Annotated in this window: 45 protein-coding genes (1 of these 45 running past the window's edge); 29 read left to right on the forward strand and 16 right to left on the reverse strand. The window is 67.0% G+C overall.

Going from position 1 to position 57671, the window contains the following annotated elements:
- Positions 1 to 214: 214 nt before the first annotated feature.
- From EV659_RS10485 to EV659_RS10510, 6 genes are all read right to left on the reverse strand, one after another.
- On the reverse strand, positions 215 to 1516 hold the full coding sequence (locus tag EV659_RS10485; RefSeq protein WP_165878837.1) for a putative O-glycosylation ligase, exosortase A system-associated: 1302 nt from the start codon (positions 1514 to 1516) through the stop codon (positions 215 to 217).
- 220 nt (positions 1517 to 1736) lie between these two features.
- A complete protein-coding gene (locus EV659_RS10490; RefSeq protein WP_132708843.1) occupies positions 1737 to 2408 on the reverse strand; it encodes a C-type lectin domain-containing protein in 672 nt (223 codons plus the stop codon).
- Complete coding sequence (locus tag EV659_RS10495) at positions 2405 to 3505, reverse strand: sulfotransferase family protein (protein ID WP_132708844.1); 1101 nt, start codon at positions 3503 to 3505, stop codon at positions 2405 to 2407. The genes EV659_RS10490 and EV659_RS10495 overlap by 4 nt, the downstream gene beginning before the upstream one ends.
- Positions 3502 to 4749: a pyridoxal-dependent decarboxylase, exosortase A system-associated gene (locus EV659_RS10500; protein ID WP_132708845.1), complete on the reverse strand. Its 1248-nt coding sequence runs from the start codon at positions 4747 to 4749 to the stop codon at positions 3502 to 3504. The genes EV659_RS10495 and EV659_RS10500 overlap by 4 nt, the downstream gene beginning before the upstream one ends.
- Positions 4746 to 6383, reverse strand: a complete 1638-nt coding sequence (locus tag EV659_RS10505) for an acyl-CoA ligase (AMP-forming), exosortase A system-associated (protein ID WP_132708846.1) — start codon at positions 6381 to 6383, stop codon at positions 4746 to 4748. Before EV659_RS10505 ends, EV659_RS10500 begins: the two co-directional genes overlap by 4 nt.
- A 27-nt stretch (positions 6384 to 6410) precedes the next feature.
- The gene (locus EV659_RS10510) at positions 6411 to 7148 is read right to left on the reverse strand and encodes a GNAT family N-acetyltransferase (protein WP_132708847.1); all 738 of its coding nucleotides are present in this window, start codon (positions 7146 to 7148) and stop codon (positions 6411 to 6413) included.
- Between the two features lie 95 nt (positions 7149 to 7243).
- Here EV659_RS10510 and EV659_RS10515 point away from each other — a divergent pair, with 95 nt between their 5' ends.
- From EV659_RS10515 to EV659_RS10580, 15 genes are all read left to right on the forward strand, one after another.
- A complete protein-coding gene (locus EV659_RS10515; protein WP_132708848.1) occupies positions 7244 to 7498 on the forward strand; it encodes an acyl carrier protein in 255 nt (84 codons plus the stop codon).
- A gap of 30 nt (positions 7499 to 7528) precedes the next feature.
- The gene (locus tag EV659_RS14715; protein WP_165878838.1) at positions 7529 to 8371 is read left to right on the forward strand and encodes an alpha/beta hydrolase family protein; all 843 of its coding nucleotides are present in this window, start codon (positions 7529 to 7531) and stop codon (positions 8369 to 8371) included.
- Positions 8372 to 8411: 40 nt separating this feature from the next.
- Complete coding sequence (locus EV659_RS10520) at positions 8412 to 9341, forward strand: hydrolase 1, exosortase A system-associated (protein WP_165878839.1); 930 nt, start codon at positions 8412 to 8414, stop codon at positions 9339 to 9341.
- 4 nt (positions 9342 to 9345) lie between these two features.
- Entirely contained in the window at positions 9346 to 11154 is a 1809-nt protein-coding gene (locus tag EV659_RS10525) for an asparagine synthetase B family protein (protein WP_132708850.1), read from the forward strand.
- Between the two features lie 218 nt (positions 11155 to 11372).
- Positions 11373 to 12002 carry an XrtA/PEP-CTERM system exopolysaccharide export protein gene (locus EV659_RS10530; RefSeq protein ID WP_132708984.1) on the forward strand — a complete coding sequence of 210 codons (630 nt, stop codon included), beginning with the start codon at positions 11373 to 11375 and terminating at the stop codon, positions 12000 to 12002.
- A 48-nt stretch (positions 12003 to 12050) separates the two neighbouring features.
- Positions 12051 to 13745: an XrtA system polysaccharide chain length determinant gene (locus EV659_RS10535; protein ID WP_165878840.1), complete on the forward strand. Its 1695-nt coding sequence runs from the start codon at positions 12051 to 12053 to the stop codon at positions 13743 to 13745.
- Between the two features lie 74 nt (positions 13746 to 13819).
- A complete protein-coding gene (locus EV659_RS10540; RefSeq protein ID WP_132708852.1) occupies positions 13820 to 14704 on the forward strand; it encodes an XrtA-associated tyrosine autokinase in 885 nt (294 codons plus the stop codon).
- 12 nt (positions 14705 to 14716) lie between these two features.
- Positions 14717 to 15919, forward strand: a complete 1203-nt coding sequence (locus EV659_RS10545) for an ExeA family protein (protein WP_132708853.1) — start codon at positions 14717 to 14719, stop codon at positions 15917 to 15919.
- 109 nt (positions 15920 to 16028) lie between these two features.
- Entirely contained in the window at positions 16029 to 16922 is an 894-nt protein-coding gene (locus EV659_RS10550; protein ID WP_132708985.1) for an XrtA system polysaccharide deacetylase, read from the forward strand.
- A gap of 26 nt (positions 16923 to 16948) precedes the next feature.
- A complete protein-coding gene (locus tag EV659_RS10555; protein ID WP_200287459.1) occupies positions 16949 to 17974 on the forward strand; it encodes a FemAB family XrtA/PEP-CTERM system-associated protein in 1026 nt (341 codons plus the stop codon).
- Positions 17975 to 17987: 13 nt separating this feature from the next.
- Positions 17988 to 19595, forward strand: coding sequence for an exosortase A (gene xrtA, locus EV659_RS10560; protein WP_132708854.1), 1608 nt, complete (start codon positions 17988 to 17990; stop codon positions 19593 to 19595).
- Between the two features lie 14 nt (positions 19596 to 19609).
- Positions 19610 to 21553: an XrtA/PEP-CTERM system amidotransferase gene (locus EV659_RS10565; protein WP_132708855.1), complete on the forward strand. Its 1944-nt coding sequence runs from the start codon at positions 19610 to 19612 to the stop codon at positions 21551 to 21553.
- Between the two features lie 132 nt (positions 21554 to 21685).
- Complete coding sequence (locus tag EV659_RS10570; RefSeq protein WP_132708856.1) at positions 21686 to 23059, forward strand: TIGR03013 family XrtA/PEP-CTERM system glycosyltransferase; 1374 nt, start codon at positions 21686 to 21688, stop codon at positions 23057 to 23059.
- Between the two features lie 39 nt (positions 23060 to 23098).
- Positions 23099 to 24265 (forward strand): glycosyltransferase family 4 protein, encoded by a 1167-nt coding sequence (locus EV659_RS10575; protein ID WP_165878841.1) that lies wholly within the window; start codon positions 23099 to 23101, stop codon positions 24263 to 24265.
- A complete protein-coding gene (locus EV659_RS10580) occupies positions 24262 to 25503 on the forward strand; it encodes a glycosyltransferase (RefSeq protein ID WP_132708858.1) in 1242 nt (413 codons plus the stop codon). The genes EV659_RS10575 and EV659_RS10580 overlap by 4 nt, the downstream gene beginning before the upstream one ends.
- Before the next feature lie 182 nt (positions 25504 to 25685).
- On the opposite strand, the gene EV659_RS10585 is transcribed toward EV659_RS10580, so the two are convergent.
- The gene (locus EV659_RS10585) at positions 25686 to 26087 is read right to left on the reverse strand and encodes a hypothetical protein (RefSeq protein ID WP_132708859.1); all 402 of its coding nucleotides are present in this window, start codon (positions 26085 to 26087) and stop codon (positions 25686 to 25688) included.
- A gap of 165 nt (positions 26088 to 26252) precedes the next feature.
- Here EV659_RS10585 and EV659_RS10590 point away from each other — a divergent pair, with 165 nt between their 5' ends.
- The gene (locus EV659_RS10590) at positions 26253 to 27332 is read left to right on the forward strand and encodes an NAD-dependent epimerase/dehydratase family protein (RefSeq protein ID WP_132708860.1); all 1080 of its coding nucleotides are present in this window, start codon (positions 26253 to 26255) and stop codon (positions 27330 to 27332) included.
- Positions 27333 to 27498: 166 nt separating this feature from the next.
- On the opposite strand, the gene EV659_RS10595 is transcribed toward EV659_RS10590, so the two are convergent.
- Together EV659_RS10595 and prsT are read right to left on the reverse strand one after the other, a co-directional pair.
- Entirely contained in the window at positions 27499 to 28443 is a 945-nt protein-coding gene (locus tag EV659_RS10595) for a PEP-CTERM sorting domain-containing protein (RefSeq protein ID WP_165878842.1), read from the reverse strand.
- Positions 28444 to 28936: 493 nt separating this feature from the next.
- The gene (gene prsT / locus EV659_RS10600) at positions 28937 to 31717 is read right to left on the reverse strand and encodes an XrtA/PEP-CTERM system TPR-repeat protein PrsT (RefSeq protein WP_132708862.1); all 2781 of its coding nucleotides are present in this window, start codon (positions 31715 to 31717) and stop codon (positions 28937 to 28939) included.
- A 333-nt stretch (positions 31718 to 32050) separates the two neighbouring features.
- Here prsT and prsK point away from each other — a divergent pair, with 333 nt between their 5' ends.
- The 7 genes from prsK to EV659_RS10630 all read left to right on the forward strand — a co-directional run bounded on the left by prsK (position 32051) and on the right by EV659_RS10630 (position 42584).
- Entirely contained in the window at positions 32051 to 34126 is a 2076-nt protein-coding gene (gene prsK / locus EV659_RS10605) for an XrtA/PEP-CTERM system histidine kinase PrsK (protein ID WP_132708863.1), read from the forward strand.
- Complete coding sequence (prsR, locus tag EV659_RS10610; protein WP_132708864.1) at positions 34123 to 35508, forward strand: PEP-CTERM-box response regulator transcription factor; 1386 nt, start codon at positions 34123 to 34125, stop codon at positions 35506 to 35508. The genes prsK and prsR overlap by 4 nt, the downstream gene beginning before the upstream one ends.
- Before the next feature lie 52 nt (positions 35509 to 35560).
- Complete coding sequence (locus EV659_RS10615; protein WP_200287453.1) at positions 35561 to 36634, forward strand: polysaccharide deacetylase family protein; 1074 nt, start codon at positions 35561 to 35563, stop codon at positions 36632 to 36634.
- A gap of 239 nt (positions 36635 to 36873) precedes the next feature.
- Positions 36874 to 37584 carry a hypothetical protein gene (locus EV659_RS10620; RefSeq protein ID WP_132708865.1) on the forward strand — a complete coding sequence of 237 codons (711 nt, stop codon included), beginning with the start codon at positions 36874 to 36876 and terminating at the stop codon, positions 37582 to 37584.
- 443 nt (positions 37585 to 38027) lie between these two features.
- Positions 38028 to 38948: a hypothetical protein gene (locus EV659_RS10625; RefSeq protein WP_132708866.1), complete on the forward strand. Its 921-nt coding sequence runs from the start codon at positions 38028 to 38030 to the stop codon at positions 38946 to 38948.
- A 28-nt stretch (positions 38949 to 38976) separates the two neighbouring features.
- A complete protein-coding gene (locus EV659_RS15150; protein ID WP_274600024.1) occupies positions 38977 to 39102 on the forward strand; it encodes a hypothetical protein in 126 nt (41 codons plus the stop codon).
- Positions 39103 to 39524: 422 nt separating this feature from the next.
- Positions 39525 to 42584, forward strand: a complete 3060-nt coding sequence (locus EV659_RS10630) for a TonB-dependent receptor domain-containing protein (RefSeq protein WP_165878843.1) — start codon at positions 39525 to 39527, stop codon at positions 42582 to 42584.
- Between the two features lie 93 nt (positions 42585 to 42677).
- Here EV659_RS10630 and EV659_RS10635 read toward each other — a convergent pair whose 3' ends face one another.
- From EV659_RS10635 to EV659_RS10645, 3 genes are all read right to left on the reverse strand, one after another.
- Positions 42678 to 43262: a DUF427 domain-containing protein gene (locus tag EV659_RS10635; RefSeq protein WP_132708868.1), complete on the reverse strand. Its 585-nt coding sequence runs from the start codon at positions 43260 to 43262 to the stop codon at positions 42678 to 42680.
- Positions 43263 to 43558: 296 nt separating this feature from the next.
- The gene (locus tag EV659_RS10640) at positions 43559 to 44650 is read right to left on the reverse strand and encodes a phytase (protein ID WP_132708869.1); all 1092 of its coding nucleotides are present in this window, start codon (positions 44648 to 44650) and stop codon (positions 43559 to 43561) included.
- A 167-nt stretch (positions 44651 to 44817) separates the two neighbouring features.
- Positions 44818 to 47241: a TonB-dependent receptor plug domain-containing protein gene (locus tag EV659_RS10645; RefSeq protein WP_132708870.1), complete on the reverse strand. Its 2424-nt coding sequence runs from the start codon at positions 47239 to 47241 to the stop codon at positions 44818 to 44820.
- 326 nt (positions 47242 to 47567) lie between these two features.
- On the opposite strand from EV659_RS10645, the gene EV659_RS10650 reads away from it, so the two are divergent.
- Both EV659_RS10650 and EV659_RS10655 read left to right on the forward strand, forming a co-directional pair.
- A complete protein-coding gene (locus EV659_RS10650; RefSeq protein ID WP_165878844.1) occupies positions 47568 to 48008 on the forward strand; it encodes a PAS domain-containing protein in 441 nt (146 codons plus the stop codon).
- Positions 48009 to 48238: 230 nt separating this feature from the next.
- The gene (locus EV659_RS10655) at positions 48239 to 50407 is read left to right on the forward strand and encodes a TonB-dependent receptor (RefSeq protein WP_132708872.1); all 2169 of its coding nucleotides are present in this window, start codon (positions 48239 to 48241) and stop codon (positions 50405 to 50407) included.
- 72 nt (positions 50408 to 50479) lie between these two features.
- Here the strand turns inward: EV659_RS10655 and EV659_RS10660 are convergent, their stop codons facing one another.
- The 3 genes from EV659_RS10660 to EV659_RS10670 all read right to left on the reverse strand — a co-directional run bounded on the left by EV659_RS10660 (position 50480) and on the right by EV659_RS10670 (position 53597).
- Complete coding sequence (locus EV659_RS10660) at positions 50480 to 51568, reverse strand: AI-2E family transporter (protein ID WP_132708873.1); 1089 nt, start codon at positions 51566 to 51568, stop codon at positions 50480 to 50482.
- 45 nt (positions 51569 to 51613) lie between these two features.
- Positions 51614 to 52381: an SDR family NAD(P)-dependent oxidoreductase gene (locus EV659_RS10665; RefSeq protein ID WP_165878845.1), complete on the reverse strand. Its 768-nt coding sequence runs from the start codon at positions 52379 to 52381 to the stop codon at positions 51614 to 51616.
- 82 nt (positions 52382 to 52463) lie between these two features.
- Positions 52464 to 53597, reverse strand: coding sequence for a ZIP family transporter (locus tag EV659_RS10670; RefSeq protein ID WP_132708875.1), 1134 nt, complete (start codon positions 53595 to 53597; stop codon positions 52464 to 52466).
- 434 nt (positions 53598 to 54031) lie between these two features.
- Here EV659_RS10670 and EV659_RS10675 point away from each other — a divergent pair, with 434 nt between their 5' ends.
- The 3 genes from EV659_RS10675 to EV659_RS10685 all read left to right on the forward strand — a co-directional run bounded on the left by EV659_RS10675 (position 54032) and on the right by EV659_RS10685 (position 56299).
- Complete coding sequence (locus tag EV659_RS10675) at positions 54032 to 55303, forward strand: adenosylmethionine--8-amino-7-oxononanoate transaminase (RefSeq protein WP_132708876.1); 1272 nt, start codon at positions 54032 to 54034, stop codon at positions 55301 to 55303.
- 168 nt (positions 55304 to 55471) lie between these two features.
- Positions 55472 to 55684 (forward strand): hypothetical protein, encoded by a 213-nt coding sequence (locus tag EV659_RS10680; protein ID WP_132708877.1) that lies wholly within the window; start codon positions 55472 to 55474, stop codon positions 55682 to 55684.
- A gap of 168 nt (positions 55685 to 55852) precedes the next feature.
- Entirely contained in the window at positions 55853 to 56299 is a 447-nt protein-coding gene (locus EV659_RS10685) for a (deoxy)nucleoside triphosphate pyrophosphohydrolase (RefSeq protein ID WP_132708878.1), read from the forward strand.
- Between the two features lie 20 nt (positions 56300 to 56319).
- On the opposite strand, the gene EV659_RS10690 is transcribed toward EV659_RS10685, so the two are convergent.
- Positions 56320 to 57210, reverse strand: a complete 891-nt coding sequence (locus tag EV659_RS10690; protein WP_132708879.1) for a methyltransferase domain-containing protein — start codon at positions 57208 to 57210, stop codon at positions 56320 to 56322.
- A 416-nt stretch (positions 57211 to 57626) separates the two neighbouring features.
- Here EV659_RS10690 and EV659_RS10695 point away from each other — a divergent pair, with 416 nt between their 5' ends.
- A protein-coding gene (locus EV659_RS10695; protein ID WP_165878846.1) for an esterase-like activity of phytase family protein crosses the window boundary here: on the forward strand, positions 57627 to 57671 show its start. The gene runs 1011 nt beyond the window's last position; only the first 45 of its 1056 coding nucleotides appear in the window; it begins with the start codon at positions 57627 to 57629; the stop codon falls past the right edge of the window.

The following is a 57671-nucleotide window of genomic DNA, read 5'->3' on the forward strand; positions in this document are numbered from 1 at the left end:
CCCTCCATCCAGCAGACCGTCGCCAGTGGCGGCCGGAGCATGTTATCAACCGAAATACTCACCCTCTGAACGGATCGGCTTCAGGGGGAAGGTCACTTCGGCGCGGAATTCCTCGGTCGGTCGTGATGCCATCTGTGCTCTCCTTTGCGACACGATGCGTGGTCAAAGGAGCGGCACAAATCCGTGACAGGTCCACGATCCACGAAGGATCAAATTACCCCCGGACTCTCGCTTCGACTGGATGAAAGATGAGGGGCACGTCAGTCCGAGCGAGGGTCTGTTTGGGGGCAATGATTTCAAACAGCACCACCGCAACGCTCAGAAGCGTATAATAGTAATCGAAGAAAGCCAAATTGAGGAACGCGCCGGCAGAAAAATAGCCTATTAGGCTTACCTGTACCATAGATGCCAGGTCGTAGGCCCAGCGAAGGTTGGCATCATCTCTCGTGATTTTGCGAATTCGGTTCAAGTGTTTCCAGCAGGCTATGCCCAGTGACAAAAACAGAGCCAAGCCGATGAAACTGTGTTCGCCAAGAACTTCGAAATAGATGCTGTGGGCGTTGGCGTTACGCGGCGCCTCCGGCACCAAACGGAGGAACAGGTCTCGGTCCTGATAGGCGTTGAAGCCACCGCCGAAAACCGGGTTTTCCACCGCCAGGCGGAAGTTGAAGGTCCAGGCCCGGATGCGTCCCATGGCGGATTTGTCTTCTTCTACATTCTCGAGCGTTTCCATGCGATTGACCCAATGATCGGGTACGAAAGCCGCGGCGACCCCGAGCAGGCAAATCGTCAACAGCGCCAAGCGCCCGCGGTTTCGGGATTTCAGGATCAGCATGGCGGTCACGGCGATCAGACCGAGAAAGGCGCCGCGGGACTGGCTGCCGAGAATTGAAAACACGGTCAGGATCATCAAACCCGTCATGGACAGTTTGATCAGGCGAACATCCGAACTGAGTTGTAGATAGCGGATCAGCGGCAAGGTCATGATCATCGCCATGGCGAGTTGGTTATTGTCCGCGATGAACGTGCCGGGTGGTCCCCATACGATGTATTTGCCGCCGGTGAGAATCGTTTCCAGGCCGTTGGTGGCACCAAAATAGCCCATAGAAATCACGACAACCCAAACGAGCGCATGGAGGCGTTCGCGTTTCTGCATGAGAACAATGGTCAGGAATGTAACAAAGAATATTTTCATGGTCCGCTCCCAATCCTGCCAAGCGGCAGCCGGGTTATGGGCCATGAGCGTTGTAATCGTGATCCATATGGAGAAAGCAATAAATAAAACTGTTACTGATTTTATTGGAAACCTCTTTTTTTCAGAAGAAAACAATGTGGCAATTGATGTGAGGAGAGCGATCTGAAGCGAAAACTGCGTGCCCGATGAAAAGAGCCCCCACGTCATTTTGTGCGGGTTCATCAAGCCAACCCAATTCCATGTCAAAATCCCGACATGGGGTCTCAAGAGGATGATTGGTAGCACTGCCAGAATCAGAAGACCGACGGTCAACCCAAGCACGTCTCTCGACTCCTTTGCGGCGGTGGGATAAAGGGCGATTGTTGCGGCTGGCGAGACGCGACGTCCATATCGGCCGCCGGCAGGCTCGTTCGGCGAAGCCTACACGCCAATCGCTTGATCGACCCGAAACGATATCGCACGTACCCTCTCTCCCTGGGCGGTGGTCCTGGCGACGCCATCCCGGAAACGACTTTCGACAGTTTCGATGCGCGTTTCTCTCTCAAGCCCTGGGGGCGCCGGGGTGTTCATCCGCTCGTGGTCGTTGGCTGTCGGCCGGCGCTGGATACTCGACGATATAGTGGCGAAATCGTTTGCGATAGCCGGTTGCCCGCCAGAGTTGGCTTTTCGGGTCGATGAATACCCCCATATACGGCAGCTCGCGGGTCAGGCCGCAACGGATACCGTCTTCGCGGTGCCAGGGGGTGTCCCAGGCGCCGAAGCCGGTCTGCTCGAAGCCGATGCCCTGGCCCCAGGATAACCGGCGGTTGGCGCACCAGTAGCGCAGACCGAGCCAGATCTTGCTGCTTTCGTTGGGGGGGAACGCGGTCAATAGCCACTGATACTGGGCCGCGGAAACGATGACGGCCAGTCGCCCCGGTCGCCCCTGGAAGCGTTCGGCGCGCGCTGCTTGGTCCGCTTCCGCCCAGGTGACCCCGGGGCTGCCCGGGCGCAGGTCGCGGACAAATTGGAAATAGCTGCCGCTTTCGGGGTGCAGCGCCGGCTTGGAGCGCCACACGTCGCCGGCTTGCCGGGCCTCTCGGGCGGCCAGGTCGGCGATGCCGGGCTGGTAGATCTCGGGCGTCTCTCCATCGGGCGTCTCTCCCTCGGGCGGCGCCTTTTGGGCGAGGGCAAAAGCGGCCATAAAGGCGACGATGACGGGCCAGGCGGTCATGGCAGCAGGTCCTTGCCGTCAAGCGCGGACACGTCTTGTCCAGGCGAACGAGGCCGGTCGCCGGGCAGGGCGGGCAAGGGGTCTGGGATCGGCACCGTTCTGGCGGTATCCGGCAAGGCGTCGAAAAACCAGCGTCCTGCTGCGGTCTTGCAACAAATGTTGGCGATGGTGCGGACCTGATCGTCGGAGAGTTCGTCGCGCCAGCGGTTGGTCGCGGTTTCGGGGGCGCGTTTGAGGCTGTAATGGCTCGGTTGGGCGGGTGAGCTCGGGGCGCCGTCGCTGCGCGATTGCGCGATGAAGCGGTCGATTTCGGCTGTCCAGTCTAGTCCGAGCTGCGCGCAAATCGCCCGCGCGGCGCTCGGCGGGTCGGCGACCACCTGCTCGTAGCGCAGCCGAAGGTGCCCCTCGTCGGGCGGCAGCGCGTCCCAGGCCACCTCGTTGAAGGCGGCCCATTTCCAGGCCAGGCTCTCTTCGGCGGAAAAGTCCTTCAGATCGACCGGGGTCAGCCCCATGCGGCGGCCGAGCGGCGAATTGACCAGCGCACTGTTGGCCAACGCGTCGCGTTCGCCATACCGGGCCATGCCGCGCAGCACCGAGGCGATGTGGCCGCACGGATGGCGCAGCAGGTGAATGCCGCGCAAGCTTGGCGCCACGGCGGCGAGCGTCGGCGCCCGGCCGAGCATATTGACCGTCTTGATCACGCGCACGCGCGGATGGCGGGCGGTGCCGCGCAGGATCGGCAGCCGTTGCGACGCCGGGTAGCTGAGCCGTTCGAGTGCCTTGCCGGCATATATCTCGGCCACCCGCAGGCCGAAAGCGACGGCGTTTTCCCCGCGCTTGCGCATCACCGGTCGGGTGCCGAGCGAGCGCAGGTCGCGCGTGGCCGTCCACAGCGCCAGGTCGCGTTCGGCGATCCGGCGGTGGTCGGCATCGTCGGCGGCGGGGAATTGCGGCAACCCGCAGCCCCGACCGATTTCGGGCTCGTGCACATAGTGCACGTCGGGGTGGGCGTCGAGGATCTTGCCGAGCCAGGTGGTGCCCGAGCGCGGCGAGCCGAAGATCATCGCCAGCACCGGCGTTTGCCCGGGCCGGCTCACACCAGCACCTCGCGCGGATGGGGGTGGCTGAGGAAATCCTTGGGGCTCGCCGAGGGGCCGTAGGCGCCCGATTGGAAGATCGCCACCAGGTCGCCCACCTGCGCCTCGGGCAGCGCCACCTTGTCGCCCAACAGGTCGATGGGCGTGCACAGGCAGCCGACTACCTGCGCCGGCGCGTCGGCCGGGGCGTCGAAGCGGTTGGCGATGGCGAGGGGATAATTGCGCCGGATGCCCTGACCGAAATTACCGGTCGCCGCCAATTGGTGGTGCAGGCCGCCGTCGGTGACCAGATAGGTCTGGCCGCGCGACGCCTTCTTGTCGATCACCCGGGCGATATAGACCCCGGCCTCGCCGACCAGATAGCGGCCCAGTTCGACGATCACATGGGCCTCGGGCAGGCGCGCGGTCAGGTCGCCCACGATGTCGGCCAGGGCCGCCTTGAGCGGTCCGGTATCGAGCGGCCGGTCCTTGGGGAAATAGGGGATGCCGAAGCCGCCGCCGATATTGAGGTGGCGCACCGGCGCCGGCGCGTGTTCGGCGAGCATAAGGGCGGTATCGGCGACCGCGCGCTCGGCCTGGATCAAGGCGTCCACCGACAGGTTCTGGCTGCCGGCGAAGATGTGGAACCCGCGAAAGTCGAGCGGCAGGTCGGCCATGGCCTCGAACAGCGCCGGCACCGCCTCGGCGTCGACGCCGAACTGGCTCGCCCCGCCGCCCATGTGCATGCCCGAGCCGCGCACCTTGAAGTCGGGGTTGACCCGCACCGCCACCGGCGCGCGGCAGCCGAGCGTCTGGGCCGCGCGCGCCAGGCGCTGCATCTCGCCCACCGATTCGAGTTCGACGACAATGCCGGCGGCGGCCGCCTGGGCCAGCTCCGCGTCGGTCTTGCCGGGCCCCGCGAAGCCGACGCTCAGCGGCTCGAAGCCGGTGTCGAGGGCGGTCTGCATCTCGTCGGCCGAGGCCACGTCGAAGCCGTCGACCAACCCGGCCAGGTGGTGCACCACGGCGGGCATGGGGTTGGCCTTGACCGCATAGTGCAGCCGGACCGCATCGGGCAGCAGATCGCGCAGATGGTCGACCCGTGCGCTGATCTTGGCGCGGTCATAGGCGTAGAAGGGCGTAGCGCCCACGCGCGCGGCCAGCCGCTCCACGTCCCAACCGTTGATCACCAGCCGCCCGTCGGCGCTCTGCCAGCGGTCGAACGCCGGGTGCGGCCGGGCGCCGTCGGCCAGCGGCTCCGTCATGACTGGGGCTCCGGCTCGGCTTCGGGCTGGGCGGCGGTGCCAGGGTCGCTACCTGACGCCGCGGCCGGGGCGGCGCCAAGGCGGGCGGCCAGCGCCTTGCGGTCGATCTTGCCGTTGGGCGAGCGCGGCAGGGTGTCGTGGACCAGCAGCCGCGCCGGCACCATGAAGCGCGGCAGCACGGTCAGGCAGTGGCGGTGCACCGCGTCTTCGTCATAGCCGTCGCCCGGCACCAGGGCGACGACGATCTCCTGTCCCAGCGTTGGGTGAGCGACACCGAAGGCCGCCGCCTCGCGCACCAGGCCCGAGGCGAACACCGCTTCCTCAACCTCGGTGGGGCTGACCCGAACGCCCACGGTCTTGATCATGTCGTCGGTGCGGCCGACAAAGTAGAGAAAGCCCTCGTCGTCGAGGCGCACCAGGTCGCCCGACCAGACCGCCAGTTCGGGCGTCACCACTTGATCAAGCTTGGCTGGCGCCGGCTTGAAGCGCAGAGCGGTCTTCTCCGGGTCGTTCCAATAGCCGAGTGCGACCAACGGCCCGCGGTGGACCAACTCGCCCTCCTCGCCCGGGCCGGCCAGGGTGCCGTCGGTCTTGACCACCAGGATCTCGGCGTTGGGGATCGCCTTGCCGATGGAATCCGGGCGCCGGTCGACCTCGGCGGGGTCGAGATAGGTGGACCGGAACGCCTCGGTCAGACCGTACATCAAGAACGGCGTGGCGCGCTCGAACAGTGCGCGCAGCTTGTCCAGCACGTCGCGCGGCATGCGCCCGCCGGTATTGGCGAAAAAACGCAGGCCGAGCCGCGCCTCGTCGGTCCAGCGGGCTTGCAGAAGTTGCATCCATAGGGGGGGGACGCAGGTCAGCCCGGTGATGTCGTGGCGCGCGCACACCGCCGGAATGTCCCGCGGCAGCAGGTAATTGTGCAGCACCACGGTGGCGCCGGCGTGAAAGCCGGTGGTCAGCTGGCTGAACCCGGCGTCGAAGCTGAGCGACAACAGCGCCAGGATACGGTCGTCGTCGCGGATACCCAGATAGGTCGAGACGCTGTCGCCGCCGACCACCAGGTTGCGGTGCGACAACACCACACCCTTGGGCCGGCCGGTGGAGCCCGAGGTGTAGAAGATCGCCGCCACGTCGGCGTCGGTGCGCGGCCCGGCGGGCGCTGGGTCGCCGGCTGCGGCCTCGACGAGGCCGTCCCACAGGCAGACGTCGATGCCGTCGGGCAGCGGCGTCTCGGGCAGCGCGTCGACCAACACCACCAGGCGCACGGTGGTGCCGGGCAGGGCCGGGACCAGCGCGTCAAGCCGACTTTTCGAGGTCACCAACACGGTGGCGGTACAGTCGGTCAGGATGTGGCCGACCTGGAGCGCTTTGAGCGCGGGGTTGCAGGGCACGAACACCCCGCCGGCCGCCGTCACGCCATAGGCGGCGGCGACGGTTTCGACGCGCTTGTCCAGATAGATCGCCACGCGCTCGTGGCGGGCGAGCCCCGCGCGGGCGAAGCCGGCGGCGGTCCGCCGCACCAGGGCGGCAAGTGCGCCATAGTCGAGCGACCCGTCGCCGGCGGTGAGCGCCGGTTGATCCGGTCGGCAGTCAGACTGGACCAGGATCTGATCGTGCAGGAATCGGATCATGCGCGCGCCCCCTCATATCATTGTTCGTTACTTATCGGTTTGCGGGTGCTTTTGGCAACCGAGCGCGTCGCGCCACACGGATGCCTCCAGGGTGACAGTCGGGCGTCGGCGGATGGTCAGGGCCAAGCTGCTGCGTTCGCCGACCGTCGCCAACATCAGTTGAAGCGTGCCGAGGACGCAAAAGTCGGCGCGACCTACCGGCGTGGCGCCGAGGCTGGCGTGGCTCGCCGTGCTGGCGGCGTTGACGACGGAGATGCGGCTCATGCTGACCATCCGGCCGTGGCGGCGCAGGAACGCATCGGCGGCGTCCCACAGGGCGAGGAAGGCGAAACTGCCGCGATGGTCGGGCATCACATAGACGTCGAAGTCCCAGGCGGTATGGTCGGCGGGTGCGGGTTCGAACCGGCACCGCACCTCGTCCTCGTCATAGCCGTCGAGGCAGAACCAGGCATAGGCGGCCAGCGCGTCGCCCTTGAACAGGCCCAGACAGGTGGCGCCTTGGGCGAAGCGGAAGCGCAGTGCCGCGTCGTCGAGCGGCATGGCGGCCAGGGCCGGATCGCCCGGCGCCACCGGGCGGCTGGTGAAGGCCGCCGCCCGGCGCGCCGGCAGGCGCGGGCGCGCGGCCACCGGCTGGGCGACCAGTCGATAGGACTGCGCGCGCAAGGGCAGGGGCAGCCGGGCGCCCAAGCGCGCGATTATATATAACAGTGCCGAGCGGGGCCCCAGTTCAGTCCACAGCGACTTGATTCGGACGACGCCTCTCATCTAAAGTCGCACGTCCGCAGGTTTGTCGCAGTGGGGGGCATGAGGCCGCTCCGCGCCGGGCGGTGTCCTCTCGTAGCAGTCATGAGAAGAGCGCGATGTCCACGTTTGAGCAGGTGCAAAAGATCATTGGGGAATCACTGGCATTGGGAGATCGGGCCGAGCGCCTGACACCTGAGTCGCGCCTGTTCGGCGATATTCCTGAATTCGACTCCATGGCGGTTCTGACCGTGGTCACCTCTTTGGAAGATCATTTCGACATCGTATTCGACGACGAAGACATCAGCGAGGAGAATTTCGCTGATGTGGCCTGTCTCGTGGCGCTAGTAGAGAGCAAGCGCCAGGCCGCGTGACTGCGGTGCTGGCGGCTTTGTAACCTGCACATGGTCCCGGACGCGGAAGTCGACTTCGCTGCCGGCTACATTGGTGGCGCGAACGGTCCGCTGTTCGTGGTTCAGGTCGGGAGGGCCGATCCCGGGCGGCTGTCGGTTCTTCTGCTGCCTCCCTTCGCCGAGGAGATGAACTGCTCCCGGCGGTTTCTGGTGGGGCTCGCCCGGCGACTGTCGGCTGTGGGTTGTTGTGTTTTCCTGCTTGATTACTACGGCACCGGCGACAGTGGCGGGCGCTTCGCCGACGCCACGCCGGATCGGTGGCGCGGCGATGTCGCCGCCGTCCACGACCGGTTGACGGCCCATTTCGATCGCCCGCCGGCTTGGGTTGGCGTGCGTTTGGGCGCCAGTTTGGGGGCGCTGTCTGCCAGCACGGTGGCCCGGCCGCCATCCGCTCTTGTCTTGATCCAACCGGTGACGTCGGGGCGGTCGTTCCTGACTCAGTTCCTACGCCTCGGGCTTGTTTCGGCCTTGGCTGGCGGTCGGCGCGAAGGGCCTAAGGATCTGTTGGCTCGTAGTGTCGCCGGCGAGACCGTACGGGTGGCCGGTTATGACCTGGCGCCGGCAATGGTGTCCGCGCTCCAGGCCTTGGATCTGGCGACCGCGATGCCGCCACCGGCCACGCGCTTGGTTTGGTACGAATTGGTGCGGGACATCGCCGCCGATCCGCCGCGTCGCTTGCGTCCGCCTAGCGCCTGGGGGGCGGCCGCCCCGATTGAGCGGTTGTTGGAGAGCGAACCGTTTTGGTCTATCCAAGAGCCCCAAGTTCCTGCAACCGTGCTGGACGCGGTCTGCGAGGATCTGGCGGCGCTGGACCGGTCGTGGGTCGGCCGGTGACGCATCGGACAGCGAATGCCGGGACAGGGAGGCAAGAGGCGTGAGCGAACGGGCGATCATCCTGGCGTGCGCCGGCGCGCGCATGGTCGGCGTGATCACGGATCCCGATCGCGAGCCGGCTGACGCTTTCGATAGAGCGAGAGAGCCGGATTTGGGTGTTTTGTTCGTGGTCGGCGGGCCGCAGTACCGCGTTGGCAGCCATCGCCTGCATGTGGATCTGGCTCGGCGCTTGGCCGCCGAGGCGGGCGTGGCGTCACTGCGTTTCGACCATCGTGGCCTGGGAGACAGCGAGGGCGAGCACCCGGGCCTTGAGCGCATCGGCCCCGACATCGGCGCCGCCCTCGATGGCTTTCAGGCAGCTTGTCCAGGGCTGCGCCGCGTGGTGTTGTTCGGCCTTTGCGGCGCCGTGCCGCCGATCTGTGCGTTGGCCGCCGCCGACCGGCGGGTCGCCGGCGTGGTGATCTTGAACCCCTGGGTGCGGGTCGAGGATAGCCATGACCGGGTCATGCTCCGCCGCTACTATCTGGCGCGCCTGGGGCAGCGCGACTTCTGGGCAAACCTGCTGCGCGGGCGGGCGCAGATCGGCGATTTCGCCCGGCTGATCGGGCGCCGCCTGCGCGCATTCGGCGGCCGGCCCGGCGCTGTCGGCCCGGCGCTGTCGCCCAACCCGCTGCTCGATACCATTCTCAAGGGGCTTCGTGCCTTCGACGGCCGGGTGCTGTTGGTGATCAGCGGGCGCGACTTGACCGCCGATGAGTTTCGGCAGGAGGCCGAGGCAACCGACGCCTGGGGCGATCTGAGCCGCCGGTCGCGGGTCGAGTGCCTGGAGTTGCCCGCGGCCGACCATACCTTTTCAACCGGCGGGGCGACCGATGCTCTGGCCGCGCGCCTGATCGCCTGGGTCGACGCGCTGACCGGCGACCGGGCCGTGCGTCCTCGGCCCATGCCGGCCCAGGCGGATCGGGGGTGATCGCGTGGCGTATCCCGCTATTCATTTGTGTTGTCTGACCGGTCGGTTCGCCGCGACCGCGCTACCGCCCGCGGTCGAGGCGGTCGGGCGGCCGTTCCACGCCGAGGCGGCCGACGAGTGGGGCGGGCAGTCGGTCGCCGGCGACGATGGCTTGGTGGTCGCGCTGACCGGTGCGCCATGGGGGCGCCACAAGCCCGGCCCGATGGCCGCCGCCGATCTGCTGGCCGCGGTGCGGGCCAAGGGCGAACGGGCGCTGGAAGACCTGAACGGCGCCTTCGTCGCCATGGTGCACGATCGCGCGCGCGGGCGCACCGTGGTGATGGGCGACCGCGCCGGCGTCATCCCGCTGTTCTGGATCGAGGGCGCGGCCGGCGCCTTTGGCGCTTCGACCCGTCTGGCGGATCTGGCCGGTTTGGGCGCCGACCGCGCCGCCTTGGACCCCACCGGTCTGCTGCATTATCTGTTCTACTTTTCGGTCCCCGGACCGGGCACCATCTATCGCGGCATCGCCCGGCTACGGCCGGGGCATCGCCTGGTGGCAACCGCCGATGGCGTGACCGAAGAAGCCTATTGGCGCTTGCCCTATAGCGCCGACGGCGCCGATCGGGATCCCGCCGGCCTGCACGAGCGGATGCGCGCGGTGCTCGACCAGGGCGTGGCGCGCGCGCTCGACGTGGCGGTGCCCGGGCCCGTCGGTACCTTTCTCAGCGGTGGTCTCGACAGCAGCGCGGTGACCGGTCTGGCCGCCGGGCGCCGGCCGGGCATCGCCAGCTTCACCGTGCGCTTCCGCGAACCGGCGTTCGACGAGGGGCCCTATGCGCGCATCGCCGCCGACCATTTCCGCACCGACCATCACGAGGTCTATGTGGACCCGCCCGACGTGGTCGACCTGGTCGAGAAGATGGCTGCCAATCTCAACCAGCCGTTCGGCAACACCTCGGCCATTGCCGCCTATTATGCGGTCACTGCGGCGCGGTCGGCGGGCATGACCACATTGCTGGCGGGCGACGGCGGCGACGAGTTGTTCGCCGGCAATGCGCACTATCTCGACCTGCAGCGGCCCGATGTCTATGGTCGAATTCCGACGCCGCTCCGGCGTCTGCTACTCGACCCCGTATTGGCGTGGCGTGCCCTCGACCGGCTGCCGGGGCTGGGGAAGGCGCATCGCTTACAACAGCGCTATTATCTGTCGCTGGCGCAGCGCAAGTTCGCCAACTATGACCCGTTCCGCCATTTCGGCCTGGCCGGCGTGCTCAACCCCGACATCGTCGCCGAGGTGGCGGGCACCGACCCGGTGCGGCTGGCCGAAGAGGCGTTCGCCGCTGCCGCCCACACCGCCGACCCGATTCAGCAGATGATGGCCATGGATATGCAACTCACCGTGGCCGACAATGACCTGATCAAGGTCAATGAAATGTGCGCGCTGGCCGGCGTGGCGGTGCGCTATCCGATGCTCGACGAAGACGTGATGCAGTTCGCCGCCGATCTGCCCGGCGATGTGCTGGTGCCCAGCGGGCGGCTGCGTGGCTTCTTCAAAGATGCCTTCAAGGGTTTTCTACCCGATGCGATCCTGACCAAGACCAAACAGGGGTTCGGGCTGCCGTTTCCGGCGTGGATCCAGACCGATCAGGACCTGCGCACCTGCCTGCTCGACGCGCTTGTCGACCTGCGCCAGCGTGGGCTGTTCACTGCCGCCTATCTGGACGATCTGGAACGGGCGTGTCGGGGCACGCAACGCTATCTGGACCCGGGCAATGCCTGGGATGCGGCGATTCTCGAACTCTGGATGCGTCACCATCGTATCAGTGTGTGATGGTTAATGCCGGTAAAGATAGGCATTGGCCAAACTTGACTTTTTCTTAACCACGTCCTATCGAGACTCTGTCTTTGTTGTTTTCGTGTCGTGCCGTGAGTTTCGGTCGAGGCGCAACCGTCAGGCGGTACCGACGACGGGTCTTCGCGGCTGGGCCGCGGCGCGGGTCGGTCCCTGAGGCAAGCCGGCCCGTGTCGGGGATGGGAGTGAGTAAGGCTATGATGCCCTTAGGGTTTTCTCCGCGTTGGCTGGGCGTGCTGTGGCTTGTGTGTCTGACGGTCGGCGCCTGTTCCGGCCCCACCGACCTGGCGCGGACGCAATCGGGCGCCGCCTCGGTGGAGGCGCCGCTCTACCGGATCGGCCCCAACGACACGCTGGAGATCGTCGTCTGGCGACAGCCCGACCTGCAAACCACGGTCACCGTCCGACCGGACGGCCGGATCACCGTGCCGTTGATCGACGATCTGCGCGCCGCCGACAAAACGCCCACCGAGTTGGCGAAGGACCTGGAAGAGGAATTGAGCGCCTTTGTGCGCGATCCGCTGGTCACCGTGATTGTCACCGGTTTTTCCGGCACCTTCCAGCAGCAGGTGCGGGTGGTCGGCGCGGCGGTCAACCCCGCGGCGATCCCCTATCGGGCCAATATGACCCTGCTGGACGCGATGATCGCGGTCGGCGGCCTCGCCGAGACCGCCGCGGGTGACCGGGCAACGCTGGTGCGCGTGGTCGACGGCGAACAGAAGTCGTTCCGCGTGCGCTTGGACGATCTCTTGCGAGAGGGCCGCATTTCGGCCAACGTCAGTATGCTGCCCGGCGATATTCTCATCATCCCGGAGAGGTTGTTTTAAGACCCGCGCCTGCGGGCGCCGGCGGATCTTCGGGACTGGATGGCCGTAATGGATTTGGACGCCCTTTATACCCAACTGACTTTCTATGTTCGCGCCCTGTGGCGGCGGCGGTGGCTGGCGCTGGGCATGACCTATTGCATCGCCGCGGTCGGGGCCGCGATGGTCGCGTCGCTGCCGGACGTCTATCGGTCGTCGGCGCGGATCTTCGTCGACACCGGCAATGTCTTGCAGCCCTTGCTGCGTGGTCTGGCGGTCGACGAAAATGTGGACAATCAGGTGGAGATTATGCGCCGGACGTTGCTCAGCCGGCCCAATCTCGAAGAGATCGCCCGGCGCACCGATCTCGACGTCACCGTGGTGACCCAGCGCGACCGTCAGGAACTGCTCGAAGGGTTGGAGCGGCGCATCAAGGTGCAATCCGACCGGCAGAATCTGTTCGACATCAGCTATCAGGGCGAGGACCCGGTGCTGGCGCGCGATGTGGTCCAGGCGCTGACCACCCTGTTCGTCGAGAACAATCTGGGGGAGAATCGCGCCGAGATGGAGATGGCGCAGGAGTTTCTCCAGCGCCAGGTGGAGCAGTATTCCCAGAAGCTGGATGCCGCCGAAAGCGAACTGGCCGAGTTTCGGCGTCAGAACTACGAGTTGTTGCCCGGCCAGTCCGGGTTGCAGGAGCGCCTGGAAACGGCCCGGCAGCGACTGACGGATCTGCGCTCGGCGCGCGGCGATGCGCAGGCCAAGATCGAGGTGCTTGAGGAGGAACTCGAGCAGACGCCGCGGCTGATCGGCGGGGTGATGTCCCAATCCGGCGGCCCACCGACCAATCTGGAGGTGCAGATCGCCGAGGTGCAGGGGCAGCTCGACGATCTCAAGGCCCGGTACACCGACCAGCACCCCGACGTGGTGGTCCTGCAGCGGCGGCTCGACCGGCTGCTTGACCAGCAGGAACAGGCCTACCAAGGGTTCGGCGGCGGCGGCCCGACCATGGAGGGCGGTGAAGGCAGCGTGCCCAACCCGGTCTATGCCGATTTGCGCCTGGAGATCGTGCGCGAGAAATCGACCATCCGCACGCTGGAGGCCGAGATCGAGCGCGCCGGGCGCACCGTCGCCGAGGCGCAGCGTAAGCTCGACGCGGTGCCGGCGGTCGAGGCGCGTCTCAACCGCCTGACCCGCGACTATGAGGTGATCCGCGCCCAGTACGAAAAGCTGCTGGAACGCCAGGAATCGGCGCGCATCTCGTCGGATCGCGAACAGGCCGGCAATCGGGTCAATTTCCGCATCATCGAGGCGCCCGAGGTGGCGCCGGTGCCGTCGGGACCCGACCGGCAGCTTCTGATGTTGGCGGTGTTGGCGCTGAGCATTGGGCTCGGCGGCGTGGCGGCGATCGCCGCGGCGTTGTTGAACCTGACGTATGCCGACACCGAGCAATTGAGCAACGATCTCGACCTGCCGGTGATCGGCTCGATCCAATTGACCGCCCGGCCGCGCGAGGACGGCAGCCGTTTGGGCTCGGCGCTTCGCGGCACGGTGGCGATCCTGGTATTGCTGGGGTTCGCCGGCGGCATCACGGTGGTGGAAGCGGTGTTCACGCTGGAGCGCTACCGGATCGTCGCCTATGGCGCGTCGGCCGGGTTCCTGTTGCTCGGCGGGCTCTCGCTGTTGGTCACCCAGACCGCGCTGTGGGCGCGGCTGCGGGGCAATCCGGGCGATGACGATCTGCCCGACGCGATGGTCGCCGCCTGAGGCCGGCGACCGCGCATATGTGAGATGGCCGCGCGGACTTGTCCGGGCGCGGCGAGTGTGAGGCGAAGGATGCCATGTCCGACCTGTCGAAAGACCGGCCGTCCCTGATCGAGCGGGCCGCCCAACGGCTTGAGCAAGAGCGGGGACCCGATGCCGCCGCGGCGTTGCGGACGCGCGGCGACGCGGTGGCGGCCGAACCCGCCGCCGGCGGTCATGCCGACGACCCCGACGGCCAGAGCGAGCGGGTGCACATCGACTTGCAGCGGTTGGACGAACGCGGCTTCATCACGCCGTCGCAGATGCGCGGCCGGCTCGCCCAAGAGGTGCGGGTGATCAAGCGCTCGGTGGTTCAGGTGGCCCAGAACCCGGACATCGGCCGCTCCAACCTGATCATGATTTCGAGTGCCAACCCGCGCGAGGGCAAAAGCTTCTTGGCCATCAACCTGGCCATCAGCCTGGCCTGCGAGGTCGACTATCATGTGCTGTTGATCGACGCCGACTTCAGCCGGCCGCGGGTGTTCCACCATCTGGGGCTCGAACCGCGCACCGGTTTGATGGATTTTCTGCGCGATCGCAGCCTGAACGTGTCGGACATCATGCTGCGCACCGACATGGGCAAGCTGTCGCTGATCGGCCCGGGCCGGCATCACCAGTTGTCCACCGAACTGCTGGCCAGCGACCGCATGGCCCAGTTCGCCGAGGAATTGTCGACCCGCTATCCCGACCGGTTGATCATCTTCGACGCGCCGCCGCTGCTCGCCTGTACCGAGCCCAGCGTGCTCGCCGAAAACATCGGCCAGGTGGCGTTCGTGGTCGAAGCCGACAAGACCACCCGGCCGACGGTGCGCCGGGCGCTCAACATGCTGCCGAGCACTTGTTGGGTCAGTCTGGTGTTGAACAAATGCCGCGTGAAGACCGTGGTCGACTATTATGGCGACTACGGCTATCCCCGATCCTAGGACGCGCGGGCCATGTATCTCGACCATTACGGTTTGTCCTGCAACCCGTTCCAACTGGCGCCCGACGTGACGTTCTTCTTCGCCAGCCGGGGGCACAGGCGCGGTCTGGCGACGATCACCTACGGCCTGTCGAAACGCGAGGGATTCGTGGTCGTCACCGGCCATGTGGGGGCGGGCAAGACCCTGTTGATCGAGACCATGCTGGCGCGCGAACCCGCCGACGACACCGTCCATGTGACGATCAACACCACCCAATTGGAAGCCGACAATCTGCTGGAGTTGATCGCGCTCGAACTGGGGCTCGATCTGCCGCGGGCGTCCAAGGCGGTGATGCTGCGCGAGTTGGGCGCCTTGTTCCGGCGGCTGTGGGACCAGGGCCAGCGGGTGCTGCTGATCGTCGACGAGGTGCAGAACCTGCCGCCGGCAGCGCTCGAAGAACTGCGTATGTTGTCGAACTTCCAGGTCGGCGCGGTGCAACTGGTGCAGATGCTGCTGGTCGGCCAGCCCGAGTTCCGGGTGCGTCTGGCCGAGCCGCAATGCGAACAGATCCGCCAGCGGGTCACCGCCACCTATCACCTGACGCCGCTGTCGGCGGGCGAGGTGCCGGTCTATATCGAGCACCGCCTGGACAATGCCGGTTGGCCGAAGGGCAAGCCGCTGTTCAGCGAGGAAGCGTGCCGGTTGATCTTTCAGGAAACCGGCGGCGTGCCGCGCGCCATCAACCGGTTGTGCGACCGGACCCTGCTTTATGGCTATCTGGAAGGGCTGACGCAGATCGGCGCCGGCGCGGTCGAGGCGGTGCTGGCCGACATGCGCGAGGAAAACCTGGCCTTCACCGGCACGCCGGTGGAAACCACCGGCCTGTCGGGCGCCGCCCAGCCGCGTGGTGAGCCGCTCGCGTCCAACCGCCGTGCCAAGCTGGACATGGAGGGCGCCTCTCGGCGCAGCCCCTTTCGCAGCGACCCGCCCGGCGGAGCCGACCACCGCCACGAGCCCGCATATGGCGCCGACGACGGAGCGGCCCTTGTCGTCGAGCCTGCGCCGCAAGCGGCGTTTGTGGCGCCGGCGCAGCCGATGATCACCTGCGACGATCATTTGGCGCTGGTGTCCATGGTCACCGAGTTGCGGGACGAGGTGGAGCGCCATAAGGTAAAATTGCGTCGCATCATGGATTTGGTCGCCGAGGGCGAACGGCTCGGGCGCTGGCCGCGATGAAGCGAAGGGGGACATGTTGACCGAGCTTGAACGCGCCCAATCGCCGGGCGAGGACACCGTCCCTCGGGCGGCCCCCCAAGCCGATGCCGCCGGGCCGCGAACCGCCGCCATGGCCGATCGCCATGCCATGACCGTGGACGTGGAGGATTACTTTCAGGTCTCCGCCATGGAGCCGCGCATCGACCGCGCCGACTGGGGGCGTTTTGAGTGCCGGGTCGAGCGCAATGTGGACACCTTGCTGGCGCTGTTCGACGACCATGGTGTCGATGCCACCTTCTTTACGCTCGGCTGGATCGCCGAGCGCTATCCCGCGATGATGCGCCGGATCGCTGACGCCGGTCACGAGATCGCCAGCCACGGCTGCCACCATCACCGGGTTTCCAGCTTCAGCCAGGCGGCGTTTCGCCATGATGTCCAGCGCGCCAAGGCGGTGCTTGAGGATGTCACGGGCCAGGCGGTCCGCGGCTATCGCGCGCCCAGCTTCTCGATCGACGAACGCACCCCCTGGGCGCACGAGACCCTGGCCGAGACCGGGCATGTCTATTCGTCGAGCGTCCACCCGATCGCCCACGATCATTATGGCATGCCCGACGCGCCGCGCGGGCCATACCGTCCGATCGCGGGCAGCGACTTTCTGGAGGTGCCGGTGACCACCGTGGAACTGGCCGGGCGACGCTTGCCGTGCGGCGGGGGCGGCTGGTTCCGGTTGTTGCCCTATGCCTATTCCGCCTGGGGCCTGCGCCGGGCGACCGGGCGCGACGGGCTGGCGGCGGTGTTCTATTTCCATCCCTGGGAGATCGACCCCGGCCAGCCGCGCGTCGACGGCTTGTCGCTCAAGACCCGGGTTCGTCACTACACCAATCTGGGGCGGATGCAGCCGCGCCTGGCGCGCTTGCTGACCGCCTTCGATTGGACCCGGATGGATCGCCTGTTCTGCCCCGCGCCGGGCGGCGAGCCCGCAGCGGCGCCGCCGACACCGGCGACCGCGACAGCGGGGCCATGATGCACGGTGGCTCGTTGGATGTGCGGGTGGTTGCGCTTGACGCGCGCTTGGAGCCGCAATGGGATGCCTTCGTATGCGATCAGGAGGCGGGCACCTTCTATCATCTGTCGGGTTGGCGGCATGTGTTCGCCCGCGCCTTCGGTCATGATTGCCCCTATTTGGTGGCCTTGGCAGGGGATCGGGTGGTCGGCGTGCTGCCGTTGGTGCATCTCAAGACGCCGCTATTCGGCAACCGATTGGTGTCCAACGCTTTTCTGGTCTATGGCGGGCCCGTGGCGATCGACCATCGGGTCCGCGCCGCCTTGACCGGGGCGGCGGTCGAGCGCGCCGAGGCGCTGGGGGTCAGTCACCTGGAATACCGGTCGCTGGTGCCCGGCGAGGAGGGCAGCGATTGGCAGGTGGAGAGCGCGCGCTACGCCACCTTCTTCAAGGACCTGCACGACACCGACGAGGCCAATCTCAAGGCGATCCCGCGCAAGCAGCGCGCCGAGGTGCGCAAGGGGATCAAGGCCGGTCTGACCAGCGAGGTCGCCGGCGATGTGGACCTTTTGCACCATTTTCTGGCGCTCAGCTTCCGCAATCTGGGCACGCCGGCGTTTTCCAAGCGCTATCTGCGCACCATCCTCGACGTTTTCGGCGACGCCGCCGAGGTGCTCACCATCCAGGCGCCGACCGGCCCGGTGGGCGCGGTCTTGTCCTTTCACTTCCGCGACCAGGTTCTGCCCTATTACAGCGGCACGCAGGTCGAGGCACGGGCCCAGGGCGTCAACGACTTTCTGTATTGGGAGGTGATGCGCCGGGCGGTGGCGCGCGGTGCCCGGCGGTTCGATTTCGGTCGCAGCAAGGTGGACACCGGGCCTTATAAGTTTAAAAAGTACTGGGGCTTCGAGCCGGTGCCGCTGCACTATGAGTATCGTCTGGTCCGGGCCACCGAGGTGCCCGACGCCAGCCCGATGAACCCCAAGTACCGACTGGCCATCGCCGCCTGGAAACGCCTGCCCCTGCCGGTGTCCAAGCGGTTGGGGCCGCTCTTGTCCTGGCAACTGGGATAGCGAGGCGATCACCGTGTCCAGCGTTCTGCCCAAGGTCGAGCCGACAGCCGAAGCGGCCATGCCGCCGACCACTGCCGATCCCGTCGGTGGCCCCGCGGGTGGGCTCGACCGTCGTGCGGCCATCGCCGCGTTCGCAGGGCTGATGGTGGCGGCGGTGCTGTTGTTCTGGTCCAGTTGGGCCAGCATGGTGCGGGTGTGGCTGAATTCGGACACCTATGGCCATGGTTTTTTGATCCCGGCGGTGGCGGGCTATCTGGTGTGGCTCGGCTGGCCGCGGGTCCGGGCACGGCCGGTTCGACCGTCGCGCTGGGGGTGGGCGCTCTTCGCGGCGGCCTTGGCGCTTTGGCTCCTGGGTGCGTTGGTGCACGCCAATCTGCTCCAGCATGCCGCGGTGGTGGCGATGGTGCCGGCGGCGGTGTTGACCGTGTTTGGCATCGCTTGGACGCGCGCGCTGGTGTTTCCGCTGGGGTATCTGTTCTTCATGGTGCCGTTCGGCGATTTCGCCATCCGGCCGCTTCAGGGGCTGACCGCGGATTACACGGTCGCTCTGCTGCGCCTGACCAGCGTGCCGGTCTATCTGGAAGGCTGGGTGATGACCATCCCGGGCGGGCGCTTCCTGGTTGCCGAGGCGTGTTCCGGGGCGCGCTACCTGATCGCCATGGTGGCGCTCGGCGTGCTGATCGCGGGCTTGATGTTCGATAGCTGGGCCAAGCGGTTGGTCTATGTGGCGCTGTCTGTGGCGGTGCCGATCGTCGCCAATGTGGTGCGCGCCTACGGTATCGTGATGATCGCCTATTGGAGCGACTTCGAGCACGCGGTGGGCGTCGATCATCTGATCTATGGGTTTGTCTTCCTGGGCTTCGTGATGATGCTGATGATCGCTCTGGCGGTGCTGATGCGCGGCAAGGCGCCGGCGGACGCGGCGATGCCGGCTGCCGCTGCGCCCGGTAAGGCGGTGCGCGCCGGCCCGTGGGCGCTGGCGCTGGCGTGCCTGGGGGCGTTGGTCTTGATGGCGGCTGTGCGCGGCTATGCCGGCCTGATCGCTGCGCCGGTCGAGACGCCGGCGGTGACGCTGGCGCTGCCGGCGGGCGGCGCGGCACGTCCGGCCGACGGCAATGACTGGCACGGCCGCTTTCCCGCCGCCGACGCTCAAGGCGTTTGGGACTATCGCTATGACCGAACCCGAGTGTCGGTCTTCGTCGCGGCCTATGCCAGCCAACGCCAGGGCAAGGAGTTGATTGCCTATGGCAATAGCCTGATGCGGCCGTCGGGCTACGATCTGTTGTCGGAGGGGCGGTTGAGCGATTGGCCGCACGATGCCATCCCGGCACCGCGTCAATTGTGGATCAAGCGCCCGGGTGAGGCTGACCGCTGGGTCTGGGCTTGGTACTGGGTCGGTGAGCGGGTGTTTGGCAGTCGGACCGGGGCGCAATGGCAGTATCTGCGCAACCAGTTGCTGTTCGGTCGCGAAGACGCGGGCGTTCTGGCGGTGTCGTTCACCGGCGAAGCGCCCGAGACCGAAACGCTCAGCGGGTTTCTCAAGCAAACCGGGCTCTATGACGCCCTGGCAAACGGCCGTCCGGGCGGGCTGGTCCAGCCGGTGTCGGCGCGCCCCCAATGACGGAGCTCTGATCCATGTGCGGATTGGCGGGATTGTTCGACCTGCGCGGCGATCGCCCGGTCGATCGGGGGCTGGTGCGGGCGATGACCGACGCCTTGACCCATCGCGGTCCCGACGACAGCGGCTATCTGATCGAACCGGGCGTCGGCCTGGGCCATCGCCGCTTGTCGATCATCGACCTGGCCGGCGGGCACCAGCCGATCTTCAATGAAGACGATAGCGTCGCCGTGGTGTTCAATGGTGAGATCTACAACTTTCAGGATCTGATGTCGGAGCTGACCGCGCTCGGCCACCGCTTCAAGACCCGCAGCGACACCGAGACCATCGTTCACGCCTGGGAGGAATGGGGTGAGGCGTGCGTCGAGCGCCTGCGCGGCATGTTCGCCTTTGCGCTTTACGACCGGGCCCGGGGCTGCGTGTTCCTGGCCCGCGACCGGCTCGGCATCAAGCCGCTCTACTATAGCTGTCTGCCCGATGGCCGGGTGATCTTTGGCTCCGAGCTCAAGGCGTTGCTGGTTCATCCCGATCTCGATCGGACGCTCGATCCGCGCGCGGTGGAGGACTTCTTCGCGCTCGGCTATGTGCCGGACCCGCGCTCGATCTATCGCGCCGCGGCGAAGCTGCCGCCCGGGCACACGCTTCTGTTACGCCGCGGCGACGCGCACCCGGTGCCGCGCTGCTATTGGACGCCGTGTTTCGAGGGCGATGTGGACGGCCCGCTGGACGCCCTGGGCGACGAATTGATGGCGCGCATGAGCGAGGCGGTGCGGCTGCGTATGATCGCCGATGTCCCGTTGGGCGCGTTCCTGTCGGGCGGCGTGGATTCGAGCGCGGTGGTGGCGATGATGTCGACGCTTCAGGACGAGCCGGTCAACACCTGCAATATCTCGTTCGGCGAAAAGGCGTTCGACGAGGCGCCTTATGCCCGCGCCATGGCCGACCGCTACCACACCCGCCACCACAGCCGTACCGTCGACCCCAATGACTTCGACCTGGTGGCCGACCTGCCGCGCGTCTATGACGAGCCATTCGCCGACAGCTCGGCCTTGCCCACCTATCGGGTGTGCGAAGAGGCGCGCCGTCATGTGAAGGTGGCACTGTCGGGCGATGGCGGCGACGAGGTGTTCATCGGCTACCGTCGCTACCGCTGGCACCACTATGAGGAGCGGGTGCGCCGCCGGCTGCCCCAGGCGTTGCGCGGGCCGCTGTTCGGGCTTGCCGGCCGGCTTTACCCCAAAATGGACTGGGCGCCGCGGCCGCTGCGTGCCAAGGCGACCTTGCAGGCGTTGGCGCGCAATTCGGCCGACGGCTATTTTCACAGCGTCTCGCTGATGCCCAACGACTTGCGCGAGCGCCTGTATTCTCCGGCCATGAAGCGGAACCTTCAGGGCTATCGAACGCCGCAGCTGTTCGCCGAGCATCTGGCCGATGCACCCAGCGATCACCATCTGGCCCAGATTCAATACCTTGACATGAAAACGTATCTGCCTGGGGATATTCTCACCAAGGTGGATCGGGCTAGCATGGCCCACAGCCTGGAGGTGCGGGTGCCGCTGCTCGACCACCCGTTCGTGGAATGGGCCGGCCGTGTCTCGCCGGCGCTCAAGTTGCAAGGACGGGAGGGTAAGTTTCTGTTCAAGAAGGCGTTGGAGACCCATGTGCCGCACGACATCCTGTATCGGGACAAGATGGGATTCGGCGTGCCTGTGGGCCAATGGTTCCGCGGCCCGCTGCGCAACCGGATCGAGGGCTTGGCGGATAATCCGGCGCTGGCTGAGTCGGGGCTGTTCGAGCGGTCGGCGGTGCAGGCGATGGTGCGGGCCCATCTGTCCGGCGCGCGAGACTATACCCAGCCCCTGTGGGCCTTGGTGATGTTTGCCGGCTTTTTGGAAAACGTTCACCAAATCGAAAGTAAGAAGCCTCAAGAAACCATGTGTAGGGAGCCGAGTTTCACCTAAGGGCGCTGTCCACAGCGACAATCGGCAAGATCCGGTCACGGCCGTGCGTTTGACCTCGGGCCAAAAAAGCGAAAAACTGGCCGATGGTTCGTCCGCCGGTCGTTGGGGAGGACGAGAAATTGGGGGCCAACAATGCGTTCGAGATTTTCTCGACCTTTAGCCTTTCTTGCTCTACTTGAGTACGGACTGCTTCTGACAATTTTTGGTATCAGTCTCTATCGGTTGGAGGGCCACTTTGCGCTACCCGACGACATCGGTATGTCGATCTTCCGGTTGGCGCTGGTCTCCTTGACGGTCCAGGCAATGATGTACGCGTTGGGCCTTTATACTTGGCGTGTGGGGGCTAGCGTGTTCGATGTTCTCTTGCGGTTTTTCGCCGCGTTCATCCTTGGGTTCGCGGCGTATGGCTTCATTGTTCTGCTTGTTTCGTTTTTGGGTTTGCCGCCGATTGTTCTGGTGAAAGCGGTCTTTGCTTCGATCCCGGTGATGCTGGTTTTGCGCTATGCCTTCATGCGCTTGACGGATTCGGTGCATACCAAGAGCCACGTGTTGGTGCTTGGGGCGGGCGACAAGGCGGCGCATCTTGAGGCTCTGGCTCAGCGCGGGCGCGAGACGCGGTTTCGCATCAAGGGCTTCATCCCCATGGAGGACAAAGATCTGGCGGTCGAGTCGGCCAAGGTCACCAGGATGCCGGAGAATCTCGGGCAATATGTGGTCGACAACAGTGTCGACGAGGTCGTGGTGGCGCTGGAGGAACGGCGGGGCACCTTGCCGTTGGAAAAGCTGATCGACGCCCGGCTCAACGGGGCCAAGGTCACCGAGTACCAATCCTTCTGCGAACAGGCCGAGGGGCACATCGATCTGGAGGCGCTGCGTCCCAGTTGGTTTTTCGAGTCCGCGGGCTTTCGCTCCGGGGCCTTGCATCAGGTGATGAAGCGGTCGATCGACATCGGTCTGAGCTTGATCCTGCTGGTCTTCACCTTGCCGTTGCTGATCCTGACGGCGATCGCGGTCAAGCTGGATAGCCCAGGCGCCGTCTTCTACACGCAAGAGCGGGTCGGTCTGGGCGGTCGGCCGTTCACGCTGATCAAGTTCCGCTCCATGCGCAATGACGCGGAACAATCCAACGCGCCGCAATGGGCGCGCAAGCAGGACGCCCGCGTGACCCGTGTGGGCCGGGTGATCCGCAAGACCCGGATCGACGAGATCCCGCAGATCTTCAACGTCCTGCGCGGCGATATGAGCTTCGTGGGTCCGCGCCCCGAAAGGCCCTTCTTCGTCACGCAGCTGGCGCAACAGATCCCGTTCTATCAGGAACGCCACCGGGTCCGGCCCGGCATCACCGGGTGGGCGCAGTTGAACTATCCCTATGGCGCGTCGGAAGAGGATGCGCGCAAGAAGCTTGAGTACGATCTCTACTATATCAAACACTTCTCCATCATCTTCGACCTGTCGATCGCCCTGCAGACGGTGCGGGTGATCCTGTGGGCCGACGGCGCGCGATAGGGGCCGGGCGGGCTTATGGATGATGGTGCGGCTCGGCGTATGACGGGAACGGTGGAGGGTGACGGCAGCACCGACCCGTGCACCGTGCTGCATGTCTTCCCCACCTTCTGCGTCGGTGGGGTGCCGATCCGGATCGTCGACGTGGCCAATCGGCTCGGCGCCGGCTTTCGCCATCGGGTGGTGGCGCTCGACGGGCGGATGGACGCGCTCGCCCGGGTCCGCGCCGGCACCGATTTCCAGGCCGCGCCGGCGGTGCCGGCAGCGGCGCGGCGCGGTAATCTGCTGGCCATCATGGGCTATCTGAAACGGGTGCCGGTGGATCTGCTGTGTACCTATAATTTTGGTGCGATGGATTGGTGCCTGGGCCGGACCTTGTCCGGCGGGCCTGCGCACCTGCACTTCGAGAGCGGGTTCGGGCCCGACGAGGCCCACAAGCCGTTACTGCGGCGCAATCTCTATCGCGCGGTGGCGCTGCGTGGTGCGCACCGGCTGGTGGTGCCGTCTTATACCCTGCAGCGGCTGGCGGCCCGGCACAGTTGGGCCGCGGCGGCCAAGACGAAGCTGGTGCCGAACGGCGTTGATACGGCGCTTTTCCGCCCGGCTGAACGGGGCGAGGCCCGCCGTCCCAGCCCTGGCGGCGAGCGCCCCGTGACCGTGGCCACCGTGGCGCCGTTGCGCGCCGAGAAACGCCTGGATCGCCTGGTGGCGGCGGTGGCGTCGCTCGCTGCCGCTTCTGGCGCTCAGGCCGGGCCGCCGTTTCGCGTCGTCATCACCGGCGACGGACCGGAGCGCCCGGCGCTCGAACGGGCGGTGTCGGACCGGGGGCTGGCGGGCTTGGTCGCGTTGCCGGGCGCGCGCGACGATGTGGCGGCAGCGTTGCAGGCGGCGGATGTCTTCGTCATGACGTCCGAGACCGAGCAGATGCCCAATGCCTTGTTGCAGGCCATGGCGGCGGGCTTGCCGGTGGCGGCGTTCGATGCCGGCGACATCAAGGTGATCCTGCCGCCGGAGCAATTGCCGTTTGTGTGTGGCCAGGGTGACGAGCGGGCGTTCGGCGTGGCATTGGCGCGCTTGGTGGGCGATCCGGCGTTGCGGCAGACATTGGGGGCGGCCAACCGGCGGCGGGTCGAGCAGGCCTATGGTATCGACACCATGGTGGAGGCATATCGCCGGCTCTATGCCGCCGCGATCGGGGGGCGGGCGTGAATATCCTGCTGTTTTCTTCGCTGTTTCCCAATGCCGAGCAGCCCTTTCACGGCATTTTCGTCGAGAACCGGCTGCGTCATCTGTTGGCCGAGAGCGGTTGGCAGGCGCAGGTGGTGGCGCCGGTGCCGTGGTTCCCGTTCAAGGGTCGGGCGTTCGGCGCTTACGGCCGGTTCGCCCGCGTCCCCGCGCGCGAAGAGCGCCATGGCCTCTCGATTTGCCACCCGCGCTATCCGGTGATCCCGAAGCTGGGCATGTCGGTAGCCCCCCGGCTTCTCTATCTGGGGGCGCGCGCAGCCGTTCGGCGGGCTGTGCAAAGCGGGGTGCCGGTCGACCTGATCGACGCGCATTACTTCTATCCCGATGGCGTGGCGGCGGCGATGTTGGCGCGCGAGTTCGCGCTGCCGCTGACGATCACCGGTCGGGGCACCGACCTTAACCTGATCCCGCGCTATCCCCGCTGTCGGGCGCAAATCCAATGGGCGGCCGAGACCGCGTCGGGCCTGATCACCGTGTGCAACGCCCTGGCCGACGATCTGGCCGCCTTGGGCGTGGCGCGCGAGCGGGTGACGGTGTTGCGCAACGGCGTCGACGCCACGGTGTTCCGCCCCGAGCCCGACGCGGCCGCGGCGTTGCGGGCCGAGCATGGTCGGCCGGGGGAAGCGGTCTGGCTATCGGTCGGGCATCTGATCGAGCGCAAAGGCCATGATCTGGCGATCCGGGCACTGTCGTTAGCGCCCGAGGGTCGGCTGTGGATCGTCGGCACCGGCCCTGAAGAAGCTGCGCTGCGCGCCCTGGCCCGGCAACTCGGGCTGGCGGATCGGGTGCGGTTTCTGGGCGCTTTCCCCCATGACCGGTTGGCCGCCATCTATAGCGCGGCCGATGTGCTCATCCTGGGGTCGACGCGGGAAGGCTGGCCCAATGTGCTTCTGGAGAGCATGGCGTGCGGCACGCCTGTGGTGGCGACGGCGGTCAATGGTTCGCCCGAGGTGGTCCGGGCCGATGTGGCCGGGCGGGTGGTGCCGGAGCGCACGGCGGCGGCGGTCGCCGAAGCGGTTGCGGCCGTCCTCGCTCAAGCGGCAGACGGCGCGGCGGTTCGAGCCTATGCCGAAGACTTCTCGTGGACCGCAACAAGCCGCGGGCAAATGGCGCTGTTCGAGCGGATCATCGCCGACCGCCGCCGGCGATCCGGGCGACCGGCGGGGCAAGGCGATCCGTCGGCGTACCGATCCGAGGCGTGACGCGACCGACCGATCGCCAGCCGCCAAAGACCCCGGGCTTTGGCCCCTGGATCAAGGCCGCGCGACGGGCCCCAACACAACCGGCCCGACCTGCCATCGACCATGGCATGTCAGGCTTTGGGCGATCGGGCGCAAAGGCCGCCGGTCAGTAAGCGGGGGGTGCCGGGTCGGCCTGAGCCCGATTAGAAACTGGCAATCAAGCCCAGCCAGAGCAGGGCGCTCAACCCGAGGATCGCGGTAAAGGCCAGTCGCGGCCCGCCGCGGGTCGGGTCGGCTGCCTGGGTCATAGGCCGGGCGCCGGTTGGCGCTTTGCGGCCGATGGGGTCATAATCGGTCGTGGTTTCGATCTGTGCCTGAGTCGCCATGTTTTGCTCCTTCCGCCGGAGTCGCACCTTTATTGTTTGACGACTATATCTTGCACTAGAAAAAGTTAACAAGGGGTTATGGCGAAAAACGTTCGCCACCTGGGGAATTGTGCCGTTTTTGGCGATGGACAATGCTTTGCGTGTAAAATATTTGATGTGGGGTGACTGGCGCGTCGGCGCGGGAGGCCATCGCTTGCGCGTCGCCGCGGTTGAGGTCATGCGAAAGGCGGTTATTCGATAAAGAGAGGTATGGCAAGCGTCTTTTTGGCAAGCGGTTTTACGCTGTATCTGCGGTTCTGCCGGATGAATTGGGTTTCGTATTGACGGGGTGAGTATTAGCTTCTAAGAAAATGGCTCTGTCAAATTTTTATTAAGGTGATGGTTATGGCCGTCCTTGTGACAGGTGTTGCGGGTTTTATTGGAAGCCATGTTGCATTGTACTTGCTTGGGCGCGGCGATGACGTCATTGGCGTCGATAATTTCAATAATTATTATGATCCTTCTTTGAAGCGGGCAAGGATACGGCGCGTTGTAGACTTTGCCGAGGGCGGTGAAGCGGACGCCGATACCGTCGATTTGCTGGCCGGGGTTGACGCCACCGGCAAGGCGCGGGGCGCATTCGAATTGCACGAGATCGACCTGGCGGACCGTGCCGCCATGGAACGGCTGTTTGCGACCCGGTCGATCCGCAGCGTGGTGCATCTGGGGGCCCAGGCCGGTGTGCGTCATTCGCTGACCGATCCGTTTCCCTATATCGACAGCAATGTGACCGGCTTCCTGACCATCTTGGAGGGGGCGCGCCACACCGGTGTCGATCATCTGGTCTATGCGTCGACCAGTTCGGTCTACGGGGCGGTGACCGACATGCCGTTCAATGTCTCGACCCCGGCCGACTATCCGCTGTCGCTTTATGGGGCGACCAAGCGGGCCAATGAGTTGATGGCACATGCCTATGCGCACCTGTTCGCCATACCGGTCACCGGCTTGCGCTTTTTCACGGTCTACGGTCCATGGGGGCGGCCCGACATGGCGTTGTTCCTGTTTACGCGCAAGATCCTCGCCGGCGAGCCGATCGACGTCTTCAACTACGGCCAGCACAAGCGCGATTTCACCTTCATTGACGACATCGTGCGCGGCGTGGTCGCGGCGCTCGACACGCCCGCCGAGGCGAACCCGAGATGGGATGGCAATGCCCCCGATGCGGCGACCGCCGGCGTGCCGTGGCGGGTCCACAATATCGGCAACCAGCGGCCGGTAGAATTGATGCGCTATATCGAGATCCTGGAACAGGAACTAGGCGCCAGGGCCGAGCGCAACCTGCTGCCGATGCAGGCGGGCGACGTGGCCGAGACCTATGCCGACGTGGACACGTTGGTTGCCGCCACGGGCTACCGCCCGCGCATCCAGGTGGAAGAGGGCGTCCGCCGCTTTGTCGCCTGGTACCGCCGCTATTACGCGCTTTGAGGCGCATAGCCCGCATCCCGGCATCGCGTCCAATCCATCCAACGAGAAAAGGCCGGTGCAATCCACCGGCCTTTCTTCTTCGACGGCTCCCGCGGCGCTCCCGCGGCCGTTTGATCGCTACCGGACTGCCGCCGGGACGGGCCGGCGGCAGGTGGCGTGGCGGTTGTCAGGCGTGGCGGCGGCGTCCGGCAACCCCTGCGGCCAGCAGACCCAAGCCCAGCAGGCCCATGGTCGCCGGGGCCGGGATCAGGTTGAAGGCGAAATCGGCGTCGTTGCGCACCGGGAAGATGTCGCCGCCATTGGCATCGGCAGGCGCGAGCAGCGACCCGCTGACACCCAGTTGGTTGTTAACCAGCGCACCCGGGCCGTCATAAGCGGTCACGGTCAGTCCACCAATGAAATCGCCCAACTTCGACACGCCGGGGAACAGGTCGCCGGTCAGGCCGCCGCCGCCGAAGGTGCTGAGGAACAGCGGCACATCGAAGGCCATGAACATGTCGGACGAGCTCGGGTCGAGGATCGCGTTGGCAAGGAAATCGCCGTCGGTGGCAAGCGCGATCGCCTGGGCGAAATCGTTCGCTTCGAAATCGTCGTCCGGCGCTGCGTCGCTCACATCACCGCGTTCCAGGGTGAAGTTATTGTTCGGGTCGTCCCACAGGCGCAGGACGGTGTTGGCATCGGTCGCCGCATTGCTGCCGGTCAGGCCGAAGATCGAGTTGAAATCGGTCAATGACGCCGCAGTGAAGGTGAAATCCCCGTCCGCATAGGATTCGCCGCCCGCCGTGGTGCCGATCGTGCGGGTGCCGATGTTGGTGATCGAGTCCAATTGCAGCGCGAAGACGCCGGTGACCTCGGTCCCAATTCCGTCAAGGCGATTGGCGTCGCCACCGATCGAGGTGATGTCGAGGATACCGGCGAAGATGTCACCTGCTTGCAGTTGGCCGCTCACCTGGGTGAAGCCGCCTTGACCATCGGGGCGCAGCACGAATTCACCGCTGTCGTCCTCAAAGGTGGTCGTGCCACCATTGTTGATGAAGCTGGTCGGGAAAGCCGCAGCCGGGGCCGTGGCCAGCAAGGCGGCGACAGCAGCGCCGGCCAAGCCTTTGATCATGGGAGCGAACATGTCGTTTCCTCTGTTGAATTAGGCGGTCGGTCATTTACCGCACGGGATTGCGGATTGCTGGTTAACAAGCATGAGCTGTGCCAACTCCACGAAGTCATATAAAACATTGATTTAAGTATCGATTTTGCTTTTCTGGTGCGGCCGGCCGCGGCCTTGTCAGTATTCTTTACAGCCGGATCGCCGGCAATTCCGAGGGCGTAAGAATGGCTGACACCGGGGCGCGGGGGCGGATCTGCGGCCGGTCGACCGGTTGGGGCGAGAGCGCGTCAAGGGTGACGGATCCTTGCCCTGGTCTGCTTGGTCGGGCGGGGCGGCGGTGCGGATCGCAGGCGCGAGGCTCGTCCATCGGGCCGCGCCGGGCTCGCAGGGCGGCCACCGCGGCGTTGGCGGCAAGGGGTCTTGGCCGACCAAAGAAAAGCCGGTGCGAGAGCGTCCCCCGCACCGGCTCGGACCCGAAGCGCCGTTAAGGGGCGCCGGATGGTCAGGGCAATTGCGCCAGCAGCGTGCGCGCTTCCTCCTGTCCGGCGAAGCGGGTGCGGGCCAGGTCGCGCAGGACCGGCTTGGCTTCCTCGCCGGCGCCGTCGGCGATCAGTGCCTTGGCATAGTGAAGCCGCACGTCCGGCAGCGCGCTGTTGGCCGCGGCCGTCGCCAGATGCTCGCGCGCCGCGGCGGTGTCGCCTTGTTCGAGCAGGATGACCCCGAGGGTATCCAGCACCTGGGGCTCGTCCGGGCGCTGATCCAGCGCCCGTTCGGCCAGATCCTTGGCCGTGTCGAGTTTGTCCAGTTGCAGCGCCGTCCAGGCGGCGTTGTTGAGCATGATCCACGAGCGCTGCCCGGTATCGGGCAACGCCTCATAAGCGGCCCATGCCGCATCATAGTCGCCGGCGGTGAGGAACTGGTTGAACAGAAAGGCGCGCACGAAGGCATCTTCAGGCTTTTCTGCGAGCCATTGCTGCAACAGGCCAACCGCGTCGTCCGATCGGCCGCGCCGCGCCATCACCCGCGACAGCGAGACCAGGTTTTCGTTCGACGCCTCCACGTCCATCAGGGTCTCAAAATAGTCTTGCGCGTCGGCAAGGCGGTCCTGCCGCACGGCGACCTGGCCGGCGAGGCGCAGCACGCGCGGGTCGTCGGGCGCCAGTTCCTTCAGGGCGTCCAATTGCAGGCGTGCCCGGCGGTCCTGATCCAAGCCGATCAGCACCTGGGTGCGCACCAGTCGCGGTTCTACCGCGTCCGGTGCCAGAGCGACCGATTTCTCGATCGTCGACAGCGCCTGTTCGAGACCGCCATCGGCGGCCTGGGCGCGCGCCAGCAGCAGCAGCGCCGCGGTATCTTCGGGGCGTTGGTCGACCAGCCGCTCGAACGCGGTGGTGGCGGCGCCGGGGTCGCCTTGCTCGAACCGGGCCAGCCCCAGCAGGCGCAGCAACGCAGGGTTGTCCGGCGCCCGGTCGAGGCCGGCGCTGGCCAGCTCGGCGGCCTCGTCCGGCTGTCCCTGGGCCAGGCGTATCCGCGACAGCAGGCCCCGGGCGATCACGCTGTCGGGTTGGCTGTCGATCTGGCGCGCCAGCACGTCCACCGCATCGTCCAGGCGGCCCTGGGACAACAGCACCTTGACCAGCGCAGGCAGCAGGCTGTCATCGGCCTCGCCGGCGGTCAGCCCCTGGCGCAGCAGCCGTTCGGCTTCCTCGGTGTTGCCCTGGCGCTGCCGGATCACCGCCATCGACAGGACGGCCATATTGTTGCCCGGCTCGATGTCGAGGGCGCGCTGGAAGCGGTCTTCGGCCGCCGCCATGTCGCCGTCGCGCACATAAGCCAGCCCTTCGAGAATCGGGCTGAGCGCGGGACGCTCCGGCGCGTCCGCCAGATCCCGGGCGATGGCGCGGACGCCATCGGTGTCGCCCGCCTGCAATTGCAGCAGCGCGATGCGCATGCTCTGCTCGACGGACACGGTCTGTCCGGCCTCGCGCAGCTTGGTCAGGGTGTCGCGCGCGCCCGCGGTCTCGCCGGTGGCCAATTGCATGAGCGCCAGACCGCTGGCCAGCGCCGAATTGTCGGGTTCGGTCGCCGCCAACTCGGCCAGCAAATCGCGTGCCCGGTCGCGGTCGCCGGCTTCGAGCGCCGCCCGCACGGCCAAGCGGCGCGCCATGCCGTCTTCGCCGAGCGGCACCGCTTCGAGCGCTTCCAAGGCCGCCTGCGGCTCGCCAAGGCGCATGTGAGACTGGGCCAGGGTCTTGGCGATGGTGACCCGCAGGCCCGGGGTGCCGCCGGGAACCCGTTTCAGATGGTTGACCGCCAGTTGATCGTTTTTCAGCGCGTTGTTGGCGAAACCAGCGACCAGCATGGCCGGCGTGAAATCGCTGTTGGCGCTCAGAATCCGCTCCGAGGTGGTCTTCGCGGTCTCATAGTCTTTTTGCAGTAAGGCGACGACGCTGCGCAGATGGGCCAGCCCCAGGGTCAGTTCGCCGGCGGTCCGGGCATAGGTCTTGATCACCTCTTCGGCTTGCGCAAGCTGGTCCGTGCGCAGCAGGGCGACCACATAATTGGTCGCCGTATCCGAGGCATAGGGCTCGATCGCATAGGCGCGGGCAAGGCTTTCACGCGCCGCGTCGAGATTGCCGTCGCGCACCTGCAACTGGCCATTCAGAAACCAGGCGTCGGCGCTTGGCGTCGGACTTTCGATCGCCTCGGTGACCAGGGCGCGAAAGCGGGCCTCATCGCCCCGGCTGGCCGCGATCATCGCCTGGCGGGTCAGGATCTCGGCGCCGGCGTTGCCGGGCAGCCGGTCCAGAACCCCCTCGGCCTCATCCACCCGGCCCAGCCCGATCAGCGCGTCGGTGCGCGCCAACTTGACGGCGAACAGGTCGCGCACCGTCGGGTCGAGCTGCTTGACCGCGTCGAGCACGGCGTCGAAGTCGCCGGCTTCGACCAGGGTACGCATCAGCTTGGGCCACACGGTCACCGGATCGCCGCCCGATTGCAGCGCCCGGCGAAACTCTTTTTCCGCCGTTGCGAGATCGTAGCGAGCCAGGTGCAGCGATCCTAGCGCGACCCGCGCGGGCGCATAGTCGGGGGCGACCTTGACGGCGTTCTTCAATTCGATCTCGGCGGCTTGATAGCGCCCGTTCTCCATCGCCTCGCGTCCGGCGTCGATGAACCCCTCGGCCTGTTCGATCGGGTCACTTTCCGAGCAGGCCGCCAGACCCACAGCGATCAGGCCGATCATAAGGCGTCGGGCCGCGATCGTGACTTTCTGGGACAACATGATGGTGTCTACCCCTCGTTTCGCGTTTCCTATTCCGTGGCGACGGTCGTTCCGCCGTCGTTATCGCCCGCTGATTGGGGGCGCCGGCGCCCGACCATCGCCGATTGACCGGTCCCCGACCACTACATATCCTTCCCATCGCTCAGGCACAACGCAAGGGCACCCGGGCAAGGGCCCCTGGGCGAGGCCCCGCCCCGCTGGGCCGGGACCTCTGATAAGGACCTGTGGGCACAGACGAACGGGCAAGGGGCTGCCGGGCAGGGGGCGCCGGGCACGCCAAGGGATGTCGCGGGGTGCGCGGGTCGGCATGTCGCCGACGATGGGGGCTTGGGCATGGGAATGATATTGTTGTCGCGGCTGGGACCTGGCGACCCACACCAGCTTTACGTGATCGCCAACGGCATCACCGCCACCGGTTTCCTTGTCATGGCCGTCGTGGTGGCGGTTGCCGGGTGGCGTGGCTGGCAGGCCCGGTTGTTTGCTTCGGCCGCGCTGGGCCAGGCGCTGTGGGCCGGGGCGCTGCTGGTGACGGGGCCGGGCGGTGCGGTCGCGTCGGTGCTGTACACCTTGCACCTGGCGGCTTGGTCGGTGTTTCTGGCCAGCATGTTGCCGGGCCGGTTGAGCGGCTTGCCGCTCACCGGGTCGCTCGGCAGTGTGCTCCTCGTGGGTCTCAAGGCGGTGCTGGTCTATGCCGGGCCGGGGGGTGGCGGTGCCGAGTTGGCGGCGGCCCTGCGCACCGAACTGACGCTCGACCTGCTGGCGACGATCCTGGCGCTGTTGCTGGCCGTTGGCGTCTTTCACGCCGCGGGCGAATCCAAGCGCTGGGCGCTCAAATTCATCTGCTTCCCCTTGGCCATGGTGTTCGCGTTCGACCTCGTCTTGTTGTCGCAGTCGCTGGCCATGGGGCTCCCGGGGGTGGAGTATGTCAACCTGTCGGCCCTGCTCAACGCGGTGGCGGTGCCGCTGGTCGCCTGGGGGGTGCATCGCTGCGGCTTCTGGGCCGAGGAAATCGTCGTCTCGCGTCAGGCCGCGCTCTATTCGATCACCTTGATCGGCGTTGGCGCCTATCTGTTGGCGGTCTCCGTCGTCGCTCTGCTGTTGGAGCGTGGCGTCGGCACCATGGTGGTGCCGCTGCGCGACGGCTTGCTGGTGGCGTCGATTCTGCTGGTGGCGTTTTTGTTGTCCTCGGGCAGTACCCGGGCGCGGATCAAGGGCTTCGTGGGTCGGCACCTCTACGTACAGCGCTACGATTATGCGCTCGAATGGCGCAAGTTCATGCACACCCTGTCGGAAGAAGACCCGGACAGCCCGCTTGAGACGCGCATCATCCGGGCGTGTGCCGACCTGATGGAGGTGCCGGGCGGGGCGCTGTGGCTGACCGAGGCCGGTCGACTGCACCTGGCGGCGACCTGGAACTACCGCGCCGCCGGCGTGCAGCCCGGCCGCGTCGCCGAGGCGCTGTTCCAGGACCGCACGGGCGACTGGACCTGTCTCTACGGCCGTCGCTTGGCCGCCAGCCCGTTTGGCGCCGACCCGTCGGCCTGGGCGGCCATTCCGCTGCCCTGGGGGGGCTCGTTGGTCGGGGTCATCGTGCTCAGTCCGCCGCGCGCGCCCCATACCATCGATGCCCAGGACGAAGACCTGTTGATGCTGATTGCCCGGCAATGCAGCAGTTTCGTCAAGGAACACCGTGCGGTGCGCAGCCTGGAGGAGACCAGGCAGTTCGCCAAATTCAACCGCCAGTACGCCTTCGTTGCCCACGACATCAAGAACATCGTGTCGCAACTATCGGTCATGGTGCGCAACTTCGAGCGCCATTACGACAACCCCGCATTTCGCGACGATATCCAGACGACGATCAACAATGCCGTCGACCGGCTTCAGGAGATGCTCAAGCGTCTGGCCCGGTTCGAAGCCGGCGAGGCAGCGCTGGAACCCCAGGAGGAACTGCGCGCCTATGATATGGTGCGCGAGCAGGTGGCCGAGCGGGCCGCGTCGGCGCCCTGTCCGGTGCGCTTGGCTGCCGACGCAGCCGCCAAGGGTGCGCGCATTCGCACCTCCCGCGAGCGGTTCACCGTGGTTCTGGGCCATTTGTTGTCAAACGCTTGTGAAGCGAACGGAAGTAGTGGTAGCGTCCAGGTCTCCATGGCATTGAGTGATCGTGAAATCGTCCTCGACATCAGTGACGAAGGGCCGGGAATGAGCTTTGAGTTCGTGCGCGATTATCTGTTCCAGCCCTTTCGCACCACCAAGGCATCGGGCTATGGCGTCGGCGCCTACCAGTGCCGCGAGTTTGCCCGCGAGCAGGGCGGTGATCTCGACGTGATCTCAAGCCCGGGGTCGGGGACGACCATGCGCCTGCGCCTGCCGGTGGTCGGGGCGGTGGTGGCGGAGCCTGCCGCTTCATGACCGGCTCGAACCCCGTGACCGCCTCGAAAACGACCGCCTCGAAGACGGTCCTGCTGGTCGTCGACGATGACGACGGCATCGCGCGTCAGTTGAAATGGGCGTTCGACGGTTTCCAGGTGCAGACGTGCGGCGACCGTCCCTCGGCGCTGGCGGCGGCGCATAAGCGCACACCGGCGGTGGTCCTGCTCGACCTCGGCCTGCCGCCCAACGCCGACGAGGCGACCGAGGGCCTGACCGCGCTCGAAGAACTGCTCGCCGTGGCGCCGAGTGCCAAGGTGATCGTCATGACCGGGCAGAAGGATCGCTCCTATGCGCTGCGCTCGGTGGCGCTTGGGGCTTATGATTTCTATCAAAAGCCGCTCGACCTGGACGAATTGGGGCTGATCGTCGAACGCGCGCGCCGCCTGTATGAGATCGAGCAGGAGAACAAGGCGCTTCAGGCCACCCAGGCGCAATCGCAGATCCCGGGGCTTTTGACCACCAGCCCGCAAGTGCACCAGGTCAGCCAGCAGGTCGCGCGGATCGCCCGCACCGACGTCGCGGTGCTGATCACCGGCGAAAGCGGTACCGGCAAGGAACTGGTCGCCCAAGGGGTGCATGCCCTGAGCCCGCGCGACCAGGGGCCATTCGTCGCCATCAACTGCGCGGCGATCCCGGAGAACCTTCTGGAATCAGAACTGTTCGGCCATGAAAAGGGCGCCTTCACCGGTGCCCATAAAACCACCATCGGCAAGGTCGAACAGGCTCACAAGGGCACCTTGTTTCTCGACGAGATCGGCGAAATGCCGATGGCGTTGCAGGCCAAGATGCTGCGCGTGCTGCAGGAGCGCATGGTCGAGCGGGTCGGCGGGCGCACCGGGGTAGCGGTCGATTTCCGGCTGGTCGCCGCCACCAACCGCGATCTGGAACAGGCGATCAAGACCGGCGAATTCCGCGAGGATCTTTATTACCGGATCGGCGAGGCGGTGGTGACGATCCCGCCGCTGCGCGAGCGCCCGGAAGACGCCATGTTGATCGCCCAGCGGTTTTTGCAAAGCTGGGCGGGCGAGCAGGGGCTCAACTGCCCCGGCTTCGCGCCCGAGGCCATGTCGGCGATCATGGACTATGAATGGCCCGGCAATGTGCGCGAGTTGCAAAGCCGCATCAAGCGCGCGGCGGCGGTCGCCGACGGTCGGGTGACCGCGGCTGATTTGCAACTGGCCGCCCCCGATCAGGATCGCGACGCGGTGGTGTCGCTCAAGGAGGCGCGCCGCCATGCCGAGTTGGACGCCACGCGCAAGGCCATGGCGGCGGCCGGCGGCAATCTGTCCGAGGCCGCCCGGTTGCTGGAGGTGAGCCGGCCGCGTCTTTACCAGCTTCTCGACGAACACGGGCTGCGCTAGGGTCTGCCGCGCCGCTTGCCTCCGCCCTCGTCTGCGCGATCGGGACCAGATCATGGCCGTCTCTGATACGACAACCTCGTCCGCGGCGGATGCACCCACCGCCCCCGGGGGCACCGATGCGCCCCGGGGCGACCGGCCGCTTCTGTGCGTCGTCATCGATACCGAAGAGGAATTCGACTGGTCGGCGCCGTTCGATCGGGCCAGCCGGGGCGTCACCAATATCGCCCACCAGGACCGCGCCCAGGCGTTGTTCGCCCGCTATGGTATCACGCCCACCTATGTGATCGACCATCCCGTGGCCGCGACCGCCGACGCCGCGGCGACCCTCAAGGGCTATCAGGACGCCGGCAGCGCGTTGATCGGCGCGCACCTGCACCCGTGGGTCAACCCGCCCTATGACGAGGCGGTCAGCCGGCGCCATTCCTACCCCGGCAATCTGCCCGCGGCGCTGGAACGGGCCAAACTGGCCGTGCTGACCGAGACCATCGCCGAGGCGTTCGGGCACCGGCCGACCGTCTACAAGGCCGGCCGCTACGGGCTCGGCCCCAATACGCCGGCGATCCTGGCCGACCTGGGCTATGAAATCGACGCCAGCGTGGTCCCCTACACCAGCTTCGCCGCCGACACCGGGCCCGACTTCACCGCCGAGGGGCCATGGGTGCGCGGCCTGGCCGGCGCGCCCGGGGTGATGGAACTGCCGCTCAGCGTCGGTTTCGCGGGCGCCTTGCGCGGCCGGGGGCGGGCGCTGTTCCCGCGCTTGAGCGGGCGCCGGGGCATGGCCTTGCGGCTGCCCGGCATCGCCGCGCGCAGCGGCTTGCTCGAACGCATCCGCCTGAGCCCCGAAGGCGCCGATGCAGGCGACCATATCCGGCTGGTGCGGGCGCTCCATCGCGACGGGGTACGGGTTTTCAGCTACACCTATCACAGCCCCTCCATGGTGCCCGGCCACACGCCCTATGTGCGCACGCCCGCCGACCTGGATCGTTTCCTGGGCGAGATGGAGCGCTTTTTCGCCTTTTTCCTCGGTGCTTTCGGCGGCGTGGCCACGACCCCGCCCCAGGTTCGGGCGCTGTGGCGGGCGGGCGTGCTGAGCGCCGGGGCGGTGCCGGGCGATCCTACGCCATAGCGGTGCCGACCGCCCGCCGCCCGATCAGCCGATCGGTATCGCAACGCCGGTGCCGGCGCCCGCGGGTCGGGCCGTTTTGGCGTCGTCGCCCAAGAGGGCGGGCTGGCGGCGACGGTCGCACCCGGCTTACGGCATCGCCGGGCGGCGAAGCGTTGAGCGTTAAGAAGTTGTTAACAAAAACAATTGACACAAAGTGCAACCTGACGGATAGTTCGCCTGTATGGATGTAAGAGGGTGTCATGATTATGGTTTTGCGTGTTTTGCTGGTCGCTGCGTGTTTTCTCGCGGCGGCTCCTCGGGCCAGTGCCGGGCCGGTCTCCCAGGTTATCGACTTCCGCGATCAGACGTTCGCCGCGGCGGACGGCGACCATGCGTATGCCGGCACGCTCGCCGGGTCGAACATCGGTTTCACGATCAAGGCCTATGGTCCGTGCCTGTTCTGCGATTGGCAGCGCGAGGAGATCTCTTGGCGCGCCGATGATGGCTTTGGGGTCGACAGCGATCCCTTCGATACCCGCGATCATCGTATCAACGGTGCCGAAATGCTGGTGATCACGTTCGACGACGTGGTCGGCCTGACCGGCATGATGTTCGCCGAGTTCGATCATCATTGGCTTTGGGGCACCGATGTGGCCGCCATGGTCATGGACGGCGAGCAGCGCACACAGATGAGGGTCGGGGCCGACTCGGTGGTGCGTCACGCTCTCGACCCGGGCGGCGATGGCGCCGAGTACCTCGATGCGAACAATGGCGAGGGGCTGATCTGGTTCGACGAGGTCATGCCGGTGAAGACCTTGCACCTGTATTCTGGCGCGGTCGGGCTTCTGGATGACTTCGCCCTGATGGGGCTGATGCACACGCCGGTTCAGATGCCGGTGCCGGCCACCGGGCTTGCGCTGGGCCTCGGGCTGGGCTTGGTCGGGCTGGCGCGGCGCCGCCGCACCGGCTGAAAAACGACCCCGGAGCAGACCGCCCCGGCTGGACGCCGGTCTCGGGCAACCGGTAGCCGCGATCCCATCCGATCCGCGGGTCGTGGCGTCGGATGGCCGGGCGGTGTATCCGCCGCAGGGCGGTCGCCGCTGCGGCCGGTTCCTTCCGCGCGGTCCGATGCCGTCGCTGGCCGGTCTTGCGCTGGCCGGGGACCATGGGGCTGCTGCAGACACGAAAGCCGCTGCCGATATCCTGTCGGTGGCGGCATATTGTTTGGGGCGTCCGCTTCGGCCGCGATCGTCCGCCCCTCCTGCCCCTCCCGCCTCGCCGCACGGATGATGGCTTGTTCGCCGCGCGCCGGCCGCCCGTATCGGGCTGACGCCGGGGCGCGGTCCATGTCCCCGGGCAGCCGACCGCTACCACTCTGAGCCATGGCCTTCCGAGATGGGCAGCCCGAGCCCGTTTGGGCGACCAGTCCAATGTCTGGCAGGTGCCCAATGGTGGGACGCCGCTGCCCACCTCCCCCGGTTTCGCGGCCGATCAGGGGCCGTTCCAGTCTCCGGCGCCGAGCACGGTGATCAATGACGAGCACGGCAACCCGCTGACGTTCGGGCCCAGCGGTCAGTTGATGACCTTTGAGCAGGCCAGGCTCGGCGACATCGACACCATGTTCTTCTCGCGCAACGCCGATTGCGGCAACAACGATCTCGTCACCTGTCTGCCCGAGACCAACACCCTGGTGTCGCCTCTGGATCGCTGGGTGGTCACCGACCCCACGCCGAGCCAGACCACCATCAATGGTGAGCGCTATGCCCTCGCGCTCGACGCGGTGCGCGATCCCAATACCGGCGACATCGTCTGCCGGGTCAATACGCTCGACGATCTGGACCTGCCCGGCGACGGGTCGCTCTGCCAGCCCAACGTGCCCACCGACATCGAAGAGTGTCTGCCGTTCAACCCCTTCGGCATCAGTCAGAACGACCAGGATGTGTTGAACTACCTGCTTCAGGACCAGGTTCAGTTCAGCGAAATCACCCAGCAGGTGGCCGGCGCCAACATCAGCGGCGCATTGTTCGACCTGCCGGCCGGCGCAGTGTCCCTGGTACTCGGCTTCGTCCACCGCGAGGAGGGGGGGGCGTTCAATGGGGGCCAGGGCACCAATATCAACCCCAACCAGCGGGTGCAGAATGTGGGCGGCAGCTTCAACTCCGATGAGTTTTATGGCGAGGTGCTGATCCCGGTGATCGCCAACGGCACCGCCTTCGGCGCCGATCTGCCGCTGATCGATTTTGTCGAGGTCAACTCGGCGGCGCCCGAGTCACGCGACACGAGACATCACCGAATTCCCGGCCTTTCGCCCGTACAACACCACGTGCCGCTATGAACTCACCGACAATCTGTCGGCGCGGCTGGTGGTCGACAATGTGCTGGACAAGGTGGACAGCCCGCTTCTGTCGGCCAGCATCGGCGGCACCGACAATCTGTTCAATGACATCGTCGGCCGTCAGTTCACCTTCGGGTTGCAGGCGGCCTTCTGACCCGGTCTGGCGCCGACCCGAAACCGGGTCGGCGCCACGTTTTCCCGGCACCGATTCAAAAAATGCGCGGCGATTGCTGCCGCCACACCGAGCGGCTTTGCGTGCGGCGGGCATCGGCGGACCCGCATGATCGTGCAACGAAGGTTTATTTTCTCGTCGGGCGGCCATATTTCAGGATGACTATAAAGACATTGCTGCTGTTGTGTTTTTGCAACATCCGCATTTTTCGACATCTCTTGGTTCGGATAATCACTTTACAGGCTTCGGATCGCCCGATCTAATCACCTCGGTGACTTGGGGTTTTTGGCAATAATGTGCCGGCCGGGCTGAGTCGGCAGTCGCGAACCGGACAATAGGCGCCCAAGGGACACGATACCAACCGACAAGTCTGTATGAGGGAACGCACAACGATGACAGACGGCTTGATTAAACGAACGGCGCTGTTTGGGACGTCGGCGGTGGCGCTGCTCTGTGCCACGGCCGGGGCGACGGCGCAGGCGGCGAACGACCAGCAGGACGCGACGCTGGAAGTGGAAGAAATCGTGGTGACCGGCTCGCGGCTGGCCAACACCAACATCAGCTCGCCGGTGCCGGTGGTGCAGATCGGCTCGGAACAGATCGACAGCCGGGGCGCGGTGCGGATCGAAGAAGTGCTGAACGTGCTGCCGTCGGCCTTCGGGGCGCAGACCAGCTCGGCGGTGAACGGGGCCACGGGCACGTCAACCGTCGACCTGCGCGGGCTCGGCGCGGTGCGGACCCTGCCGCTGATCGACGGCAAGCGTCTGCCCTTCGGCTCGGACAGCTCGGCTGCGGCCAACCTGGATATCGTGCCCACCCAGTTGATCGAACGGGTCGACGTGGTCACCGGCGGCGCCTCGGCCATCTACGGCTCGGACGCGGTCGCGGGTGTGGTCAACTTCGTGCTCAAGGACGACTTCGAGGGCATCGAGTTCGACGGCCAGGTGGGCTTCCACCATTCGGGCAACAGCAACAGCTTCATGGAGAATGTGACCGCGGCGGCCGGTTTCCCCGATGCGGAATCCACCGCCGACGGGCGCGATGTGTTCGCCACCCTGACCGTCGGCGCCAACAGCCCCGACGGCCGCGGCAACATCACCGCCCATGTGGCCTACCAGAACCAGAACGCCATCCTGCAAGGCGACCGCGACATCAGCGCCTGTGCCATCGGCTCCAATGACGGTCCGTTGGGCTTCGGCGGCATCGGCTGCGTCGGCTCGTCCAACTTCCGCCGCTTCAACACCGATCTGGGCGCCCTGTTCCAGCAGGAAGACGGCACGCTCGTGCCGCTGGTCGGCGGTCCGGCGCAGACCTACAATTTCGGTCCGCTGAACTACTTCCAGCGCCCGAATGAGCGCTTCAATCTCTACACCCGCGGCCATTACGACATCACCGACAATATGGAAGTGTTCATGGACCTGTCGTTCATGAACAACAACACAGCCGCGCAGATCGCGCCGTCGGCGTCGTTCAACCGGCCGTTCCAGATCAACTGCGACAACCCGCTGCTGCAAAACGGTCTCGGGCCCAATGGCGAGGGCGTGGGCACCTTCTTCGACGCGCTCGGCTGCGGCGCCATCATCGAAGCGTTCGAGAACGGCGAGCGCGACAATGTGGATCGGGCGTTCTTCAACAGCCACCGCAACGTGGAAGGCGACCCGCGGGTCTCGGAGTTGGATAACACCAACTGGCGGATCGTCACCGGCTTCCGCGGCGAACTGTTCGACAACTTCCAGTGGGAGACGTTCGGCCAGTTCTCGCGCGTCAAGACTCAGGACATCTCGCGTAACGACCTCAACTTCGATCGGGTGCAACAGGCGCTGTTCGTCGTCGAAGGCCCCAATGGCCAGCCGATTTGTGACCCGGCCCGCAACCCCGACGCCGGCTGCGTGCCGTGGAACATTCTTGGCCGGACCGCCGATGGCCAGAGCCTGGTCACCCAGGATGCGGTCGACTTCGTCCAGGGCGTCGGCATCACCGTGGGCGAGACCAACCAGCGCGTGGTTGGCGGCACCATCCAGGGCGACTTCGGCCGCTATGGCCTGACCTCGCCGTTCGCCGAGGATGGCGTCTCGGCGCTGGCCGGCTTTGAATACCGGAAGGACGAACTGGAGCGGATCCCCGACGATGTCTCGCAGATCCCGGGCGGCCGCGGCTTGACCGGCGTCGGCGGCGGCACTCTGCCGGTGTCGGGCCAGGTCGAGGTGTTCGAGCTGTTCATGGAGACCCAGATCCCGATCGTCCAGGACGCGCCGTTTATCCGCGAACTGTCGCTGAGCGGTGCCTACCGCCGGTCGCAGTATTCGACCAAGGGCGACGATCCGATCACCGGCAATCCGACGTCGAACGACTTCGGCACCAACACCTTCTTCGTCGGCACCAACTATGCGCCGGTGGACGACATCCGCTTCCGGGTGCAGTTCCAGCGCGCGATCCGGGCGCCGAACGTGTTCAACCTGTTCCTGACCCAGAACACCGGTCTGGTGGACCTGGCGACCGGCCCGAACGGCCTGTTCGATCCGTGCGCCGGCACCACCGATCCGACCGACAGCATCCCCTCGCCCTCGGCCAGCCTCGCCCAATGCCAGAACACCGGCGTCACGGCGGCGCAGTACGGCACCATCGAGGACAACCCGGCGGGTCAGTACAACATCGTCACCAGCGGCAATGCGGATCTGGAAGCCGAGGTGTCGGATACCTTCACCGTCGGCACGGTGTGGACGCCGTCCTACCTGCCCGGCTTCTCGTTGGCGGTCGATTACTTCAACATCACCATCGACGGGGCGATCGCCACGATCCCGGCCCAGACCACGCTTGACCGCTGTATCGCCAATGGCGACGAGCGGTTCTGTAGCCTGATCCAGCGCGACCAGTTCGGCACGCTGTGGCTCGACAACTCGAACTTCGAGGGCATTCGCACGCCGCTCGACAACATCGCCCAGTTGAAGACCACCGGTGTGGACTTCTCGGCCAAATACTCCTTCGACCTGGAGGCCATCGGCCTGGGCAATGCCGGGACGCTGAACCTCGACTATAACGCCACCTGGCTGCGGTCGAACTCGTTCACGCCCATCGAGGGCACCGACGAGGTGGAGTGTCAGGGCCTCTACCGTGGCGGCTGCGGGGTGCCGAACCCGGAATATCGCCACATCTTCCTGGCCAACTGGCAGACGCCTTGGGATGTGGGCGTCACCGCTACCTGGCGCTACTTCGGCGATGTGGAGTTGAACGGGACCTCCGGCAACCCGGTGGATGCGGTGCTCGAAACCCGCAACTATCTGGACCTGGTGGTGCGTTGGCAGGCCACCGACTTCGCCGAATTCCGCCTCGGCGCCAACAACCTGCTGAACAATCAGGCGCCGATCACCACGTCGGCGGGGACCGCGCCGGGCAACGGCAACACGTTCCCTGCGTCCTATGACATCGACCGGTTCATCTTCTTCGGCGTCAACTTCCGCTACTAAGACACGCCGGGTCCGAACCGACCGAAAAAAATCGCCGCGCCCCTTGCGAGGGGCGCGGTTTTTTTTTGGCCATGGTTCGCGGCGGGGCGCTGTCTACCAGCCGCCGGTGCCGGGTGGGCCCTTGATCGGGCCGGTCAGGTCCGGCGTGACCCAGCCGGCATAGAATTGCCCTGGCTGCGGCGTCGCCACATGGGCGCCGACACAGCAGCGGTCCATGGCTGCGGGGTAGAACGCGTAATGGTCCAGCAGCCGCTCATAGCCCATGCCCAGATCGGTCAGGGGTGTCTCCAAACAAAACACCGCGCGCTGGGCGCGCCGGGTGCCGACCACCAGATCGTCATAGGCCGCAATTCCTTTCCATTCGCACAGCGTCCGATGCGGGTTTGCCACCAGGCAGTCGGTCGCAACATCGGCGGCGGGAAAGTAGTACACCGGCGCGCTCGCGGTTTCACACACCGCAAGGACGGCGTTGCTGTCGGCGATGCGCCGTCCGGCAAAGTCGACCGTGCAACGGGCGTCCACCGCGTCGACCCGTGGCGGGCGGGGAAAATCCCAGACCGATCGCTGACCGGGATTCGGCGTGACAATGTCGTGGGGCCGGGGCCGGTCGCGCCACGCCAACCGCGCCGTCTGGATCTCCGGCATCAGGCGGTCCAAGTCGATGGGGGGGCTTGGCATGTCAAAACCCTCTCGGCGCCGCCGTCGCCCGGCACCGGAAAAAGCTGTGATAGCAAGGCGCGGCGAGGCCGCCGGGTCGGTGCCCGGCCACGCCGGACACCTTGGGCGTTTGCCGCTTGCTCTCAAGCGCGCCACAACCCGAAGGGCGCGCCCGACCCTTTTGGCGCCCGCACCCCAAAGGCGGTGCGCCGGCCTCACCGCTTCACCCGTTGAGTTTAGCGCGGTGCGGCTGGGAGAGAAGACCCGGCGGGCCCGGCCCGCCGGGTCGTTGCGCCGCAGGGCGGCGATTGCGCCGGTCAGCGATCGAGCAGGGGCGCGATGCGGCGCCAGTCGACGAGCTTAAAGTTCTGAGCGGCTTTCGGCATGTCGTCGGCGGGGCGGCCGTCGCCGTCGACGCCGGGCTCGACGTTGAAGCCATCTTGAACCACCAACAGACCTTGCGGGTAGTCGGCGCCCAAGGGTGCGGGCGTGGCGGCGATGCCGTCGGTCTCCTGGGTGCCGTCGATGCCGGCCCTGGCGTCGGCGGCGATGCGGAACCGGGCGACCGGCTGCGGCGCGTCGGCACGGGTCAGCACGTGATAGCTGTCGTCGCCCTGGGACGAGATCAGGATATAGCCGCTTTCCTCGCCGGTCTCGTAGAGCGTGACGCCTTCGATGTCGGCCTTGGGCGCGGCCGCGTCGCCGACCGCGTAGAACAGCGTCTTGGCGCCGTCGGCGAGGCCGCTGCGCGTGGTCGGCACCGCCCACAGGCCGGCCACCTCTTCGCCCACATAGAGCCGGTCATACTCCCCGTCGTGCACGCAGCCCTCGATCTGGCTGTCGAAGAAGGCGGGCTTGAGCGCTTCGGGGCTGTCGTCGGTGGGGTCGGTGATCCGATAGGGCTGCACATAGCCTTGCTTGTGGGCCACATAGACCACCGGGCCGGCATCGGTGCGGCCCATGCACAGTCCATAGGGCTCGGGCCCGACCGAGAAGCGGCCGATCTGTTCAGCGCCCGCGGCGGTGACCGAGAACAGCACCACGGAATCGTCGCTGCGGTTGCTGGCCGCCGCCAGGTCGCCGGACCACTGGCCGGTGGCGACGCCCTGGATCAGGTCCACATTGTTGAGCCGGCCGGTGGCCAGCATCTGGCGTTCGGCGCCGTCGAGCCCGTAGACGCGCAGGCCGGCGGTCTTGTCGGTGCCGAGGATCAGGCTGTGCGCCGGGTCGTCCGGGTTGACCCAGATCGCCGCATCGTCGGCGGCGTCGTCGAGGGTGTCGACGGTGTCGGTCTCGGCGCTGGGCGACACCGACGCCGGCAACGTCTGTTGGGCGAGGGCGGCCGGAGCGGCTCCGAGCGCCAGGGCCAGTGCCAGGGTGGTGGTGGTAAGAACAGGGTAGTTCATCATGCTGGATCTCTTTGAAGGGGAACGCAAGGGGCCGCCGGATCGCCGCCACCCTTACCCCGCGCCCCTCTGCCGCTGGGTGGCAGAGGGGCGCGCTGGCCAAAGGCCAGGGACAGGGGGGCGAGCCTGCAGGGCCGGGTGCCGTCCGGCGCGGGTCCGCCGCAGCGGGCTCAGAACACCGCGCGCAGGGTCAACTGGATGCGGCGCTGGGCTTCCTCGCGTTCGATTTCGTAATTGTCGCGCTGGCCGCCGGTGATCGGGCCGTCGAAATTCTCCTCCGACTCGATGGTTTCGGCGTCCAGGATATTATTGGCGCTCAGCCGCAGGATGACCCCGGGCAGCAGGCGTTTTTCCACGAACGCCTCCAGATTGCCCGACACGGTCGAGCGCTGGATTTCGTCGCGGAAATAGCTGAAGGCGTCGCCCTGGCGCTGATAGCTGGCGCCAAAGCTCAAGCCCCAGGCCGGCACGCTGTGGGTGCCGCCCACATTGAACACATAGTCCGGCTGGCCGTTCAACTGCACCTTGCTCTGGGTGAAGGTGTTGTCCAGTTCAGAGCGCAGATAGGTGTAGTTGGCGAACAGGCCGGTGTCGGGCAGGCCGATGAAGCCGAGCGGCGTCGACAGGTCGAATTCGACCCCCCAGACGTCGGCCGTGCCCACATTGTCGAAGCGGAAGGCGTCGCCGACGATCACGTCGCCATCGTCGATCTCGGTCTCGCCGGTGGGGCCCAGATTGACCAACTGGATCACATTGTCGACCCGGCGGTAGAAGCCGTTGACGCCCATCACGCCGCGTCCGGGCAGGGAGAATTCCAGCCCCGCGTCGACGCCGTCCGAGGTCTCGATCTCCAGGTCGGGGTTGCCGGTGGTGACATCCAGATCGTCGGGCTGGTCGTCGAGCGAGAACGGCACGCGTTGGTTGAACTCCGGCCGCCGCACGGTCTGGGCGTAGCTCAGCCGGGCGCTCGCCCAGTCGTTGATGGTATAGCGCAGGTGCGCCGAGGGGTTGGCGTTGAAGTCGTTGGTTTGGGCCGAGCGCGGCGCGCCGTCGGCGATGCCGTCGAGGGTCGTGCGCGTGACCTCGAAGCGCGCGCCGGTTTCCAACTCCAGCCGGTCGGTGAGCTGCCAGGTGACCATGACGAAGCTGTCATAGCGGTTTTCGGTGACGTCGAACACGCCGCCCAGGTCCGAAGGCGTCGGGTCGCTCAGGTCCACCTGGCCGTCGTCGAAGCCGAACACCTGGAGCGAACTGTTGCGGTCCTTCAGCCGCGCCTGGAAGCCCGCCTTGGCGGCCAGGTCGGCGAGGCCGAGGCGCTGGGCGAGGCCGGTCAGGCGCCGCTCGGCGGAGGCTTCGAGCTGCCATTCGGCGTCTTCGATGTCGAAGATTTCCTGTTCGTCGCCGGGCAGGGGCAGGTCGGCGACCGAGTATCGGGTGCGGAAGCCGGCCTCGTCGGGCAGCGCGCCGCCCAGGTCGTCCGGTTCGGCTTCCAGGTCGGTTTCGGTTTGCAGATTGTCGAACTTGGTATAGGCGGCGCGCAGGAACAGGTCGGTGGCGTCGCCGAGCCGGTGCGTGTAGCGCGCGTCGAGGCCGAAGTTCTCCTGATCGAACTGGGTGTCCTGGGCGCCGATCTCGACCAGATTGTCGGGCGCGTCCTCGAACACCAGGCCGTCCTCGCGCTCGGTGCGGTCGGTGTTGATGTAGAAACCGCGCAGGCTCAGATCGTGGCCGGCGTCGAAGCGATAGGCGATGTCGGCATTGACCGCGATGTCGAAATTCTCGCGCACGTCGCTTTGGATCGCGCGCACCTCGCCGTCGCCGACCAGGCTGTCGGCGGCGTCGAAGGCCAAGGCGTCGCGCGCGGCGCCCACATTGGCCCGCTTTTCGGGGTCGAATTCCTCCTGGATGGAGAATTTCTGGTTGAAGCGCTGCTGGGCGTTGAGGTTGACCGAGAAGTTCAGCTTATCGTCGAGCGCCGAGCCCGCATAGCCGACCGCGCCGAGCCCGCGGATGGTGCCATCGTCGCCGTCGACGGTCGGGCGGTAATAGATCGCACCGCCGCGCACATAGCCGCCGTCGGGCAGGTTGGCGCCGTCCTTGAGGATGATGTTGATCGTGCCGGCGACCCCCTGGGCGTCGATATCGGCGCTTGGGCTGCGGATCACCTCGATGCGGTCGACCAGTTCGGCGGGGATACGGTCGACGAACACGCTGCGTGCGGTGCCGTCGCCGCCGCCCGCCGACGGGATCGGCCGGCCGTTGATCAGGATCTGGGTGAAGCCGTTGGCCAGGCCGCGCAGGCCCGGATCGTCAAACTCGCCCACATCGGTGGTGAACGAGACGCCGGGCACCCGCTTGAGCGCGTCGCCCACCGACAAGGGCTCGAAGCGCTGGAAAAATTCCTGGCCGTAGACCAGTTCGGGGTTGATCCCCTCGGTGCGGTTGCGCGTCGTCACCGGGGCCAGGATGATGATTTCCTCGACCGCTTCGGCGCGGCGGGTTTCGGGCAGATCGTCGATCGGTTGGGCTTGGGCGGCGAGGCCGGTCAGAAGCGCGGCCGCGGCGGCACTCGCCCTGAAGAAATGGCGTGTCATCGTTTCCCCCGAGTCTTTTTAATTTTGGTCGGAAGCCGCTTGTCTCGGGGCCATGCGGGTCAGGCCGATGACGGAACGATGATTATCTGATTAAGCGATGGTTGCAGTTGCGTGACGCGGCGCATTGAGCCGGTGTTTTGGGGCCGATCCGACCAAGGTCGCTCTCGACCTACCGCGCCAATCGACGTATGACATGAGTAATATCCTGGGACGTCTTGGCCTTTGAGGGCGTAGTGAACGAAGTTATGGGTCGATCGACGCTAGGTGTTTTCCGCCAAGACGATGAGTTGGACGGCGGTTTGTCCGCCATGCGTACGGACTTTTCGTTGGACGATATCGCGTGGCCCGGTGGGCGGATCGTTTTTCAATGGTGGTGTGAGGCGCGCCGCGGAACCTCGCTTCCCACGCGGGCGGATTTCTCGCCGACGATTTTGGGGCGATATCTGTCCGGCATCTGCCTTGTGACAGTGCCGGAGGCGGGCGGCGCACTGCGCTTTCGGCTTGCCGGAACCGGGATCGCCCGGGCGCTTGGATGGGACCCCACCGGCCACGCGCTGGTGGATCTGCCCGCCGCCAAGCCGCTCGTGGATCGTTGTTGCTGGGCCGTCGAGCATAGATCGCCCTATCTGTGCTGCGATCAGCCCCTGTCGGTTCTGGGCAAGGGCTACCTGACCCATTCGAGCGTGGTCGTGCCGCTGGCCGACGAAAGCGGCCGCGTGGCGATTTTGATCGGCCACGTGCACTTCGCAAGCAGCTTTTCGCGCTGAGGTCGGCGGCCCCCGGCCGAGCGCAAGAGCCGCTTCCGATCCACCCACTATGCGGGCCTGTGCCGACGGCCGGATCGGTCACCAACGGCTGATCATTCCGGCGCGAAACACGCTCGACATCGCACCACCGCGCACCAGGAGCGGCCGGGCATCAGTCGCTTGACAGATTGATATAGTATAACATAGCTGTCACTTACCGTTTTCGTCAAAAAAGTAAGGGAGGACAGTTCATGCCCCGTGCCACCGCCACGGCCCTGGTTGCCTTGGCCGTCGGTTTGCCCGCCGCCGCCCAGACCATGTCGCCGCCGGCCGAGGTCTCCCGTCCCGGCCAATCCAGCGACCATCACGCGCGCGCCATTGAGGAGTTGGTGATCACCAGCGATCCGTTGCGGCGCAGCGGGTTTCAGGCCACCCAGGGTCTGTCGGTGCTGACCGGCGAGGCCTTGTCGCGCGAGCTCAACGCCACCATCGGCGACACGCTCGACGACCTGCCCGGTGTGTCGCAGACCTATTTCGGCCCGGCCGCCAGCCGGCCGGTGATCCGTGGCCTCGGCGGCGACCGGCTGCGCGTGTTGATCAACGGCGTCGGCAGCATCGACGCGTCGACCACCTCGGCCGACCACGCGGTGGCGCTCGACCTGTCGAACGCCGAGCGGGTCGAGGTGATCCGCGGACCGGCGACGCTGATCTATGGCAACAACGCCATCGGTGGCGTGGTCAACGTGTTCGATGGGCGCATTCCCACCGAGGTGCCCGAAGACCGGCTCGACGGTCGGGTCATGGGGCTGTGGGGCTCGAACGCCGACGAGGTGTTGGTCTCAGGCGGTGCCACCCTCGGCGTGACGCCCAATCTGGCGTTGCATGTGGACGGCTTCTGGCGCGACACCAACGATATCAAGGTGCCGGGCGCGGCGCGCTCGGACGCGTTGCAGGCCGCCTTGCCGCTCCATGAGGGCGAAGAGGAGCCGCGCGACCGGGTGCCCGACAGCGACCAACGCAACTATGGCGTCAATGGCGGCGTGTCCTGGGTCGACGATTGGGGCTTCTTCGGCGTCTCGGTGGGCTATCTGGAAAACGACTATGGCATCGGCGCCGACGTCCACGGCATTGAGGTCGCGTTCGGCGGCGAGGATGACGACCACGACCATGACGATGATCATGATCATGATCATGACGATGACCACGATCACGACCATGATCACGACCATGAGGGCGAGCACGGTGCGGTGCGCATCGAGCTTGACCAACTGCGCGTCGACGTGGCCGGCGACGTGCGCGTCGACTGGGGCCTGCTCGACACGGTTCGGCTGCGCTTCGGCTGGGCCGACTATGACCAGGCCGAGATCGAGGGCGACGAGGTCGAGGCGATCTTCCTCAACGACGGTTGGGAAGGCCGGCTTGAACTGGTGCAGGCGCCGCTCGGCGCGCTCGACGGCGTGGTCGGGGTGCAGTTCCGCAACCGCAACTTCACCGGCGCCGAGTTCATTCCCTCCAACGACCAGTTCCAGGCCGGTCTTTTCGCGGTCGAAACGCTCGATCTGGGGCGGCTGACCCTCGACGGCGGCGTGCGGGTCGAGATCCAGGACAATGAGACCGACGACCCGGCCACCCAGCCGGCGATCACCCGCGACTTCACCACCGCCAGCGTCTCGGCGGCGGCGTCTTACGACCTGACCGACCGGCTGGCGGTGTCGCTCAACGCCTATCGCAGCGAACGCGCGCCCAATCCCGAGGAGTTGTTCTCCAACGGGCCGCACAAGGCCGCCTTCAGCTTCGAACGCGGCAACCCCGACCTGGACAAGGAGGTGGCGCGCGGCGTCGAGGCATCGCTGAGGACGCGCGGCGGGCCGCTGACCGGCGCGGTCAATCTGTTCTACACCAGCTACAAGGACTTCATCGGCTTCGTGTTCACCGGCGACGTGGTCGAAGGCTTGCCCGAGGCCCGGTTCATCAACCAGGACGCCCGTTTCATGGGCTTCGAGGTGGACGCGGGCTATGCGCTGTGGCAGCGCGGCATGCGCTCGGTGGACGTGGATCTGGGGCTGGACTATGTGCGCGCCGAGTTCACCGATCTCGACCGCCCGGTGCCGCTGATCCCGCCGCTGACCCTCCATGCCGGCGTCGACTATCACGCGCCGCTTTACGATTTCCGCGTCGATATCGAATGGGCGGATGACCAGGACCGGGTGTTCGGCGGGCCGCTGACCTTCCCCACCGACAGCTATTTCCTGGTCAACACCATGCTGCGCTTCCACCTGTTCGGGCGCGAAGACACCACGCTGGCGCTGCAGGCGCGCAACCTGACCAACGAGACGGTGCGCTACGCCTCGTCGCCGCTGCGGGACTTCGTGCCGGCGCGCGGCCGCGATTTCCGCATCGCGCTCCAAGCGGCGTTCTGACCGGCGCCCGGGTCGGCTTCTAGGCCGGCTTTTGGGTCGACGATCCGGCGGTCTGGCTCAGCCCTTAAGGGCTCAGGCCGCCGGGTCCAGCGATTGGTCGGCCGCGTCGGTGCTCGATGCGCCGGCGGGCCAGGCGTCCATGACCGCCTTGGCCAGCGTCGCCAGCGGTACCGCGAAGAACAGCCCGCCGACCCCCCAGATGCCGCCGAAGAACAGGATCGCCACGATCACCGCCAGCGGGTGCAGCTTGACCACCTCGGAGAACAGCAGCGGCACCAGCACATTGCCGTCGACCCCTTGGAGCAACAGATAGGCGCCGACGGCGAGCGCGAAATCGAAGCTCAAGCCCCACTGGAAGAACGCCACCAGCGCCACCGGCAGCGTCACCACCGCCGCGCCGATGAACGGGATGATCACCGACAGCCCGGTCATCACCGCCAACAGCGCGGCGAAATCGAGCCCGATGGCCAGGAAGGTCACCCAAGCCGCCGCCGCCACGATGACGATCTCATAGACCTTGCCGCGGGCGTAATCGCCGGCCCGGGCGACGAATTCGCGCCAGATGCGGTCGGCCATGGGGCGGTGGTCGGGCATGAAGCCGGCGATCCAGTCGAGGATCAGCCGCCGGTCTTTGAGCAGGAAGAACACCATCACCAGCGTCAGGATCATGTAGACGGCGGTGGAGATCAGGTCGACCGCGCTGGCCAGCGAAAAGGTCACCAGCCCGCGCACCAGGTTGGTGGTCGCGGCGTTGATCTCGCCGGTGATCACGGCCAGTTGGTCCTCGCCGATCAGTTTGGGATAGGCTTCGGGCAGGGTGGTCAGCACCCGGTTGACCTCGCCCACCATGCCCGGCAGTTGCTCGGCGAAGGTGACCACTTGGCGGGTCAAGGCCGGCACCGCCAGCCCGATCAACGCGGCGGTAAAGGCGATGAACAGCACATAGGTGATCACCGCCGACCAGGGGTGCGGCACGCCCAGGCGGCGCAGGCCGCGATTGGGCCCGTCGAGGATGAACGCCACGACCACCGCGCTGATCACCGGCGCCGAGACCGCCGGCACCAGGGTGACGAACGCCAGGCCGAGGGTCAGGAGGACCAGGACCAGCAGCACCTGCGGGTCGTCGAGGGTCTGTTTGATCCAACTGTGTACCGGGCGCATGAACGCTTCCTCACTAAGCCGCTGGGTTGGCAGGCCAGGGGTCGCTCAGGCGGCGGTGGTGCCGCCGTCGGCGATCAGATTGGCCCCGTTTAAGTATGCCCCGCCGGGCGACAGGACAAACAGAATCAATTCCGCGACCGTGGCCGGATCGGCCGGGCCGCCCGCCGGCAGGCCGCCGGCATATTTGGACAGATCGTCGCCGATGTCGGCCATGGCGCGCTGGAACATGGGCGTGTCCATCGGGCCCGGCGATACCGCGTTGATGCGCAGCCCCAAGGGTCCGTATTCGGCCGCCGCGCTTTGGGTCAGGCCGACCACGGCGTGCTTCGACGCGCCATAGGCCGCGACCCAGGGCGCGCCGCGTCGCGACAGGATCGACGCCACATTGACGATGGCGCCCCGGCCGCGCGGCGCCATCACCCGCACCTGGTGGTGCAGGGCGTGGAACACGCCGCCGGCATTGGTCGCCATCACCGCCGCGAAGGTCTCCGGGGTCAGGTCGGCGACCCGGGCCGAGGCGTGGCTGATCCCGGCGGCGTTGACCGCCAGGTCGAGCCGGCCGTCATGGGCGGCGGCGATCCGGTCGACGAAGCGCCCCAGCGCCGCCGCGTCGCGCACGTCGAGGCGTTCATAGTCGGGATCGCCGGCGGGCTCGGCGCCGGCGGGCTCGGCGCCGGCCGCGCCATCGGTCGGATCGGGCAGGCCGCAATGGTAGACCCGCGCCCCGGCGGCGCGCAGCTTGGCCACCAGGCAAGCGCCAAGCCCCGACGACCCGCCGGTGACCATGGCCACCTGGCCGTCGAAGGCGGTCATGTCCTTGTCCATCATCTCTCTGGGCTTAGACCGGCGGGGGCACCCGCCACAAGGGGGGGCGAGCGCCCCGCGGGTCGGTCATTCAACCATGGGGCGGGTGGTCGGGGTCGTCCGGGGCGCGGCCATGGTCGTGGTGATGGCCATCGCCGGCGGCGGACCCATGGGCGTGGCTGTGGCCGCCGCCCGGCAGCAGATGGTGCAGAAACCCGCGGATGCCCTGGTGCAGCAGCGACACGGTCATCAGCGCCAGCAGCACCGCCAGCGCCGGCCAGTGCACCGCCGGGCCGGCCGGCAATGCGGCCAGCCAGCGCCAGTCCTGCACCGGCAACACGCTCAGCATCACCAGCGATGCCAGCAGCCACGGCGCCACCCGGTCCAGGCTCGACAGCATGCGCCGGTCGCCGCCCTGCCGGCGCTCGGTCATGTCGAGCGCCACCGCCACCGCGCAGGCGACCAGCAGCAAGGGTGCCACCATGGCCGCCGTCCACCACAGCGCGCCGTCGTCCTCGCCCGGCCCGTGGACCAGCGACAGCGCCGCCACCAGCCCCAGACCGGCCAGCGTGCCCAGCCGCGCGCCCCAGCAATCGGCCAGCGGCGCGGGCAGGGCGTGGTGGGCATGGTCCTCGATCGGGTGCACCATCACGTGCAGCAACATGCCGACCATGGCGGCCTCGAAATAGGCGCGCACCGGGCTGTGCAGAAGCGGCAGGGCGGTGCCCCAGCCGGCGCCGAGCACGGTCACCGCGGCCAGCGCCACCAGGACGCCCCAGGCGATCCTTTGGCCGAACGCCGGGCGGATCAGCCACCACAGCGCCAGCCCGGTGGGCAGACGGTGCAGCACCACGCTCGCCGCCAGGGTGTCGACCACGCCGTCGCCGTGACCGGCCAGGCTCAGCGCCATGCCATCCGCGCCGGCGTGCAACACCATGGCCAGGGCTGCGAACGCCAGAATGGCACCGTGCAGCCGGCCTTCCACATGGGCGAAGCGGTGTTCGGCCCAACTGGGCAGGGCGAGGCCGGCAACCAGCGCCGGCAACACCGCCACGCCGGCTTCCATCACCGTGTGCGGCAGCACGGTCAGCAGCAGAAGCCCGGCCAGCGCGGTCAGCGACAGGGCGTCGAGCCCGGCGCGCAGCCGCGGCCGTCCGCGCGACACCGCCCACAAGGGCGGGGCGGCCAACAGCGCCAGAACCGCCAGTACCAGATAGAATGCCATGACCGTTGCGCTCTTTGGGCTTCGTGAACAATTCCGGGACGTTATATAGTAGCCCCCGGCGCCGTGGCTAGCCCTGGGGCAGCCGGATCGACCGGATTGGCCCGATCGGTCGCATTGTTCGGATCGGGCGGATCGGGGCTGGCGACCTTGGGCCGGGCAGAACGGCGCCAACACCGGCGGTGCTTGGGCGCTTTCGTGCCGTCCCGCCTTGGCGCCGGTCCGCCTGGTGTCGTCGCAGCCCCCGGCCAGCGGGCGTGACAGGCGGGGGTGGGCTGTGCTTGATGAGCCGGGTCCAGGGGGGGCCATGTGGGCGAGTGCGTCGGCCAGCGCTTCGGGCCGCCGGTCCGGCCGGGACCAAAGCGCGGGACGCGCCGCCCGCACCCCGCCGCCGAGCTATCAACCCATCAAGCTATCAACCCATAAGGAGATGGATCATGTGGTCGCCGTCCGACACGCCCGACTGGCTGCGCACCGGGCTCGATCATCTGTGGTTCCCCTATACCCAGATGAAGACCATGACGCCGCCCTTGCCGGCGGTGGCAACCCGGGGCAGCGAGATCGTGCTCGCCGACGGGCGTCGGTTGGTCGACGGTGTCGCCAGTTGGTGGACCGCCGCCCACGGCTACAACCATCCCCATATTCTGACCGCCATGGCCGAGCAGATGGCGCGTCTGCCCCATGTGATGTTCGGCGGCCTGATGAACGAGCCGGCCGCGCGCCTTGCCGGGCGACTGGCGGCCAAGCTGCCGGGCGACCTGAACCGCTGCTTCTTCGCCGAATCGGGGTCGGTCAGCGTCGAGGTGGCGATGAAGATGGCCGTGCAGTACCGGCTCAATCGGGGCGAGCAGCGGTCCAAGATCCTGTGCTTCGAGGGTGGCTATCACGGCGATACCATCGCCACCATGGCGGTGTGCGACCCCGAAGAAGGCATGCACAGCCGCTTCGCCGGGCTGTTGCCGCGCCATGTGGTGGCCCCGCTGCCGGTGGACGGCGAACGCCGTGGCCATGTGGCCGCCCTGGTCGAGGCGCACGGCCACGAACTGGCGGCGATCCTGATCGAGCCGTTGGTCCAGGGGGCCGGCGGCATGCGCTTCCACGACGCCGACTTGTTGCGTTTTCTGCGCGACCTGGCCGACGCCCACGGGCTGATGCTGATCTTCGACGAGATCTTCGTGGGCTTCGGCCGCACCGGCGCGCTGTTCGCCTGCGAGAAGGCCGGCGTGGTGCCCGACATCGTCACCCTGTCGAAGGCGCTCACCGGCGGTGTGGCGCCGCTGTCGGCCTGCGTCGCCACCGAGCGGGTGTTCGAGGGCTTCTGGTCTGACGATCCCGAGCACGCGCTGATGCACGGGCCCACCTACATGGCGCACGCGCTCGGCTGTGCCGCGGCCAATGCCTCGCTCGACCTGTTCGAGACCGAGGACCGGCTGGCCCAGGCCGCCGCCATCGAGGCGCAACTGGCCGCCGAACTGGCGCCGGCGCGCGACCTGCCCGGCGTGCGCGACGTGCGCACCCTGGGCGCCATCGGGGTGGTCGAACTGGATACGCCGCCCGACACCGAACGCCTGCGCGCCCGGTTCATCGATCGCGGCGTGTGGGTGCGGCCGTTCGGCTCGATCGTCTATCTGACCCCGGCGCTGACCATCGCACCCGACGACCTGTCGCGCCTGACCGGGGCGATTATTGCCGAGTTGCGCGCCGGTTAGGCCGGTCAAGCCCGCCCCGACCCGGCAAGGGCTGCCATGGGGGCCGCTCTCGCCGGGTGGCTAAGGCGCCGGTTTTCTCGGGTTAATCGGTTTGGCAGAAAACTTGCTTTCGTCGAGGGGCACAGGCCGTTGCGATGGCCGCCCTTCGACGAACGCGGAGATCTGTCCATGAGTGTGAACCGAGCCGATTACCACGCCTTCCTCAAGCAGGTGGAAGTGGCTTTGGAGACCGCCCTGGAGGACCAGCCTGCGGCCCAAGCCCCCTATCGCGACCAGTTGGAGGCGATGCACGACGAGGTGGTGCGCACCCGGGCCGCCTTGTGCGACAAGCACCGGACGGCGTCGCGGGTCGCGCGCGGCAACGGCCTGGCGGCAGACTGACCGGCGCCGCCAGCCCATAAGGACTTGCCGCCAGGGCATGGGGCTTGTGGTCTCGGCGCCGCCGATGTCCGGTGCCGGCGCTTGCCGGGCGGTGTGGGCTCGGCTAGAGCGGGGCGAAGCCGGGCCTGGTCGCCCGGACGTCAGCCCTGGATCGGGAGCCGGTGACCCATGAGCGTTTGCGTCAATCCCCATATCGCGCCCGAGCGGCGCCTGGACGTGGTGTTGGTGGCCGCCGCCGCCCTGGTCGATGCCGACGGCCGCGTGCTGATCGCCGAGCGCCCGCAAGGCAAGGCGATGGCGGGCTTGTGGGAGTTTCCCGGTGGCAAGGTCGAGCCCGGCGAGATCCCCGAGGCCGCGCTGGCGCGCGAACTGGCCGAGGAATTGGGCATCGAGGTGGCGCCGGCCTGTTTCACGCCGCTCAGCTTCGCCTCGCACAGCTATGACGATTTTCACCTGTTGATGCCGCTTTATCTGGCCTATCGCTGGGAGGGCGCGGTGCGCGCGCTGCACCATGCCGACCTGGCCTGGGCGCGGCCGCGCGATCTGGCGCGCTATCCCATGCCGCCGGCCGACGCGCCGCTGCTTGCTGCCCTGCGCGACCGCCTGGGCGCCTGACGCGCGGGGCGCGGGCGTCGCTAGCGGCGCGGCACCCGGACCTCGCGGGTGTCGAGCGCGTCGGCCAGGCGCTGCTTGGCGCTGCCCGGTTGCAGCGGCTTGGGCTGGTCCGGCCCCGGCGACCAGCCGGCGAGGAAGATCAGGTCCACGGTCATCGGAACCCGCCCGTCGCCGCCGGCGTAGCGCGCGCCATAAAGCTCGACGGCGCGCGCCAGCACGTCGCGGCGCAAGGCGCAGCGCTCGCGGTCGGCCAGGGCATTGCCTTCGCCCATGGCGCCCAATTCGCGCAGCAGCGTCACCGGGTCGGCGTAGCGCACGGTCAGCCGCTCGGTATCGGCCACCGGCATGGCGAAGCCCGCGCGCTGCAACAGCCCGCCCAGGTCGCGCACGTCGGCCATGGGCGAGATCCGCGGGGCGACGCCGCCGCGCAGCTCGGCCTCGGCCTCGGTCAGGCAGTGGCGCAATTCGCGCAGCGTCTCGCCGCCCATGAGCACGGCGGAGAATAGCCGGTCGGGCTTCAGCGCCCGGTTGATCTGGATCAGGCTTCCGGGCAGGTCGTTGACCCAGTGCAGCGACAGCACGCTGACCACCAGGTCCAGGCTTGCCTCGGCAAACGGCAGCCATTCCTCGTCGGCGGCCAGGCGCGGGGTGCCGGGGCCGGTGCGGGCCAGGGCCGCGGGGCTGAGGTCGGCGGCGATGGTGTGGCGCGCCGGTAGCCGGCCAGCCAGACCGCTGCGCCCGGCGCTCAGGTCGAGCGCCACATCGAAGTCGCGACGGACATCGCCAAGGCGTTCCAGCAGGGCGTCGGCGGCGGCGGCGAACAGAAAGTCCACGTCGGCAAAACCGGGCGCGGCGCGGTCGCGGTGCCGGCGCACCGCCTGGCGGTCGAAAATGCGCGGCGGTGCGGTCATCGCCGGCCCCCGCGTGCGCGGTGGCCGATTCTGGGGTCGATTTTGGCGCCGATGGTCGGGACGGGAAGGCCGCGAAAGCTCTGCATGGGGCATCACCCTGTGGGTCGGGGAGGGGCGGGGGCGCCGGCCGGCGCCGCACCCGGCGCAGACTTGGGGTCAAATCGCCGCCGCTGCAAGCCCCGGGCGGTGCCGGGGCGTCGCTCGGGAGGGGGCTCGGACCGCGCTCGGGGGGGGCAGGGCCGCCCGGTTCTCGTTCCCCCGTCCCCCCGTCCCCCGTCCCCCGTCCCCCGTCCCCCGTCCCCCGTCCCTGGCACCGCGGCGGTCGGGGCGGGTGCCCGGTCCGGCGGGGATTTCGTTTCGGGCCCGCAGCCAGTATGCAAGGGGCTGCCGATCACGCTTTCGCGGAGTTGCCGGTCATGCCGTTCGTCCCGATCACCTCGCTTCGTCTGGCGCTCGTCGCC

The sequence above is a fragment of the Rhodothalassium salexigens DSM 2132 genome (assembly GCF_004341375.1).
GTDB classification, from domain to species: Bacteria; Pseudomonadota; Alphaproteobacteria; order Sphingomonadales; family Rhodothalassiaceae; genus Rhodothalassium; species Rhodothalassium salexigens.

Bases quoted from the DNA above. Each gene is read 5' to 3' on its own strand.
- EV659_RS10490 (WP_132708843.1), bottom strand. From the start codon at position 2,408: ATGACCGCCTGGCCCGTCATCGTCGCCTTTATGGCCGCTTTTGCCCTC.
- EV659_RS10500 (WP_132708845.1), bottom strand. From the start codon at position 4,749: ATGACGGAGCCGCTGGCCGACGGCGCCCGGCCGCACCCGGCGTTCGAC.
- EV659_RS10505 (WP_132708846.1), bottom strand. From the start codon at position 6,383: ATGATCCGATTCCTGCACGATCAGATCCTGGTCCAGTCTGACTGCCGA.
- EV659_RS10510 (WP_132708847.1), bottom strand. From the start codon at position 7,148: ATGAGAGGCGTCGTCCGAATCAAGTCGCTGTGGACTGAACTGGGGCCC.
- EV659_RS10515 (WP_132708848.1), top strand. From the start codon at position 7,244: ATGTCCACGTTTGAGCAGGTGCAAAAGATCATTGGGGAATCACTGGCA.
- EV659_RS14715 (WP_165878838.1), top strand. From the start codon at position 7,529: ATGGTCCCGGACGCGGAAGTCGACTTCGCTGCCGGCTACATTGGTGGC.
- EV659_RS10530 (WP_132708984.1), top strand. From the start codon at position 11,373: ATGATGCCCTTAGGGTTTTCTCCGCGTTGGCTGGGCGTGCTGTGGCTT.
- EV659_RS10535 (WP_165878840.1), top strand. From the start codon at position 12,051: ATGGATTTGGACGCCCTTTATACCCAACTGACTTTCTATGTTCGCGCC.
- EV659_RS10540 (WP_132708852.1), top strand. From the start codon at position 13,820: ATGTCCGACCTGTCGAAAGACCGGCCGTCCCTGATCGAGCGGGCCGCC.
- EV659_RS10545 (WP_132708853.1), top strand. From the start codon at position 14,717: ATGTATCTCGACCATTACGGTTTGTCCTGCAACCCGTTCCAACTGGCG.
- EV659_RS10550 (WP_132708985.1), top strand. From the start codon at position 16,029: ATGGCCGATCGCCATGCCATGACCGTGGACGTGGAGGATTACTTTCAG.
- EV659_RS10565 (WP_132708855.1), top strand. From the start codon at position 19,610: ATGTGCGGATTGGCGGGATTGTTCGACCTGCGCGGCGATCGCCCGGTC.
- EV659_RS10570 (WP_132708856.1), top strand. From the start codon at position 21,686: ATGCGTTCGAGATTTTCTCGACCTTTAGCCTTTCTTGCTCTACTTGAG.
- EV659_RS10575 (WP_165878841.1), top strand. From the start codon at position 23,099: ATGACGGGAACGGTGGAGGGTGACGGCAGCACCGACCCGTGCACCGTG.
- EV659_RS10585 (WP_132708859.1), bottom strand. From the start codon at position 26,087: ATGACCTCAACCGCGGCGACGCGCAAGCGATGGCCTCCCGCGCCGACG.
- EV659_RS10590 (WP_132708860.1), top strand. From the start codon at position 26,253: ATGGCCGTCCTTGTGACAGGTGTTGCGGGTTTTATTGGAAGCCATGTT.
- EV659_RS10595 (WP_165878842.1), bottom strand. From the start codon at position 28,443: ATGATCAAAGGCTTGGCCGGCGCTGCTGTCGCCGCCTTGCTGGCCACG.
- prsT (WP_132708862.1), bottom strand. From the start codon at position 31,717: ATGTTGTCCCAGAAAGTCACGATCGCGGCCCGACGCCTTATGATCGGC.
- prsK (WP_132708863.1), top strand. From the start codon at position 32,051: ATGGGAATGATATTGTTGTCGCGGCTGGGACCTGGCGACCCACACCAG.
- prsR (WP_132708864.1), top strand. From the start codon at position 34,123: ATGACCGGCTCGAACCCCGTGACCGCCTCGAAAACGACCGCCTCGAAG.
- EV659_RS10615 (WP_200287453.1), top strand. From the start codon at position 35,561: ATGGCCGTCTCTGATACGACAACCTCGTCCGCGGCGGATGCACCCACC.
- EV659_RS10620 (WP_132708865.1), top strand. From the start codon at position 36,874: ATGATTATGGTTTTGCGTGTTTTGCTGGTCGCTGCGTGTTTTCTCGCG.
- EV659_RS10635 (WP_132708868.1), bottom strand. From the start codon at position 43,262: ATGCCAAGCCCCCCCATCGACTTGGACCGCCTGATGCCGGAGATCCAG.
- EV659_RS10640 (WP_132708869.1), bottom strand. From the start codon at position 44,650: ATGATGAACTACCCTGTTCTTACCACCACCACCCTGGCACTGGCCCTG.
- EV659_RS10645 (WP_132708870.1), bottom strand. From the start codon at position 47,241: ATGACACGCCATTTCTTCAGGGCGAGTGCCGCCGCGGCCGCGCTTCTG.
- EV659_RS10655 (WP_132708872.1), top strand. From the start codon at position 48,239: ATGCCCCGTGCCACCGCCACGGCCCTGGTTGCCTTGGCCGTCGGTTTG.
- EV659_RS10660 (WP_132708873.1), bottom strand. From the start codon at position 51,568: ATGCGCCCGGTACACAGTTGGATCAAACAGACCCTCGACGACCCGCAG.
- EV659_RS10665 (WP_165878845.1), bottom strand. From the start codon at position 52,381: ATGACCGCCTTCGACGGCCAGGTGGCCATGGTCACCGGCGGGTCGTCG.
- EV659_RS10670 (WP_132708875.1), bottom strand. From the start codon at position 53,597: ATGGCATTCTATCTGGTACTGGCGGTTCTGGCGCTGTTGGCCGCCCCG.
- EV659_RS10675 (WP_132708876.1), top strand. From the start codon at position 54,032: ATGTGGTCGCCGTCCGACACGCCCGACTGGCTGCGCACCGGGCTCGAT.
- EV659_RS10680 (WP_132708877.1), top strand. From the start codon at position 55,472: ATGAGTGTGAACCGAGCCGATTACCACGCCTTCCTCAAGCAGGTGGAA.
- EV659_RS10685 (WP_132708878.1), top strand. From the start codon at position 55,853: ATGAGCGTTTGCGTCAATCCCCATATCGCGCCCGAGCGGCGCCTGGAC.
- EV659_RS10690 (WP_132708879.1), bottom strand. From the start codon at position 57,210: ATGACCGCACCGCCGCGCATTTTCGACCGCCAGGCGGTGCGCCGGCAC.